Genomic DNA, 57,671 nt, shown 5'->3' on the forward strand with positions numbered 1-57,671 from the left:
CGATCCGCCGAAACCCTACGGGCAAATATTTTGTTTCCCTTTTGGTCGAAACGGAAACGGAGCCGATGAAGAAAACGGGTTCTGCTGTAGGAGTTGATGTGGGGCTAAAGGACTTCGCTGTTCTATCTGATGAGACGGTTTACGAAAACCCTCATTTCTTCCATACGCTGGAGAAGAAACTTGCGAAAGAACAACGCAAGTTGTCCAGACGAAAAGAGCAGGCCATTAAAGACGGTCGGAGGTTGTCCGAGTCAAAGAACTACCAGAAACAACGCATCAAGGTGGCGAAGATACATGAAAACATCAAAAGCAAGCGACGCGATTACCTGCACAAACTTTCCACCGAGATTGTCAAAAACCACGACATTATCGGGATTGAAGATTTGTTGGTAAAAAATATGGTCTTGAATCGCAAACTGGCCAAATCCATTTCTGAAGTGAGTTGGGCGGAATTTCGTGCCTTGCTGGAATACAAAGCAAAATGGTACGGGAAGGAAGTTGTAGCGGTTGCTCGAAACTTCCCATCTTCTCAATTGTGTTCAGGATGTGGCCACCAAAATAAAGCCGTTAAGAATCTCGCTATTCGTGACTGGAAGTGCCCGGAATGTCACGCCCGTCATGACCGGGATATTAACGCAAGCATGAATCTGAAAAACGAGGCGTTGCGAATCTTAAGCCTCCAACCGTAGGGACTACGGGGATAGCCTAATTAACATCCGACCATTAGGTTGGAGTTCCTAGGAATCTCCATCTTCAAAATCCAAAGGATTTAAGGTGGAGTAGTTCAAACTGCCAGTATACTAGATAAAATTTGAAAAAAGCGTCATTTCAATAAACGTTCACAAATTCGCATGAAAAAAGGCACCCTGTAGAAGAGTGCCTGGCCCCGTCCCAATCAAGCGAACAATGCGCTCAACGGGCCTGCCGGTAAATAGATTCCAAGTGCAATCGTCACGACCAGGAAAATGACCAGCGCGATGACGAGGTTGCGCCCTGTACCTTTTTTACGCTGTTTGATCAGTGCCATCTCCATGAGGCCGATTGTAATGAGGCCCGCAAGGAATTTAAGTCCGTACATCATCTGATCGCCGCTGCTGAAGTCGAGGAACAGCATGAGACCAGTAAAAAGGATGATCAGATAGATCAATCTGAGGACCATATGCAGTGCTTTTGAATACTTGGATTCGCCATCCGGACGATCGATTGAATTATACGTGATGATGAATAGGATGATCGCCAGGACGAGCGATGTCAGGTGCAAGTGTATCATTTAATCTTCCTTTCAAATATGAATCAACAATATCTTATCATATTTCAGGAGAGATTACTTATCAATATATGTCGTCAATGTGCCGATGCCATTGATGGATACACGCACTTCATCCCCCGGCTGCAGGAACTGCGGTGGATTCATGCCGGCACCGACGCCGCCCGGTGTCCCTGTGGCAATGATGTCCCCCGGCTCGAGCGTGACATATTTGGAGACTTCAGCAATCAATTCATCGAGTTTCAGCACCATCTCGCGGGTGCTGCCATCCTGGCGGATATCACCATTGACCTTGGTGACGATGGCCGTCTGCTCAGGGTTCGGCAGCTCGTCCTTTGTGACGATGAACGGCCCCATCGGGCATCCGCCCTTCAGGCTTTTGGAAAGGAACGCCTGATGATGCTCCCTCTGCAGGTCGCGGGCAGTGATATCGTTGATGATCGTATAGCCGTATATATAATCGAGTGCCATGGAACTCTGGATCTTTTCCGCACGCTTTCCGATGACGACGCCAAGCTCCCCTTCGTAGTCCAGTTCGCTGGTGATGTCCTGATGGCTTGGGATCGTCGCCTCGTCACCGACCAGGCTGGTCGCCGCCTTCGTGAATACATACAGGTTCTGCACTTCGTTGTTCAGTTCTTCAGCGTGCTTCCTGTAGTTCCTGCCAAAGGCGATCACATTGTTCGGTGGCGTCACCGGTGCACGGAATGTAATTTCATTGAAGGGCGCCTTGTACTTGTCGGCCTCTCCTGAATCCTGTGCTTTTTCCACTAATTTTCGGACATGTTCCTGGAAATCCAGCGTGTGGTATTTTGAAATGCCTTCAAGCAGGGTTTTAGGATAATCCGCTTCATCCCCGAATGCTTCAAACAGTTTCGGAAGGATCCAGGCACTTTCCTCACGCTTCACTTTGACGCCGTAATACGTGTGATTCCCATAATCAAATGTTAAAAATTTCATGGAATACGCTCCTTATGTGTGTATTTACTTCATTATAACAGACAATGCCTATCTGGTGATTCCATTTTCAGAATTATTCGCAAATAAATCCTCGATGCTCCTGATCCGGTACCGGTGCATGACAGTGGCAAGCACCATCACGAAAACATGGATGACGAGCGCCGTCCAAATCATGGTGGAAACCTCCATTTCGCCATACAGACCAGCACCGATTCCATAGAATATCAGCATGAACACGATGTTGGAGAGGATATACAGGGTCAGTGCATATCTGCCCGTGCGCCTGAACACTTCCAGGATGCCGGACGGCACTGCGACCGTAAGGTACAGCAGGAACAGGAAATAGCCGAGGGCGAGTACAGGCCCGCCGAAGTTCTCCGCCAGAAGGCGGCCGCTGTAGCTGCCGAGTGTCAGCACCTGGATCATCTTGACCGCCATGCCGCCGCCGGCAAGTACGATGAACAGGATGATGTGCATCACCGGATTCGACCGTATGAAGCGGACGATATTGAGTTTTCCGAGACTGATGCCCACAAGCAGCCATGGCAGTACGGTGAACAGGAGCCCGTACATTTCACTGATCACGTTCCTTGAGAACAGTTCGATGTTCAGTGCAATGATTGCGAAGTAGTCCGTACTCCTGAAGACACTTGTGAACTCCTGTACATCCTGCAGGGCCGTATAGATGATGTCCGTCGGCGAGCCGATGCTCGCAAAGAAGCCGACAAGGACGTTGGCAGCCAGATGGAAGAGGAACAGCAGCATTCCGGAAATGAGGGGTACCGCCCAGTGCGTCTTCAAAAAGAGCAGCGCAACCAGTGCCATCAGTGCCAGGCCGGGCAGGAAGTCGAAGGCGAAGATGAAGAATGTCTGGACGATGCCGAGTGCCAGCACGAAAGCCGCCACTTTGGCAAGGTTGCCGATGCCGTAATGCCTGAAGGCGTGGATAAGGTAGCCTGTGGCAAGGGCCACAAGCGGCACGATGGCCCCGCCGATGAAGATGTCCAGCACCTGGAAGGTGCTCAGATTGCTGCCGCTCAAGTATTCATATGGGTTCAACGCTTCATAGGGCATCATGAAAAAGAGGCCGTTCATCAGCAGTACACCGAAGAACAGGATGCCGAGGATGATGCTTGAACGTGTGCTTTCAGTTATCAAATTTAATCGCTCCATAGTCAAAGAAATATAGGTATACCGTAACATCTTTCCTGAGCGCCTGCATTATCGAACGCCTGTAGATGTCCATCTGCGTACGGTACCGTTCCACGAGGTCCGATTCAGTCAGGCCGGTGTGCGCCACCCGGTCCGTCTTATAGTCGATGATGACGAATTCATCATCCATCTCAAGGAGTACATCGACGATCCCCTGGACCATCTGCCGGTCGAAGTCGGAATAGCCGATGGCCTTCTGGTTCATGATGAACGGGATTTCCGTGTGGATCGACTGCTGGCCTTCGAGCAGTTGCCGCATCGTTTCATCCGCCAGGAACTGGTGGATGTTTTGGATCATCTGTGTCTGGTGCGCCGGGGTGATCAGTGGATCGTCATCCGTATGTTCCAGGATCATCCGTTCGATGAACGTCGCCTGCGATTCCTCATCCAGCGCGCGGAGGGCATCGTATCGGTTGAGCAGATGCATCATCATCTGGTGCATCATCGTTCCGAATACCGGCGCATCGAGCGATTCGCTGCGGAAATTCGGTGCACGGAAGTTCGGCGTGCGGTCGTGCCGGATGACGGCACTGTCATCCGGCGGCGTCTCATTCCGGCGCTTGATCTCCGTCACGGACTCCTTGTATACCGTCTCGGTCGCCTCCCTGTGCGGATACTCGTGAAGGATGCGTTCCTTCAGCAGCTGGTTCCCGCTGATCTTCAGATTTTCCAGAGTTTCAAGGGAGGTGTATTCGACGGCCTGCGGTTCCGCCTCCACTTCTTCGATATGATGCACCTCGAGTGCATCCATCGGCGTATTGACGAGCACCGGTGCCAGAAGATCCTGGATGCTGCGGATCGAGAGCCTGTCGTCTGCATGGACCTTGCCGCCTTCATAGGTGAACTTCTCCTTCATCTCCCCCTTGTAGACGAGCGGGATGATGAGCTGGTCGATGGCCCGTGTCAATGCCACATAGACCAGACGCATCTCCTCACTGATGCGCTCCTGCTGGATCGTCTGCTTGACGACCTGGGCATGGATGCTCGGCAGGAGCACCTGGCGCTCAGGTATGAAGCGCTTGAAGGCGATGCCGCCGTCCGGATGGATCGTCACCTTCTTCGTGACATCCATCATGTTCAGCTGCCTGTGGAGGCCGGCATAGATGACGTAGTTGAATTCGAGTCCCTTCGATGCATGGATCGTCATGACACGGAGCGTATCCGCATCATCGGAGACCGTATTCTCCTCCCCGAAATCCTGGCCGTCCTGGATCATGCGGGCGATGTAGGTGATGAACTCATATAGGGAAAGGTGGGACATCTTCTCGAAATCCATCGCCTTCTCAACGAAGCCGTTCAGGTTGGCACGCCGTGTGAGGCCGCCCTTGAGGCCTGCGAAATACTCCAGGATGTTGAGCTCAAGATAGATTTCATCGATCAGTTCGGGCACACTCATATACCTTGCATAGTCCTGCAGCGTCCGGAGCGTATCCAGAAACTCCCCGATCTTCTTCATCACGAGTGCCGGGCCCTCATAGCTGACGAGGGCCTCATACATGTATTCGCAGTCGGAATCGGCACGGATGTGGGCGATGTCATCCTCAGAGAAGTTGAACATCGGCAGCCGCATGACACCGACCAGGTGATCATCCTGAAGCGGATTATCGACGATGGACAGGAGGCTGATCATCGTACGGATCTCCAGGGTATCGAGATAGCCGGAACGGTTGTTGACGAATACCGGCAGCTCCGCTTCGGAGAGGAGCTTGCGGTAGGCTTCGTTATCCCGCGTATTCCGTGTCAGTATGACGATGTCCCGGTAGTCCGCACCCGATTTCCTGAGATGCTTCACCACCTGGACGATATGGAGTATCTCCGCATCCTCCCCCTTGCCCTCGGCATCCTCGATGATGTGGCATTCCGAGGCGAGCGGCGGGGCATCCAGGTAGTTCCCCTGGACGAGCCGGTGGGTCTCATCATATTCCACCTCCCCGACCTCCCTGTCCATGATGCGTTCGAACACCGCATTCGTCAGGTCGATCACTTCCCCCCGGGAGCGGAAGTTGTGGTTCAGGCTGATGACCCGGCCGCTGCCGGGCTCCCGGAAGCGTTCGGATTTTTCGATGAACAGGGACGGGTCTGCCTGCCTGAATTTGTAGATGGACTGTTTGACATCCCCCACCATGAACAGGTTGCCGGTCGCCTCATCCCCGCTTTTCAGGGACTGGATGATGGCCTCCTGGACACGGTTGATGTCCTGGTATTCATCGATCATGACCTCCTTGAACCGGCTCTGGTACATCGAGCGGACCGCGCCGTCAGATGCATTCAGGATGGCCAGTGCATAATGTTCATAGTCGGAGAAGTCCATTTCGTTGCGGGAGAGCTTCTGTTTGCGGAAGCGTTCGATGACTTCCAAAACGATGCGGATCAGGGTGTTGCTGTAGCCGTTCAGCGGGGCGAGTTCATCGCTCACACGTCCGAGCGTATAGGCTGGTGTTTCCCTGATTTCCGCATAGCGCTTCTTCACGCGGTTCTGGACTGCGAGCAGTTGTGCCTTGGCATCCGGATCGTCGATGTTTTTGATGAATGCAGAGCGGCCATCCTTGAGGCTGAACGTCGGCAGTTCCACCGGCCGGCCTTCCCGGTTCTCCTCCATCGCGCCCATGACGGTGCGGCCGAGCCCCTCGATGGCATCGAAGGCATCCCGCACCTGCGTTTCCTTGATCGATTCATGCGTCACCACATGATAGTGGCTGCGCAGCTGGTCGATATCGGCCATCAGGGCCTCGAGCTTCAGCTTTACGTTGTGGTTGTGCGCATCCAGAATGGCCTGCAGGTGCGCTTCATTCAGATACTGGTCGATGTTCCCCTCCAGATAGCCTTCCGGATCGGGGCTCGCCACGGCCGTATAGTACAGGTCGCGGATCGTATTCAGCAGCCCGTCATTGTTCTTGTCGGTCGACAGCATCATCGACAGCGTGTTGAAATCCTCCGCCCCTTCCGCATAGTAGGATTCGAGTACATTCGATATCACCTGGTCCAGGCGGATCTTCATCTCGACATCCCCGAGTGTCCGCATGTCCGGGGACAGGCCGATCGTATTGTAGTGCATCTGTATGAGGTGCAGGCAGAAGCTGTGGAGTGTGGAGATATGCGCCTCCTTCAGCTTGAGCATCTCGGTGTAGATGGCCGGGTCCCGCTTCTCCCCATACGCCTTGCGCAATGCCTTTTCGATCTTGTCCTTCATGTCCCGTGCGCTCATGTTGGTGAAGGTTGCGACGAACACTTCATCGATGCTGTAGCGGCCTTCGAGGATCTTGCGGATGATCCGTTCGACCAGGACCGTCGTCTTGCCGCTGCCCGCCGCTGCGGCCACCAGCACGTCCGATCCTTCATATTCAATCGCTTCAAGCTGTTTATCTGTCCACTGGACCATCGATGGATACCTCACTTTCAAATAGGCTGACTGCTTCCTCGTCCAATTCGTTCTTCCTTATATCCTGGCGGTTCATCAGTGCATCGATGTGGCATGCGGACTTGAAGTCGCACATTTCACATGCGAGCCGGGTGTTTCCGGCGTCCGTCGCCATCGGTGATGCGAGCACTTCCCCGCCATATATCTCATCCGTTGCATTCCTGTACATATCCATGATGTGGTCGGCATAATGCCGGAAGAGTTCCGGACTGAAGTACTTGCTCCGCGTCCGTGCATTGATCTTGCCGTTCTTCGATACGGAGATCGGCAGATACCTGTTGTATTCCTTGAAATCATCGAGGTCCGCAAGCATTCCGCGGATGCCGATCGATGTTTCATCGAGCTGGACATCATATTCCGCGTGCTCATTGATGAATACGCCGTCCGGCCGCATGCGCTTCTTGTGCTCGGCTTCTGCAGCTTCGAGTGCCGCTTCATCATCGAGCGAGAGCAGCGGATCCCTGACCGGGAAGAAGAGCATGCTGTTCGGCATGATCTTCTCCTTGCCGAAATGTCTCCTCCCCTGGTCCATCAGCACATGCATATAGGTCATCATCTGCAGCTCGAGTCCATTCAGCACCCCTTCACGCGAGATGCTCCGGGTGCTCGACTTGTAGTCGATCAGGTTGACATAGGCCCCGTCCTTCGTCTCGTACATGTCGACGCGGTCGATCTTCCCGCGCAGATGGATCTTGTAGCCATCATTGCTCGTCAGCGTGACCTCCTCCATCGGGCTGTCCCTGAAGCCGAATGACAGTTCGACATCGGCGATCCTGTAGTGCCCGAGCGATTCGATGTCCTTCATGAACATGAGCAGTTTGATGATGGCGTCGCGGGCCCTCGATTTAAGGGATTTATAGTAGCCGGTATGTTCGAATATGCCGAACTGGATCGCCTGTGAAAACCGCTCGATGGACTCGGCCACCTGTTCGCGGATTTTTTCGTCCGGATGGCGCAGCGTATAGTCGAGCGATTTGACGACATCATAGAGCACCTCGTGATACAGGTTTCCGAGTTCGAGCGGCGCCACCTGATAGGGTTTACGCACCTTGAGCTTCAGGCCGTATCGGCTGAAATGCTGGAAAGGGCATCTGAAGAACGATTCGAACCGTGAAACGCTGGCATTCATCTCAGGGGTATAGAGCGCCACTGCCGCCTCGCGCGTCAGTGGCTCCGCCCGGTTGTCATAGGTCAGGTTGCGCTTGAGGCGCGGATACACATCGTGCCAGCGCTCCTTCATCAGTACATGGTAGGCCTCGATCCATCCCCTGTACTCCGGCAGCTCAAGGAATTCTTCCGGTGTTCTGACGGGGGCCGTCATCATCTCGCGCACTTTCAGGTGCAGGAGCGGTTCCATGCTTTCTATCGATGTGATCAGACGGGACGGATTGAAGCGGTCGTATTCCGCAGTCCGCCTGTATTCATAATTTTTCACCCGCGCCTCCCCTGGGAGCAGCTCCTCGAGGAATGGGCTGATTTTCGTGACTTCCCCCGATGGCAGGGTGCTCGACCAGCTGAGATAGAGCCCCTCCGTCGCACGGGTCACACCGAGATAGAAGACGAACCGCTCATCCTGTGCAAGGGTTCTCGAGCTCGGCGAGAGCTCGATGTCCGCATGCTCGAACACCGTCTTCTCCTCATCGGAGATGATTTCCGTATTGCGGCTCTCACGCGGCATGACATCCCGGTTCAGGCCGATGATGAAGATGTATTTCTTGTTCTCCACCTTCGACAGGTCGAGGGAACCGACCATCACCTGGTCGATCGTTGATGGCAGCAGGCTGAACTCCGCGTTCCTAAGCCCATCGATGAACGTCTCGTAGAAGAGCGCGAACGGCACCTGTTCATCATCGAATACCGTATAGGCATCATCAAGCAGACGGATGAACATGTTGTAGGCCTGCTCGGTCTCGTCCCGCGTCTGTATTTCGTTCCTTTCATCGAGTGCCTCCATCTCTTCGGCAAGCACATCGATGATGCCCTCATCCACGATGAAATCATAGATGACGCTGATGTAGTCGCGCACGGTGCCATCCTTCCTGAATTCCCTGAACACTTTTTCGAGCTTTTCGAGCACCGCATTCTTGAAATCGATCATGCCGGCATACGCATCGCTCCTGTCCACCCGCCTGATGCCTTCATCCGTCACCTCGGTGTGGTAGCGGAACTGCTCATCATCGAAAAGGGCGGAACCGCCCAGGCCGCGCTCCAGCACAAAGTTCTCGAGCTGGTCGATGTAGTGCCGCTCGGACGCTTCGCACAGATAGCCCGTCTTCAGCACGTTCATGAATGCACCGAATTCATAGTTCCTCATGTAGCACTCGAGGAGGCTCATGATGAACTGGATGAACGGGTGGGAATGCATCGGCACTTTCTGGTCGATATGGTAGGAGATGCCATACCGGCGGAAGACCGACTGGATCACCGGTTCATAGTTGGCATCCCGGTAGAGCACACCGAAATCCGTATAGTAGGCCTTGCCGTCGAAGACGAGCGATTCGATCTCCCGGGCCACATCATTGACCTCCTCCAATACATTCGGCGCCTCGGTGAAGACGACGCCGTCATAGTCGTAGATGGATTCGCTCTGGTCGAAGTACCGTTCGACCTGGATGAGCCCATTTCTGCTGGAGCGCCTGAAGTCCTCCCCGAAATGTTCGAAGGAGAGCCTGTGGTCGCCCATGTAGTAGCGCAGGCGTTCGATGACGGAATCCGTCTTTCTGAAAAGCTGCTTGTTCGTCCCCTGGTGGGTCAGCAGCAGGTTGATTTCCCTGACCCGGGTTTCAAGCGCCTGGATCAGCGCGAACTCGCTTTCCGTGAAGTTGTGGAAGCCGTCGATATAGATGACGGCATCCTCGAGCGAACGGATCGGAGTATCCGAATACAGCAGGTCGATGAACTGGTCCGCCAGGTTGATGTCCTCGATCTGGAGTTCCGTGATGCGCTCTTCCCAATTGCGATAGATGAGCTCGAGGTCATGCATCTTGTCCTGGATCCGCCCGGACGGTGTCTCGATGCGCCCGAAATCATCGGGTGATACGCGGTAGGCGCGGAATTCGCTCAGCATGTCCAGCACCTTTCCGGAGAATTTTATGTACTGTGCACTGTCGCGGTAGAAATCGAACTCCGACTTCATCTCATTCATCATCTTATGGAGCAGCATGATATGGCCGCTCTCCGACAGGGCATCCCGTGTGGAATGGCCCGTCTCATTGAAGATATGCCACATCAGGCGTGCAAAACTGAAGACTGCGGTCCGCAGGCTTCCGACACCCGGGTTCTCCCCCGTCGGGTTGGTGATGATGTTCTCATACCTCAATGTGTTCTGCGTAGGGGTGATGATATAGATGCTCGAACCGAGCGGCGCCTCACTGGTGATGGCGTCTATCTCATCGAACATGCGCTGCGTCTTTCCGGTGCCGCTGATTCCCGTCCAAATGTTGATTCCCATATGCTTCACTCCTTATGAGTAGACAAAAGACACCCCGCGGGGTGCCTTTTTATTCAAAATTTAATGCAATCCTGTTGAATGGCCAGAACCTGAGCTGTACTTCCCCGACGATCTGGGATTCATCGACCATACCAAAGTCGCGGCTGTCGCGGCTCAGCGGCCTGTTGTCGCCAAGCACGAGATACTGCCCTTCCGGTATGGTATCCCCCTCGACCCCAAGGTCCTCGAGCGTAAAGTTATCCATGTACGAATCTGTCCTGTGCGCCACGTAATCCTCTTCCAGCGGCTCGCCATTCACATAGACCTGCTTGTCCTCCATCGTCACCGTATCCCCGGGCGTACCGATGATGCGCTTGACATATGCAGGGCCCGCTTCCGAATGGAAGACGATGATGTCACCCGTTTCATATTCGCCGAAATTGTCCACGAACTTGTTTACAACCACACGGTCCTCGTCTTCAAAGGTCGGGTCCATGCTGAGCCCGTCCACTGTATAGGAGACGAAAAGAAATGACCGGATCAGGACGATGAGCACGACAGCTATCAGAATCGCAACAAGCCATTCGCCTATTTCCTTCTTCATTCAACTTCACCCCTGTTTCTCTAGTTTACGGTTTATATATTTCTGGTACCATTTCGAGAAGAAATAGAGTACCACAAGGAATATGACTGACAGCGTCAACTGCAGCGGTGAAGTGAAAAATGATGTGATGTCATATCCGACGATTGACATCAGCAGGATCATAATCGCTTTTGCTACAATCAATATAGATAAGTATACGGTTTTTCTCATGTTGGATAAAGCTGCGATTACATTGATGACAGAACTTGGCGTAAACGGCAGGGACAGCAGGATGAGCAGAAACGAGAAGCCCTTCAGGTCGATGAAGGCCAGCATCTTCCTGAGCCGCTCATGCTTCATTATATACCTCTGTGCCGGTTTTCTGAAGAAATACCTGACTGTGAGGAATACCAGATAGCTTCCAAATACGGTAGCCGAGTAGCTCGACAGGAAGCCCAGTACGAAGCCGTACGAATTGATGTTGATGATGACAATGGCAAATAGCGGAAGGAAGGGAAGGAAGGCCTCGGCCATTGCAAGCAGGAAGCCTACGATGATCCCGAGCGCCTCCACCTCTTCGAACAGTGACTCCAACCCTTCCTGGGTCGTCAATTTTTCCAGCAGTGTTTCCAGTTCCACACACATAACCTCGCACATTTAATAAAGGCTATATTACAGTGTAATATAGCCTGAGTATCTTCCAATTATATAATTTTTATTTGAGTCTGTCATTCAATTGTTTTCGCAGGTCCTCAAATCCTGATTTTCCGAGGAGTGCAAACATGTTCTGCTTGTATGCCTCCACACCCGGCTGGTTGAATGGATTGACACCGAGCAGGTATCCGCTCATCGCACAGGCGATTTCAAAGAAGTAGACCATATACCCGAATGTATATGCATCAAGCTTCGGCACACTCACAATCATGTTCGGCACGCCACCGTCCACATGGGCAAGCACCGTCCCCCGCATGGCCTGGTGGTTTACCTCATCCACCGTCATGCCTTCGAGGTAGTTCAGGCCGTCTAAGTCCTGTTCTTCGGCCTCAATCACCACATCGCTCTCGGGCGTCTCCACATTGATGACCGTCTCCATGAGCATGCGGCGTCCCTCCTGTATATACTGGCCGAGCGAGTGGAGGTCCGTCGTGAAGTTGGCACTATGGGGCAGGATGCCCTTGTTGTCCTTGCCTTCACTTTCGCCGAACAGCTGCTTCCACCACTCCCCAAAGTAGGAGAGGCGCGCCTCATAGTTGATCAGCATCTCCACATCGTACCCCTTGTTGTAGAGGGCATTGCGGACCACTGCGTACTGGTATGCCGGATTCTTTTCAAGCGATGCTTCCGAGAGGTCGCCCATTGCATCCTTTGCACCTTCCATCATCTTTTCGATCTCGATGCCTGCAGCCGCAATCGGCAGCAGCCCCACTGCCGTCAGAACCGAATACCTGCCGCCGACATCATCCGGTACGACGAACATTTCATAGCCTTTTTCACGTCCGAGCGTATTGAGTGCACCCTTCTCCTTGTCGGTCGTCACATAGATGCGCTCTGCCGGATTGTCATATTTCTCTTCAAGCAGCTTCTTGAAGACGCGGAACGCAATCGCAGGTTCGGTCGTCGTGCCGGACTTGCTGATGACGTTGATTGAGAAGTCCCTGTCCTTCAGATGGTCCTTGAGCTCATTCATATAGTGGCTCGAGAGCTGGTGCCCTGCGAATATGATTTCGGGGCCGTCCTGGCCGAATGTCGGCGTCAGCATCTCAACCGCCGCCTTCGCGCCGAGGTAGGAGCCGCCGATACCGATGACAACGAGCACATCGGAGTCCGAACGGATCTTTTCTGCGGACTGCTGGATGCGTGAGAATTCTTCCCTGTCATAGTTCTCGGGGAGGTCCACCCAGCCGAGGAAGTCGCTTCCGGCGCCCGTGCCCTTGTGGATCATATCATGTGCACTTGAAACGAAAGGCGCGAGTCCCGACAGTTCCTCTTCACTCATGAATGATGATGCATTTGAATAATCGAATTTAATATGTGTCATAGGTATCCTCCAATTGGTTTATCCATCATCTTTTATTGTAGATAAAAACAGGAGCCCATTTCAATTATTTTGTCGCATTTGCCGCAATATCCCTGTTTTTGGGGATGAGCGACTGTATTTCCTCCGCCTTTCCTTCATGCAGCAGATTGACGATGCGGCTGCCGACGATGACACCGTCGCAGTGTGCACCGATCTTCTCGGCCTGCTCGGCATCATTGATGCCGAAACCGGCACATACCGGCACATCACTTTCCCGGCTGATCTTCTCAAGGTGGTCGTAGAGGGAGTCGACGAAGCCTTCCCTCACGCCCGTCGTGCCGTTGACCGTCACTGCATAGATGAACCCTTCAGCGCCTTCGATGACTTCCTTGATGCGCGCTTCGGAACTTGTCAATGTGATGAATCGGATCATCGCAATGTCATATTTCGCAAGGGGTGCGCCGAACTCGCGCTCCTCCTCCAGGGGCACATCCGGAATGATGACGCCTGAGACGCCCGCCTCATGTGAAAGTTCTGCAAAGCGTTCGGCACCAAGACGCAGCACAGGATTGGCATAGGTCATGATTACGACCGGGATGGATACCTCGTGCTTGATCCGTGCAAGTTCCACCAGCACCTTCTCAAGTGTGACGCCCTGTGACAGTGCGCGCTGGCCAGCTGCTTGTATGGCCGGGCCGTCAGCAACGGGATCTGAAAACGGGATGCCGAGCTCCACGATCGATACACCGGATGCTTCAAGCGACTGTATCTGCCCCTTCAGATTCTGGAGACCGCCGTCGCCCGCCATGATATATGCGATGAACGCCTTCTCGTCCTGTGCCTTTAGTGTGCCGAATGCCTTTTCCAATTCAAATTTGCTCATAGTTCCCTTCCTTCCTCTCTTGCCTTGATTTGTGCCACGTCCTTGTCTCCGCGTCCCGACAGACAGATGACCAGTGTTTCATCCGGTGACATCCCTGCCGCCATCTTCACTGCATGGGAGACCGCATGGGCACTCTCGAGCGCCGGGATGATGCCTTCGGTATGCGACAGGAGTTTGAAGGCTTCAAGTGCCTCCTCATCCGTCACATGCTCGTATTCCGCCCGTTCGATATCCTTCAGGTGGCTGTGCTCCGGTCCGATGCCCGGGTAGTCCAGTCCGGCTGAAATGGAATAGGCCTCCTGCACCTGCCCCGCTTCGTCCTGCAGCAGATGCATCTTGGCACCGTGCAGGATGCCGATGGATCCTTCATTCAATGAAGCGGCGTGCTCGCCGGATGGTATGCCATGGCCGGATGCCTCGACACCGACAAGACGGACCCCACCGTCATCGATGAATGGATGGAACATGCCGATTGCATTGCTCCCTCCGCCGATGCATGCCACGACCGCATCAGGCAGCCTGCCTTCCTTATCAAGCATCTGCTGCTTCGTCTCCTTGCCGATGACCGACTGCAGGTCCCGCACAATCTGCGGGAACGGATGCGGCCCCATCGCCGAACCGAGGATATAGTGCGTATCCTCGACGTTCGCGACCCAGTAGCGCAGCGCTTCATTGACGGCATCCTTGAGCGTGCCCCTGCCCTGGTCGACACTGACGACTTTGGCACCGAGCAGCTCCATGCGGAAGACGTTCAGCTCCTGGCGCTTCACATCCTCCTTGCCCATGAAGACCACACACTCCAGGTCGAGCAGTGCACATACGGTTGCTGTCGCCACGCCGTGCTGGCCGGCTCCCGTTTCTGCAACGACCTTCTTCTTGCCCATCCGTTTCGTGAGCAGCGCCTGGCCGATCGTATTGTTGATCTTATGTGCACCCGTGTGATTCAAGTCCTCGCGCTTGAGGTAGATTTTTGCGCCGCCGGCCTTCTTCGACAAGCGTTCCGCGTAATAGAGCGGGGACTCCCTGCCGACATAGTCCTTCAGGTAGTGGTTGAGCTCCTGCTGGAATGCTTCGTCATACTGGGCAGATTTATATTCCGCCTCCAGTTCCTTGATGGCACCCATCAGTGTCTCCGGCACATACCTGCCGCCGTATTCTCCGTAGTGGCCGTTTTCATTCGGCTGAGTGTAGATCTGTTTCATTTATATGCACACCTTTCATCTGTTCAGTCAATTCGAATATTTTCTTCCTGTCTTTCACACCATCCGTCTCCACGCCGCTTGAGATGTCGACATATGCCGGTGATACGGCTTCATATGCCTGACGGACATTGCCGCTGTTGATGCCGCCTGCGAGAATGAGGCGGCTCTGGTCCACGCCCGGGTGATCGAGGGCCGACCAGTCGAATGTATGGCCTGTACCTCCCCGGTACTTGCCCGGCGGGCTGTCGATCAGTATATAGTCTGCACTGTAGCGGAACATCTCCCGGATATCCGTCTGGCGGATGGAGAAGGCCTTGATTACAGGGATATCCAGCGCTTCTGCATAGTCCCGCGATTCGTCCCCATGCAGCTGGACAAAATCCAGGCCGACCGCCTCGTATATCCGCCTCACTTCATCGATCGGCTCATTGACGAAGACACCGGTACAGTCTATGTCCTGCCCGACGGCACGGACGATTTCACGCGCCTCTGCCACACCGATCTTCCGGCGGCTGTCGGCGAACATCAGGCCGATCATGTCCACCCCTGCCTCCACTGCCCACCGGGCCGCTTCCACCGACTGGATGCCGCAGATCTTGATCTTCATCTGCGCGGCACCTTGAGTGAGCGGATGGCCGCGTCCGGCTGTTCTGCACGCATCAGCGTCTCGCCGACAAGCAGCGCGCTTGCCCCTGCGTCCCGCATGCGTTCGGCATCCGCTTCCGTCTTTATCCCGCTCTCTGCAATGAAGTGCGTGGAGGCATCACCATATTTTGCGAGCAGCCGCTCAGTGTTTGCGATATCCACTTCGAATGTTTTGAGGTCCCGGTTGTTGACGCCGATGAGTTCCGGGGCGATCGCGAGCGCCCGTTCCATCTCCTCTTCCGTATGGACCTCGACGATCGCTTCCAGTCCATAGGTCCCGGCATAGTCGTACAGGCGTTTCAGTGTCCCATCATCGAGGGCCGCCACAATGAGCAGGATGACATCGGCACCATACAGGTACGCCCGGTCGATCTGACGCTCGTCGATGATGAAGTCCTTGTTCAGTACCGGCACGCCGACCGCGCATTTCACCGCCTCAAGATCCCTCATGGATCCCTTGAAGTAGTTCTCGTCCGTCAATACGGAAATTGCGTCCACACCGCCGGATACATACTTTGCAGCCTGCCCTTCCGGCTTGATGCTGATATTAATGTCCCCCCTTGAAGGGGATGCCCGCTTCACTTCTCCAATTACGGCCATCGTGCCTGAGGATTCAATCCGCTCCCTGAAGGAGACCGGCTTCCGGCTCCGAATGATCTGCTGGGCACCCAGTGACTGTATTTCAATGCGTTTATGTGAAATGATTTCTTCAAGTATTGCCGCCATTTTATATCCCGCCTTCTTGTGTGTAGGTAATCAGATGGTTCAATTTCGCCAGTGCCCTGCCGGAGTCGATGCTCTCCCGCGCCTTTTCGATGCCTTCCTCGATCGTCTGTGCCCGCTCGGCACTGAACAGGCCGAGCCCTGCATTCAGCAGGATCGTGTCACGCTGGGCCGGCGTCGCCCGCCCCGAGAGGACATCGAGGAGGATCTGCGCATTTTCACCGCTGTCGCCGCCGGTGATCGCCTCCTTCGAATATGTCGGCAGACCGACCGATTCCGGAGTGAACGTCATATTTTTGATTTCACCGCCATCGAGTATCGTCATATGGTTCTCGCCGAGCAGGGACGCCTCGTCCATCGAACCGGCGCCGTTGATGACTACAGCACGCTTCCTGCCGAGCCTTTTCAGCACCTGGGCCATCATCTCCACCTTGTCCCTGCGGTAGACGCCAAGGAACTGGTAGTCCAGTGACACCGGATTGATCAGCGGCCCGATCAGGTTGAAGATGGTCGGCACCTTCAGGTCATGCCGCACTTTCATGATCTGCTTGATCTTTGGATGGGCATGGGGCGCAAAAAGGAATGCGATGTCATTCTCCTCGAGCAGGGTATCGATATCCTCCGTGTCAAAGGTCAGCGATACACCGATCTCCCCCAATACATCCGAACTGCCCGTCTTGCTTGTGATGCTGCGGTTGCCGTGCTTGGCGACCTTCACGCCCGCCCCTGCCAGCACAAAGGCCGATGTCGTCGATATGTTGAAGCTGTTCGAACCGTCACCGCCCGTTCCGCAGTTGTCCATCACGCCATCGATATGGCGGCGGATCGGCATCGCATGCCTGCGCAGCACTTCGACGAGTGCTGCAATCTCCTCCACCGTCTCGCCCTTCGCCTTCAGTGCCATGAGGAGCGCTGCGATTTCACTGTCGCTGACTGCATCCAGCAGCAGGATCGATACCGCTTCTGACATCTCCTCGAAAGTCAGGTCTTCACGTTCGGATAATTTCGCCAGATATGGTTTCATACTTCTTTTTACTGTTGGATTCACTGCTTCTGATCTCATCATTTATCCCTCCCAGAATATAAAAAATCCTCCATGGACCAATATGGTCTATGGAGGACGATTTCACCGCGGTGCCACCTCGCATTGGGCCCATCCGGACCCCTGCTCTTGCCGCGTAACGTGCGGCGGACGGACGCATTCCGATCAGGCCCATTCATAGAACATGCATGCATCGGTTTCCAGCTTTCCCGACTCTCTGTGCCATGCGGTGCTCCACTACTTGTTCTGATATGCGTTCTCTTCTGTTTTTCTATACAAAAAGGCTCCCCTGTCTCTGAAAAAGGACGGGGAGCCGTGGTGCCACCTTTATTGACCGGTCGTGACCGGTCCACTCGAGATGCGGACGCATCTGCATCCACATCAACCATGTAACGTTGGAAAGACGCCGGTGCCTGAATGATTTCGGCAGCCGGTTATACAGAAGTCCATTCACAAAATCATTGCACCGGTTCGCACCACCCACCGGCTCTCTTCAGCATGGAGAAATTGCTACTTCTCTTCTTCAATCAAAGGCTATTCAATTGATTGAATATTATCATAATACAGTCACTTCACAATTACAACCCAAAATCGAAAAAAACTTTTCCCGACTTCCACATTGCGTCCTGCAATGGCTCCTAACTCAGGTCACGGAACTCATGTGCGATGCGGTTCAGCGCCTCTTCAAGTACAGACCTTGGGGACGGTACACAGATTCTCTGGAAGTCATTGCCTTCCTCGCCGAACATCTTCCCGTCCTCAAGCAGCACATTGGCCCTGTTGTAGATGCGGTCATGCACTTCCTCCGGTGTGATGCCGTAGCCCGAGAAGTCCATCCACAGCACATATGTGCCCGCCGGACGTTCGACTTTGACCTTCGGCATTTCGCGCGACAGGAAATCGATTACGAAGTCGATGTTGCCATCGATGTACTCCCTGACCTGGTGGAGCCATTCATCCCCTTCCGTGTAGGCGGCGATGAGTGCGGAGACCGTGAATGGACTGGGCAGGCTCATCCCCTGCTCCTCCTGGAACTGCTTCCTCAAGCCTTCATCCGTAATCACCACATTCGTACAGTGCAGTCCGGCGAGGTTGAACGTCTTGTTGATGGCCGTCAGCGTGACGATATGATCCGTATGGGACGCCGCCTTGACGATCGGCGTGAACTTCTCCCCGATGCGGATCAGATCCCCATGGATTTCATCGGCGATGATGGTGACGCCATTTTCACGGCAGATCTCTGAGAGGCGTGCAAGATCATCCTCCCGGAAGATGTTGCCCGTCGGATTGTGCGGATTGCACATGATGAACATCGTCGTATCATCCTCTTTGGCCAGCTTCTCGAAGTCATCGAAATCGATGTGGTAATGCCCCGCTTCGTCCCGCTCCAGCCCATTGTTCTTCACTGTACGGCCATTGCCTTCAATCGCCGAAGTGAATGGCGGATACACCGGCCGCTGGATGATGACGCCATCCCCCTTTTCGGAGAATGCCTTGACCGCAATGTTCAGGGAATGCACCGTACCCGGGGCATATATGATCTCTTCCTTGTTGATTTCCCAGCCATATTTGTCCGAGAACCACTTCTGTATGGCTTCATAGTAGGCGGGGGGCGTAATCGTATAGCCGAAGATCTGATGGTCCACCGTCCGCCTCAGTGCCTCGACGACCGGTTCTGCCACCTGGAAGTCCATATCTGCCGTGAACAGTGGAATCGTATCCTCATCATATCGTTCCGTCAGGCCGAATTCCTTGATCAGTTCCCCGCCATCCCATTTCATGGCATAGGTGTTCCTTCTGTTTATCGGTGTATCGAAATCATATTTCATCATAACCGCTCCTTGTAGATATGTTCATATGGAACAATTATAGACTTTGATGCGGCGAACTTGAAATGATTCAACTTGAAACCCCCTCCAATAGGGAGAGGACCATCCTATACCGCCCTGTCCATGCATGTGACCAGGCGGTCCTCTATATCCTGGGCGAACTGCTTGAGCGCGTCATCATTGACCATTTCAATCAGTGCCGTCGGTTTAGGAAGGCCGATCTTCGTCGTACCTCCGTCTTCATAGACGACGATCTTGCATGGCAGGAAGTAGCCGACCATCTGGTTCTCCTCGAGGACATTCTTCGCTTCCTGGGGATTGCATACTTCAAGGACACGGTATGGCTGATCGAACTCCAGGCCTTTCGATTCCAGCGTCTCCTTGATGTCGAAGTGCCACAGGACACCGAACTTCTCCTCCTTCAGGCTGGCTTCAAGTGATGATACTGCGTCTTCAATCGGCTGATCCGTCTCTACTGTGTAGTGGAACATGCATTCATCTCCTTGTCGAATCTATTTGCATAAGTACTCTACCCGTTAAGGAGGCTGATGATTCATGGAGCCTGCCGGTCGTTCAGCATGCTGTTGGTGATGTTCAATGTACCGATATGTGCCACCCGGTCATACAGTGCACTCAGTTCGCACTCCGAAATGTTCTGTCCATTCTCCACCCACAGCTGGTACATGTTGATCATGCCCGATATATGGTATTCGATGATGTATTCGTACTCCCTTTCTTCCCTGATTCCCAGCTCACGGACGTAATTCATGATGATGTTCCGCACCCGTGCCTTCATCTCGTGCGGGAATTTCGGGTCCCCTTCGGGGCCCAGCAGGATTGCGATGCGGTCGCCATGCTCCCTGATATAGTCGGATACACCGTTCAGCGACTCCTTTATCTTCCCGCCGTTATCCCGTATCTCCTTCAGAGGGTCGAGGATCATGTCCTCTGTCGGCATTACTGTGGCCTTCTGTATTTCCAGCACTTCGTAGACATCGGAGAAGTATGTATAGAATGTTCCTCTGTTGTAGCCCGCAAGGTCCGTAATCTCCTTGACGGTGATTTTTTCCAATGGCTTCTCTATGTAGAGCGACCAGAATGCTTCGAGAAGATTTTTCCTCGTCTCCTCTTTCCGACTTAATTTCGACATATTCATACTCCTTTCCAACACTTCGCAGTGGATTGTATATTGAATCGCATCTATAATTTAACTATTATTAAGTATTATACAACATGTTGTTGGATTAAAACATGCATTTTTCATATTAAATTAGGAGTGAAAATATTTGAAGCTAGCAGATTTTTCAATAAAGAGGCCCAAATTTACAATCGTAGTAATGATCATCCTGATCCTTCTGGGGGCCGTTTCCTTGACCCGCCTCCCGCTCCAGCTTCTGCCGAATGTGCAGCCGCCGGTTGCTGCAGTGGCAACCACCTATCAGGGTGCCGGGCCTGAAGAGGTGATGGAGGATGTCACCGAGCCGCTTGAAGCGGAGCTGTCGACCCTCAGCGGACTGTCGAACATCTCCTCCCAGTCACAGGAGAGTTCGTCCATCATTCTGCTCGAATTCGGCTATGACATGACTATAGACGAAGTCGAAAATGAAATCACACGAACGATCGAGAATGTGAACCTGCCGGACCAGGCGGGGGACCCTTCCTTCCTTGAATTCGACATCACGATGTTCCCGAGCATGACGCTTGCCGTCACATCGGAAAACGAAAGTGTCAGCGAGTTCCAGGGGCAGGTCGATGACCTCATCGGTGAGCTCGAAAACATCAACGGTGTTGCCTCCATCAGTGAAACAGGAAACATCACCGAAGAGATTGCCGTCACCTTGGATACAGAGGCACTCGAGGAGTACCAGATGAGCCAGAGTGATGTGGCCGGAATCATCGAAGCCAACAACATCTCCATCCCGAACGCAACCATCGTCGATGAAGAATCCCAGGAGGCCATATCGACACGTACGGTGAGCAGCATCGATGGTGTGGAAGCCCTCCAGGAACTTGTGCTGGTCGATCTTCCTGAAGATGCCGGCACCATCACACTCGATGATGTGGCCGATGTCGCAATAAATGAACAGGACAACGATGTCATCACACGCCTGAACCAGGACGATGCGATGCAGATTGAAATGAGCCTTGCCTCCGATGCGAATGCATCGACGGTCAACAGTGAGTTCCGTTCCGTCCTTGAAGAACAGCTCGATATGGAAGAGTTTGAAAATCTGACGGTGGAGACGCTGTACGACGAAGGTGAATACATCGATGTCGCCGTCAACAGTGTCTATCTGTCGCTGATCAGCGGGGCCATCCTTGCGATGGTCGTACTGTTTGCCTTCCTGCGCAACCTGAAGTCCCCTCTGATCATCGGAATCGCAATTCCGTTTTCCGTGATCACGACGTTCGCCCTGCTGTACTTCACCGACATCAGCATCAACATGATGACGCTCGGCGGTCTGGCGCTCGGAATCGGGATGCTTGTCGACAACGCAGTCGTCGTCATTGAAAACATATACCGTCATCTGTCCATGGGCAAAACGCCGAGACAGGCTGCAAGTGATGGTGCCAAGGAAGTGGCAGCGGCCATCACCGCCTCTTCCATGACGACAGCTGCCGTCTTCCTGCCGGTCGTGTTCGTCAGCGGGCTGGTTGGACAGCTGTTCACACCGTTTGCCATCACAGTGGTGTTCAGCCTGCTCGCCTCCCTGTTCGTGGCTCTGACTGTCGTACCGATGATCGCCAGCCGGATCCTCAAGGCGCCGGATGAGAACGAAGAGCGGAAGCGCCAGAACAGGTCCTACATGAGAGGGCTCAGGAAGCTCTCCCGATGGACACTCGCCCATCGCATGCTCGTCCTGCTCCTGACCGCGCTCATACTCGTTGTCGGTGCCATCGGCATCTACATCCAGGGCATCGACCTGCTGCCGGAGAGTGATGAGGGTACACTGATGGTTGAGGTCGAAATGCCGCAGGACGCCATCCTTTCCGATACTGAAGAGACCATCAGTCTGATAGAGGACAAACTCGAGGAGTACTCCGAAGTTGATATCTACATGAGCACCATCGGTTCTGCCTCGACGATGAGTCCGGTCGATGAAAGCAATGTCGGAAACGTCATGGCCACACTTGTCGACGCAAGCGAACGCAGTGTAACAACCAATGAGTTCATCCGCGACATTGAAAGCGAAATAGAAAATGTGGACCAGTCTGCAGACATCAGTGTCAATCCGATGTCGCAGGCCGGCACCGGATCGAATCCCAATACACTGACCCTGAATGTGGCGGATGAAAATTCCGACCGCCTGAAGGAATCCGAAGATATCATCATCGAAGCGCTGGAGGATGACAGTGAGATTGAAAGCGTCACATCCAGCCGGGAAAATATGATCGAGGAACTCCAGGTCCGTGTCGACCGTGCGGCTGCCCGTGAGAACGGCCTGCAACCGGCCGAAATCGGCACATCGATCTACGAAGCGACAAACGGCGTTTCCGCCTCCACAGTGGACGAAGGCGACGACTACCTTACGATCAACGTCAAATATCCGGAGAGCGTCCTCTCCAGTGTCGAGGCCTTCCAGGATATCCAGATTGCCAACAGCCAGGGGGAATATGTCTCCGTCGGCGATGTGGCTGAACTTGAAGAGGCGGAAATGCTCCCGCTCATCAACCGTGATGACCAGCGTGAGACGAGCGAACTTACGGTCAGCTATTCTTCCGACATGAGCCTGAATGAAGCAGGCAGTCACGTCGAATCCATCGTTGATGATGCAGACTTCAGCGATGAAACCGAGACTTCAATCGGCGGCGACCTTGAAATGCTGACGGATGCAATGCCTCAGCTCATCCTCGCCATTGCACTTGGAATCATATTCATCTATCTTGTTATGGTGGCACAGTTCGAATCATTCAAGCACCCATTCGTCGTCATCTTCACACTGCCGCTCAGCATCATCGGTGTGATGTTCTCACTGCTCATCACGAACAACCCGCTTAGTCTCATTGCCTTTGTCGGCATCATCCTGCTGCTCGGTATCGTAGTCAACAACTCGATACTGCTCGTCGACTACATCAACCAGCAGAAGGAAAAAGGCATGCCGGTACTTGAAGCGATCGAGAAGAGTGTCCAGGACCGTTTCCGCCCGATCGTCATTACCGCACTGACGACTGCACTCGGGATGCTGCCACTCGCCATCGGTATTGGGGAAGGTGCTGAACTCATCGCTCCGATGGGCATCGTCGTCATCGGCGGTCTCGTCAGCAGTACTCTCCTGACACTGTTCATCATTCCAATCATCTACAGCTACTTCGACAGCGAAACACGCAAGATGAACAAGAAGTACATGACTCCGGAAGGTGAAATCATCACCCAGAAGGAAATCGATGCACAGAAGCGTGAAGAGGAAGCAGCACATTCCGAAAATGAATACGACTATAATTCGGGAGCTGCAGAATCGGAAGCGCCAGACTACGATGCACCGAAAGTGTATGAAGATACACCATCCTCCGAGTCCCGCGATACAGAAAGGGACTACATCGAAGAGATGGAACGGCTGATCGACAAGATGAAGAATGATAGAAGAAAAGAATAGATTGCATAATAAAGAGCCTGTTCTCCAACTTTTGGAGAACAGGCTCTTTTTGGTCTGCCGCATAATTGGGGAATGGCCATGCACGCTCTGCGTGCTGAGGGGCCCTACCGGCCCACTATGCCCATCCTCTGAATCTGACAGCTTCCGACGTCCGCTTGATGCCCACAGTATAGGCCGCAAGCCTCATGTCCATATCACGCGCTTCATGCAGGCGGTATATGGCATCGAATGCCTTTGTCATTTTCTTCTCAAGCAGTTCCTGTATTTCCTCCTCTTCCCAATAGAAGCCCTGTTTGTTCTGGACCCATTCGAAATAGGAGACTGTTACACCACCGGCAGAAGCGAGCACATCGGGAATGATGAGTGTGCCCTTTTCCGTAAGGATGCGGGTTGCTTCTTCCGTCGTCGGCCCGTTGGCTGCTTCACAGATGATATCCGCCTTGATGCGTTCGGCATTCAGTTCGGTGATCTGGTTGGCGATTGCTGCCGGGATGAGGACATCACAATCAACCTCAAGCAGTTCCTCATTCGTGAGGACGCTGACTGACATATGGTCCGCAAGATCGACTTTTTCACGATTATTGATGACGAAATCTATATCAATACCTTCAGGGCTATACAGGGCACGGGAAGATCTCGAGATGCCGACGATCTTTGCTCCTTTGTCATAGAGCATTTTTGATATGTAGCTGCCTGCATTTCCGAATCCCTGTACGACGACCCGTGCCTCCTCGATTGGTATTCCCCTCTTTTCCATCGCCTGCTCGACACATATGACCGCCCCCATTGCGGTAGCTGTTTCACGGCCTTTCGATCCGCCTACTGCAAGCGGCTTGCCTGTAATGAATTCAAATGGATCATCCGAGTTCTTGACGCTGTATTCGTCCATCATCCATGCCATCACCTGAGCATTGGTGTAGACGTCAGGCGCAGGGATGTCCTTTGTCGGCCCTACAATCTGGGAGACGGCCCGTACATAGCCCCTGGCCACCCCTTCGAGCTCCCTCGTACTCATCACTCTCGGATCACAGATGACGCCGCCCTTGCCGCCTCCGTATGGGATGTCCACGATTCCCGCCTTCAATGTCATCCACATGGATAATGCAACCACTTCATCTTCTGTGACATCGGGGTGGAATCTGATACCGCCCTTCGTCGGTCCTGCAGCATCGTTATGCTGGGCGCGGTATCCTGTAAACACTTCTATGGAACCATCGTCCATTTCTACAGGTATGCGGACTTTCAATACTCTGAGCGGCTCCTTGATGAGGTCGTACATTCCTTCGTCATATCCAAGATTATCCAGTGCCTGATGGATGACCTTTTGAGTGGATGTGATGAGATTCGATTTTTCTGTCATGCTTTCCTCTCCTTTTCGCATATCTTTGCTGTCCATTGAATTGAATCTTTTATGTATATTTATGCTGTGATGATGTTCAATTGGGATCATCACAGCATAAATATTCACTCACTTGGACTGCGTATTATTATGAATTTTGAATATATTTAAATATTTATAATAATACATTTACTCGAATAAATCAATAGTATAGCCAGTAGGCATGAAAAAAGGACCGAACAAATGTCCGGTCCTTTTTTCAGTTGATGCTATGCCCAGCCTCTGTAGCGTGCAGCTTCTGCGGTACGTTTGATACCGATGATATATGCAGCAAGACGCATATCAATATGCCGCTTCTCATGGAGGTCATAGATTTCGTTGAATGCTTTCTTAAGCTTGATTTCAAGCTTTTCATTCACTTCTTCTTCATCCCAGTAATAGCCCTGGTTGTTCTGAACCCATTCAAAGTAGGAAACAGTGACGCCGCCTGCGGATGCAAGCACATCCGGAACGATGAGTACACCTTTATCCGTGAGGATTTGGGTCGCTTCTTTGGTCGTCGGACCATTGGCGGCTTCACAGATGATGTCGGCCTTGATGTTGTCCGCATTCTTTTCGGTAATCTGATTGGCGATTGCTGCCGGAATGAGTACATCACAGTCAATATCGAAGAGTTCTTCACCTGCAAGTACATCATCGAAAAGGTTGGTCACCATGCCGAAGCTGTCACGACGGTCAAGAAGGTAGTCGATATCAAGCCCATCCGGATCATGAAGAGCGCCGTTCGCATCCGAGATGCCGACGATCTTCGCTCCCCTATCGGACAGGATTTTCGCCAGGAAGCTTCCTGCATTCCCGAATCCCTGGATGACTACACGTATATCATCCATCTTCTTGTCGCGCTTTTCAAGCGCCTGCTCAAGACAAAGGATGACACCCATCGCTGTAGCACGATCACGGCCCTGGGAGCCCCCAAGGACGAGTGGTTTCCCCGTGATGAAGCCTGGAGAATTGAATTCATCAATGATGCTGTATTCATCCATCATCCATGCCATGATCTGCGAGTTGGTAAAGACATCCGGTGCCGGAATGTCCTTTGTCGGTCCGACAATCTGGGAGATTGAACGTACATAGCCGCGACTCAGACGCTCTACCTCGGCAATGCTCATTTCCCGTGGATCACATACGATCCCACCTTTACCACCGCCATACGGCAAGTCTACAATGCCTGATTTCAAAGTCATCCACATGGATAGTGCGACAACTTCTTCTTCATTGACATCCGGGTGGAAACGCACACCACCCTTTGTTGGTCCAACAGCATCATTGTGCTGCGCACGATAGCCGGTGAACACTTTAACGGAACCGTCATCCATACGCACCGGAATACGTACTTTTAAAAGACGCATCGGTTCTTTGATCAGTTCATACATTCCCTCATCAAACCCGAGTTTGTCCAAAGCCTCATGGATGATTGCTTGTGTGGAAGTGATAAGATTTGATTTCTCTGACATTTTATATCCGCCTCTTTTATGGAACTGTTTTCACTGTTATTGTAACATATTAATTACTATTTGAAAGTGTTATTTGGACAGTACCTGCTTCACTCTCTCAAGCGCCCACTCCAGGTCTTCCTTCGAAATGACAAGAGGTGGTGCAAAACGGATGACTGTGTCATGCGTCTCTTTGCACAGGATGCCAAGCTCTTTCAGCTCCTCACAATATGGACGGGCCGATTCTGTCAGGTCGACGCCGATGAACAGGCCACGGCCTCTGATTTCCTTGATCAGGGGCGTATCGATCTTCTCGAGCTCGGACTTGAAGTATTCTCCAAGTTCATTTGAACGCTGCACAAGCTCTTCATCCAACAATACATCCAGTGCTGCTTCAGAAACTGCACAGGCAAGCGGGTTGCCTCCGAATGTGGAACCATGGGAGCCCGGGTTGAACACACTCAGGACCTCCTTGTCCGCAAGTATGCAGGAGATCGGGAATACGCCGCCTCCGAGTGCTTTACCGAGAATATACATGTCCGGCTTTACATCGTCCCAGTCTGTTGCGAACATTTTACCGGAGCGTCCAAGTCCAGCCTGGATTTCGTCGGCAATGAAGAGGATGTTGTGTTCGTCACACAATTCCCGCACTTCCTTAAGGAAGCCTTCAGGCGGAATATTGATTCCTGCTTCCCCTTGTATCGGTTCGAGCAGTATCGCTGCAGTATTTTCAGAAACGGCCTCCTTGATCTGTTCTATATCACCAAAGTCGACGAGTCTGATGCCTTCGAGCAGTGGGCCATAACCACGGCGGTATTCCGCTTCTGATGAAAGGGATACGGCAGCCAGTGTACGGCCATGGAAGTTCTGGTTCATGGCGATGATTTCAGCCTTGTCGTCCTCTACACCCTTCACATCGTAGGCCCAGCGGCGTGCCGCTTTTATCGCCGTTTCCACCGCTTCTGCCCCTGTGTTCATCGGCAGTGCCATTTCCTTGCCGGAGAGTTTGCACACTTTTTCGTACCAAGGGCCCAGCCTGTCCGAGTGGAAAGCACGGGATGTCAGGGTGAGCTTGTCCGCCTGGTCCTTGAGTGCCTGGATGATTTTCGGGTGCCTGTGCCCCTGGTTGACTGCAGAATATGCACTGAGCATATCCATGTATTTGTTGCCTTCAGGGTCCTTGACCCATACACCTTCCGCCTCCGAGATGACAATCGGCAAAGGATTGTAGTTTGGTGCGCCGTACTGTTCTGTCTGCTTGATGATTTCTTGTGATTTAGTCATTTTACATTCCTTTCTAAAAAACAGCGGGTGGATTCCCGCTGTTTTATTTGTGCTTTTTATTAGTGGTGGAGATTAAAGCTGCTCGGAGCTTGTCTTGCCCTGCATGTGGAGTGTCAGGTAGTCCGGTCCACCCGCTTTGGAGTCTGTACCGGACATCTTGAATCCACCGAATGGCTGATAGCCGACGATTGCCGCTGTACAGCCGCGGTTGAAGTACAGGTTGCCGACATGGAAGTCGCGGCGCGCCTGTTCGATATGGTGACGGTTCTGCGTGATGACCGCACCTGTCAGGCCGTAGTCTGTGGCATTGGCATACTCGATGGCCTGGTCGAAGTCCTTCGCTGTTGCAAAGCCGACGACAGGTCCGAAGATTTCCTCCTGCATCACCACATCATCATGCTTCAGCCCCGAGAATACAGTAGGATAAACGAAGTGGCCCGTTTCATTCTCGGTATTTCCACCTACTTCAAGTTTACCTTCTTCTTTTCCAATTTCAATATACTTTTTGATTTTTTCCAGTGACACGTCGTCGATGACCGGTCCGACATCAACGTTGGATTCCGGATTGCCGACTTTGAGATCCTTCGTTTTTTCAACGACTTTCTCAAGCAGTTCGTCATGGATATCCTCAAGTGCGATGACACGGGAGCAGGCTGAACATTTCTGTCCGCTGAAGCCGAATGCGGAATATACGATCGCCTCTGCTGCAAGTTCCAGATCGGCGTCGGAATCGACGACGATCGTATCCTTGCCGCCCATTTCCGCGATGACGCGCTTCAGGTGTGTCTGGCCTTCCTGGACCACTGCAGCCTTTTCGTAGATCTTCGTACCGACATCACGGGATCCCGTGAATGAGATGAAGCGTGTATCCTTATGTTCGACAAGATAGTCGCCGATATCACGGGAAGAGCCTGGAATGAAGTTTACGACGCCTTTCGGCATCCCCGCTTCTTCAAGCACTTCAACAAATTTATATGCAATGACCGATGTGCGTGAAGAGGGCTTGAGCAATACCGTATTGCCTGTGACCATTGAAGCTGCGGTCGTACCGGCCATGATTGCAAACGCAAAGTTCCATGGGGAGATGACGAGTCCAACACCGAGCGGGATGTAGTGGAACTGGTTGTATTCCCCTGGGCGGGATTCGACATGATCACCGTTTCTGAGTTTGAGATGGTTGCGTCCATAGTACTCGAGGAAGTCGATTGCTTCAGCTGTATCCGCATCGGCCTCCTTCCATGGCTTGCCGCCTTCTTTCACAAGCAGGGCAGTGAATTCGAATTTTCGCTTGCGGATGATTGCCGCTGCCTTGAAAAGTACATCAGAACGGAATTCGAAAGAATACTTTCTCCATGACTCGAACGTCTCAAGTGCCACATCCATTGCCTTTTGGGCGTGCTCCTGATTCGCCTGGGAAAGATTGCCAATTGTTTCCTGTTTATTTGCAGGGTTGTAGGATTCCTTCTTGTCATCAGTCATGACACGTTCTCCGCCGATGATCAACGGGTAATCCTGACCAAGATACCCTTTTACTATATTTAGACCTTCTTCCAGCTTCTTACGGTTTTCGTCTTTCGAAAAATCCGTAAATGGTTCATGTTTGTACGGTATCATTCAGTAAACCTCCTTAAAATATAAATCTCTATGAATAATAATGGACTTTTTATCAGACTTTTTCAAGCTTTTTGATAAAGGCGTCAAAAGCGCTTTCAAAACGTCTGCAAACGTATTCAAACCAACGGATAACTATACGGGCTCAAGCATATGGATGTCCTGTCGGCGATAATTTAAAAGGGTCGTCATGAAAGAGGTATACAGCCTGTCATCCCTGAATTTTTTTAAAAACAAAAAATCTGCAGGAGGACTCCCCCTGCAGATCTACTTATTTCTGGCTGTGCTTCTGTAGTCTGACCAGCTATTTTTCTTTCATGCGTCGTTTCGCCGTCTCTATCCATTCCGGCATCTTTTGTCTAAGGGACTCGAATCCATATTTTTCCGTATCTCTGATCTGATCCAGGACTGAACGCCTGTCCCGTTTTCTCTCCTCATTTTTGAAGTATTCGTTATCCTTCAGGGTGAGATTCAGTTTTCCATTCTTGTCCACGCTGAGCACTTTCGCTTTTACGATCTGCCCTTTGGATAAAAATTGATTGACGTCGTGGACGTAATCGTTCATCACTTCTGAAATATGAATGAGTCCTTCTTGATTATCAGGGGTTTTGACAAAAGCACCATACGGCTGGATACCAGTTACTTTGACCTTCACAAACTGGCCTGTCCGATATTTTTTTGCCACTTGGATTACCCCACTAACTTTCAGTAGTTCATACGCATTAATTATTTTATCATAATAGGAAGGGATTATCTAATCATAGGCAGGATCACAGCAAAAAACCGCATGAAGAGCCTCGGCTCCCCCTGCGGTCATGGTGCTTTATATAATTCAACGATTTCAAGTCCCTTTTCGGCTGTCGGACGGATTTTTTCAAGCGGTATCTCCGTTTCAAAAGAATGGAGGAAAACCTGCTGTATTCCCCGGCTCGCCGATTCGGCATCCCCGGTCCTGTGCAGGACTTCCATGCTGTCATAAATCTCGGCATCATAGTCGAAATCCTCCGCTTCCAGCCCGAGCGGATCCCATTCCTTGAGCAGCCGATAGAGTTCGATATTACCTTCCGGATTCATGGTGCTGTTCCTGTTCAATTCTTTCCATCACCTGCTGCTCAAAACGCTTCATCTTCTCTTCCTGCTTTTCTGAATGCCTCTTTACGAACCGATAGGCGAGATAGGCAAGCAGCATGCACAGGGCGAGCATGAGGAACGCAGGGATGTACTCCGTCTTATCCTCAGGGAAATATAGAAACGGCATCATAATTAATCACTCCCCTTTACTCCATACAGTATAACAAACACCATATATGCATGAATCCTTTATTAATGACTATTTTGTGAGCATTTCTTCATATAGAAAGAGGACACCGCGGGGTGCCCTCCTGCCAATCTATTCCACAACTTCGATCGTCTCGATTTTGACATCCTCAACCGGACGGTCCTGTGCACCGGTTTTGACGTCGGCGATCTTCTCGACGACATCCATGCCATCGATGACATGGCCGAATACGGTATGGCGCTGATCGAGCCATGGTGTACCGCCCTGCTTTTCGTATGCCTCTATGATTTCACCAGGATAACCTGCGCCTTCCAGCTGGCTGAGCATCTGGGAAGGGACTTCCTTGGCCTGGACGATGAAGAACTGGCTGCCGTTTGTGCCTGGGCCAGCATTCGCCATGGACAGTGCACCGTACAGATTGAATGCCTCTGTGGAGAACTCATCCTCGAAGCTTCCGCCATAGATGCTTTCGCCACCCATGCCTGTACCGGTCGGATCGCCCCCCTGGACCATGAAATCCTTGATGATGCGGTGGAAGATCTGGCCGTCATAGTAGCCGTTCTTTGCATGTGTCGTGAAGTTCTCGACCGTCTTTGGTGCGATGTCCTTAAAAAGCTTGACCTTCACATCTCCATGATTCGTGTGGATGACGGCCTGTACTTCGTTACTGCCTACTTCTGTAGTTAACTGTGGGTAAGTCATGTTATGCCTCCTGATTTCATTTATTGCAGATTCAGTGCTTAAAATGTGAAAAATATGTGACATAAAACTGCTTTTTTCCTATTTATACTATACAGATATTTTCACTTTTTTCAAACCCTATACGTTTATTTACCCTATTGGTTACTGTATAATTGCTATATATATTGTGCAAATAAAGGAGGATACACTTTGGCACTGATACACTTAGCGATTTTATTACCTCTGATCGCCGCCATAGCAATCGGCGTCATCTACAGGTATTATAAACGTCTTCACCTGGGCTGGTTCGTTCTGCCGGTCCCCCTCATCATTGTAATCTACCTGCTTACACTTGTACCCAGGGTGAGCAGCAACCAGTTGATTTATGAATCATTGGCAATCATGCCTAGGATCGGCATGAACTTCGATGTATACATAGATGGTCTTGGACTTTTATTTGCCATACTCATTTCCGGCATTGGGGCACTCGTTGTACTCTACTCGATCGGTTACCTGTCCCACAGGGAGGATCTTGGAAGTTTCTATGTCTACCTGCTCATGTTCATGAGTGCCATGCTTGGTGTGGTACTGAATGATAATGTCCTCATGCTCTACCTTTTCTGGGAGCTGACATCGATTTCCAGCTTCCTGCTCATCGCCTTCTGGTTCATGAAGGAGCGATCATTATACGGTGCACAGAAATCCATGCTGATCACAATGGGCGGCGGATTCCTGATGCTCGGCGGTTTCATACTGCTCTATATAATGACCGGCACATTCAGCATCAGGGAGATGCTGAACCAGGTTGCAGCCATCCAGGAGAGCCCTCTGGCACCCCTGGCGGTCGTGCTCATCCTGTTCGGTGCATTCACCAAATCGGCACAGTTCCCATTCTACATCTGGCTGCCGGATGCAATGGAAGCGCCTACTCCGGTAAGTGCCTACCTCCACTCCGCCACCATGGTAAAGGCGGGCATCTACCTCGTGGCGAGACTGACGCCCCTGTTCGCATTTTCGGAACTGTGGGTGTGGATCATACTCCTCGGCGGACTGATCACCATGGCCTGGGCCTCCTTCAATGCGATACGCAAGGATGACCTGAAGGCCGTCCTCGCCTTCTCGACGGTATCCCAGCTCGGACTGATCATGTCACTGCTCGGTCTCGGTGCCCTGAGCGTCGTGACCGGTGCAAATGAGGAATACTTCTCGATTGCCGTGGTCGCGGCAGTCTTCCATCTGATCAACCATGCGACCTTCAAGGGCGCACTCTTCATGGTGACGGGCATCGTCGACCATGAAGCGGGTACGAGAAGTCTGAAGAAGCTCGGCGGCCTGCTTACGGTCATGCCGGTGTCCTTCACTCTGACGCTGATTACAGCGTTATCCATGGCGGGGCTCCCGCCGTTCAACGGCTTCCTTTCGAAGGAACTCTTCCTTGAAGCGATGATCCACGTGGGAGATGCGAACTTCAGCGCACTGGCGGATGTCGCATTCATCTTCCCACTGCTTGCTATTGTAGGCAGCATATTCACCTTCATATATTCCATACTGCTCATATACGGTGTCTTCTTCGGCAAACGGACTTATGATACGCCGAAGGAGCCGCATGAAGCGCCTGCACTGATGCTCATCTCCCCGGCGATCCTGACTGTCCTCGTTCTTGTCTTCGGCTTCTTCCCGAACGTATTGTCAGGAACGATCATCGATTCGGCTGCAATGAGCATCATGGCGTCCGATACGCCGCTCGAGACCCATCTATACATGTGGCATGGGTTCGCCAACCCGGCCCTGTGGGCAACGGTCTTCATAGTGATTACAGGCACCCTGTTGTTCTACTTCAGGGACAAATGGATGTTCATCTACGACTATCATAAGGACCGCTTCACCCTGAACTACCTGTATGACCAGGGGTTGATCTACAGCCGCTTCGGTTCACGGAAAATAACCGATTCGTACATGAGCGGCTTCATCCGCTCCTATCTCGTATATATATTCCTGTTCTTCATCGTGATGGGCATCCTCACGCTGCTGAATACAGGGATACGGATCAGCTTTGATGATATGGCGCCGGTCGGCATACACGAAATGGCCGTCGTGCTCATCATACTGGTGTCGATTGCCGTCATCCTCGGCACGAAGTCGCGCATGGTTTCCATCATCATGCTTGGAGCCATCGGCTTCTCCATGTCGCTGTTCTTCGTATTCTTCAGGGCAGCCGACCTTGCACTGACACAGCTTGCCATCGAAACGGTGACGACTGCGCTCTTCCTGGTCTGCTTCTATCATCTGCCGAAGAACAGCAGACACCAGGAGCGTATGAGATTCAAGCTGACGAACTTTCTCGTCTCCCTCGGGGTGGCGCTCATCGTCATCATCATCGGGCTTACCGCCTATTCGAACCGGCTGTTCGACCGCATCAGCGAGTTCCATATAGAAAATGTATATGAGCTTGCCGCAGGCGGCAACATGGTCAACGTCATACTTGTTGACTTCCGTGGTTTCGATACACTCTTCGAAACACTCGTATTCGGCATCGCAGGCATCGGCATATACAGCCTGATGAAACTCAGATTGAACAGAAAGGATGGGAATAATGAAGAACACGCTGAAGAAAGCCGGATATAATAAAGTTCAGAAACAGATGAACGATGTATTTCTCCAGTTCACTGCGAAATTGGTCTTCTTCATCGTCATCATGTTCTCCTTCAACCTGTTCTTCGCAGGCCACTATACACCGGGCGGCGGATTCGTCGGGGGGCTGCTCGCAGCAGCGGCACTCATCCTCCTTCTGATCGCCTATGACAGGAAGACGCTGGAAAGCATGGTGCCCATCGATTTCAGGTTGGTCATCACGATTGGACTGGTGTTTGCAGCAGGCATACCGACGCTCTCCTTCCTGTTCGGCACACCGTTCTTCACCCACCAGCACACCTATGTGGAGATTCCGGTGTTCGGGGAAGTGGCGCTCCACTCCGCAGTCCTTTTCGACATCGGGGTCTTCCTTACAGTAGCTGCCACTGCCCTCCTCATCATCGTACTTGTAGGGGAGGCGGATGAATAATGGAACTGATCACAATCATATTGAGCGGCATCCTCATCGGCTCTGCCGTATACATGATGCTGTCGAAAAGTGTCTTGAGGATCATCATCGGCACTGCGCTCCTCAGTCATGGGGTCCACCTCATGCTGCTCACAATGGGGCAGCTGAAGCGTGGAAACATCCCGGTGCTCGATGAAGAAGTATCCAACTACTCTGACCCGCTGCCGCAGGCGCTCATCCTGACCGCGATCGTCATTGCCTTTGCACTGACCGCCTATATACTGGTTCTTGCCCTGAGAAGCTATAGGGAGCTTGGTACAGACGACGTTGAACAGATGAAAGGAGTTCCACATGACGACTAACATATTGCCTCTATTGCCAATAATGATTCCATTCTTTGCGGGAATCATCATGTTATTTACAGGGCAGCGGCCATTGGTACATAGGGTGATCGCGACGATAAGCAGTCTGCTCATCATCATCTCTGCCATATGGCTCGTCGTCCTTGTCCATAGGAATGGCACGATTGCAACTTTCCTCGGAGACTGGGCCCCGCCCTTCGGCATCAGTGTCGTCATAGATATGGCGGCAGCGCTTCTGCTCCTTACAACCGCAATCATCACATTGTTTACCGTAATCTATTCCTTCCAGTCCATCGGTGTCGAACGTGAGAAATTCTACTACTATGTCATGGTCATGTTCATGATTTCCGGTGTGAACGGCGCGTTCTCCACCGGGGATATATTCAACATGTTCGTATTCTTCGAGGTCTTCCTGCTCGCTTCCTATGTACTCATCACATTGGGCGGCACGAAGATCCAGCTTCAGGAAGGATTCAAGTATATACTCGTCAACATGATCTCCTCGAACTTCTTCGTTCTTGCTCTCGCCTATCTCTATTCGGTGACAGGTTCACTCAATATGGCGGATATCCACACGAAGCTTGAAGGGTTTGAAGGAGACTACAGCATCATGAGCCTCCTCGCCGTCGTCTTCCTTTTCGTATTTGCAACGAAGGCCGGGGTGTTCCCCCTCTACTTCTGGCTGCCGGGCTCATATTATGCACCCCCGATGCCCGTTCTTGTATTGTTCGGGGCGCTGCTTACGAAAGTCGGCATCTATGCGATTGCCAGAACGTACAGCCTGTTCTTCATAGATAACGTCGAATTCACACACCAGATGCTGCTTCTGCTGGCTCTCGCCACTATCATCATGGGATCCATCGGGGCACTCAGCTATGCGGACATGAAACGCATCATCATCTACAACATACTGATCGCCGTCGGTATCATTCTGGTTGGTGTAGCAATGATGGACAAAGCCGGAATGCTCGGTGCATTCTACTACCTGATCCATGACATGATCATCAAAGCGGCACTATTCATGCTTGTCGGCTTCCTCATCTACCGTACCGGGGAGACGAACGCCGAAAGGCTGGGCGGTCTGATCAAGATCCACCCCATTACAGGCTGGATGTTCTTCATTGCCGCTCTGTCACTTGCAGGAGTGCCGCCACTTCCGGGATTCTACGGCAAGCTGTTCATCGTACAGTCGACGTTCGCCAACGACAACTACATCGCCGGCATCCTCGTGCTCATCTCAAGCCTGGTTGTGCTGTACTCCGTCATCAGGATCTTCATCAGCGCATTCTGGGGCGAGGATATGGACTTCAGCAGGCTGAAGCCGGTCAAGAGCGATAAGCTGCTCTTTGCCTCCATAGCGATGGTGATCGTCTCCGTCGCTTTCGGTCTCGCGGCGGATGCACTCTATCCGATGTTCGAGATGGCAGCGCAATCGTTCTATGATCCAGCCTCTTACTCTAATTATCTGCCGGAGGTGGAATAGATGGCATTACAAATACTGATCAATCTGGCCCTCGCCGCCCTTTGGATGTTCCTGTCCTCGAATTTCAGTGTGGCTTCATTTACTGCCGGGTACCTGCTTGGGATGCTTGCAGTGTATATGCTCAGGAACTTCCTGCCGGGCTCCTTCTATCTCAGAAGGGTCAAAGCAGTTATCGTTCTTGTGATCATCTTCATTTGGCAGATGATCCTGGCCAATATCGACGTGGTGAGGATCGTCCTGCGGCCGAAGATAGATATACGTCCCGGGTTCTTTGCATATCCATGCGACCTTGAAGACGAATGGGCAGTCAGTCTGCTGTCCGCCCTGATCACTTTGACTCCGGGGACTGTCGTAGTAGCCATATCGGATGATCATTCCACACTGTATGTACACGGACTCGATGTTGAAGATTCAGAGACCGAAATCGCCTCGATCAAGGACAGCTTCGAACAGGCGATCAAAGAGGTGAAGAAACCATGAATACTTTCCTTGATATCGTCATCATACTGAGCATCATCATTCTTGCATTCTCAATGGTCGGCATGGTCTACCGCATGGTCAAGGGACCTTCCCTCCACGATAAGATCATGGCCCTCGACGCCTTCGGTGTCATGCTGATGGCGATGATTGCACTGATCGCCATGACGCTCCATACGACCTATCTTCTTGTTGTCATACTGCTCATCGGCATACTGGCCTACATCGCCACGATCGCATTTGCCAAATATCTGGAGAAAGGCGTGATTTTTGAAAATGATAGAGATCATAGTGAGTAGCATCATCGCTTTCTTCATCCTTGCCGGCGCCTTCTTTACAGCCGTCAGTGCCATAGGGGTCATCAGGCTGCCTGATGTCTATTCCCGGATGCACGCTGCTTCGAAGAGCTCAACGCTCGGGGTGATGATGATGATGATCGGCACCTTCCTCTACTTCTGGTACATGGACGGCTATATGGACAGCAAGCTTTTTCTGGCCATCCTGTTCATCTTCATCACTGCCCCGGTATCTGCCCACATGCTTTCACGCAGTGCATTCCATACCGGCGTCACGCCCTACAAGCTTACTGTACTGAATGAACTCAGACGGGACGAGATGGGCGAGTCCGATGACCCGGACGCCCACCCGATAACAATAAAGAACTTCAAGAAATAATGAAAAAAGTGCAGTGGCACCCAAATGGGTGCCACTGCACTTTTTTCATCTCTTCTTTTTCACTGCCATGGTGCACCGGGACAGGCAGACGAGTGATTCCTCCTCGTCCATGATCTCGATTTCCCATATCTGAGAGCTCCTGCCCTGATGCCGGCACCTTGCTGTGGCGGTCAGCCTGCCCGACTGCTTCGTCTTGATGTGGTTGGCGTTTACCTCCATGCCGAAGGTGACCTCATCATCGGCGATCAGTCCTACTGCTCCGCGGCTTGCTGCAGTTTCCGCCAATACGACACTCGCCCCGCCGTGAAGAAAACCGTAGGGCTGCAGCACCTTCTCAGTAACCGGCATGTCCATGACCATCAATCCAGGCTCATCACGTACAACCTCTATTTCCAGCAGTTCTATCAGACCGCTGCTATTCATGGACATCCCCTGTTTCAAACAGCTTTACAATCGTGCGGATCATCACACCGGTGGCCCCTTTCGGACCATATGCCGTTTCCCTGTCGGATGTGCCTGTACCTGCAATATCAAAATGGATCCACGGCGTACCGTTGGCGAACTGCTTGATGAAGCAGGCTGCAAATGATGCACGTCCAGGCTTTTCCACATGATTTGTCAGATCGGCCACTTGTGATTGGCGCACATTCTTCTCTTCAATATCGGAAATCGGCAGATGCCATACTTCTTCTCCGGTATACTTCGTCATTTCGACAAGCGGAGTGAGGAATGCGGCGTCCTTGTTCGTAAACACACCCGTGCGTTCTGTTCCGAGGGCGGCCACGACAGCACCCGTCAGCGTCGCAAAATCCATAATCAGGCTCGGTGAATATTGGGAAGCATGGAAGACCGCATCCCCAAGGACCAGACGGCCTTCTGCGTCCGTATTCTTTATTTCCACCGACTGGCCACTATAGGAAATATAGACATCATCCGGGCGCATGGCATTTCCATCCACCATGTTTTCTGCAAGGGCGACGACACCGATTACGTGGACGGGCAGATCCATTTCCGAAATGGCATGGATCATGCCGATGACATTCGCTGCCCCGCTCATATCATATTTCATTTCAGGCATGCCGGTCTTCGTCTTGATCGAATAGCCGCCGGTATCAAATGTAATGCCCTTGCCGACCAGGGCAATTGGCCTGTAGCCTTTCGCTTCCGGGTGCCGGTATTCGATGGTGACGAGCCGGGGCTTCGCCTGCGAAGCCTTGCCGACTGCGGTGATCAGTCCATATCCCTCTTCCTCCAGCACTTCATCATTCTTCACTTCCCCGGTCACATGGGGGTGGGACCGGAATATCGCCGCAATCTTGTCCGCCATATGCCCAGGCGTCATGATGTTCGGCGGCGTCTCACTGAAGTTCCTTGCCATGACGATGCTCTCGCCCACTTTCTTATACCGCGACATCCTGCCTTCGATATCCGTCCTGCTGGTGATGGAGAACACCGCCTCTTCGCTGAACAGTGGCGGCTGGTTTGTCTTATATGTATTGAATTCATACACACTGATCTCCGCCATGATGGCCATCGTCTCAGCAAGCAGGTCCACATCCACCGGGAATGTATCCAGCAGTATCTGGCCACGGACTGTATCCGTCTCCTTCAGGAACTGGAACATCCTGCCGAGTGCTTCCGACAGCCTCACCGGATCGAGTGCTTCAACCTTTCCCAGACCAACGGCGATGACTTTGCGGTAGTCCCGCTGTATGGTCACGCCCGTTGTGGTCACTGATGAAAATTCAGTTGACAGGACATCCTCTTTGATGATGGCGTCCATCTGGCCGCCGAGCAGCGTATCCACTTCTTCATAATTCTCCATACGGGCCGGCTCATGCGGCAGCCCGATGATGATCGGTTCATCTGTTGCGACATATTTGTCGCGATATTGAAATTCCATCATTTATCCTCCTAGAACATCTGATACCCGGCTTTGCGCAAGTAGCGGATTGTCATACCGGCAAGTATCGTTCCGACCAGACCGCTCCCAAGCATCAGCATATCCGCCGGATGCAGATTTACAAGCCTTTCCCCGAGGGTACTGAACGCTTCAGATGTATTTGTAAAATATTCTGCTGTTGCTATTCCATCCACGATGAGCAGGACGATGAAAGGATATACGCCCACCATCAGCCATGTCATCTTCAATATCATATTCAGTATGAAGCTGATGCCATAGAATAGGACAAAGAACAACAGCATGGATATTACGAGTTGTATTATTGACATTATTGATTACCCTCCACATGAAAAAAGGCACGGGCATTAAAGCAATACCCATGCCTGTCTTATCAGTTGTATCAGAACAGTTTTCCTTTTGAATAGGCGAGCAGTGGTCCACCGATTTTGAATATCGCCCTGGAATCAATGACGCGCTTCATGAAGGCTGCCTTCTTGCCTTTGATTTCACGGCCCATGACGAGACCGATGCCATCTTTTGATCCAAGCGAGCAGACGGTGCCCCTGTCGTTGTAGGAGAACTCCTCAAGCTTTTCCCCTTTGAGTGAAAGCTCGATGTTCTTCGCCGTATGTTCACCAAGCTGCATGGCAATCTGAGCAGTCGTCGGCCATGGGCGTTCGGTCTCCCCATTCATCACTGCAGCGACATCTCCGATGGCATAGATATTGTCATATCCTTCGATGCGCAGGTCTGGTCCGACAACGATGCGTCCACGTTTGACGCCATCGAATGATTCATCCATCAGGCTGTTGCCGCGTACACCGGCTGTCCAGATGACGCTGTTCGCTTCGATCTGCTGCTTTTCATCATCCACTTCCACAACGAAGCCGTCTTCATTGGCTGCGACGATCGGCGTACCGACCATGAATTTGACACCGCGGTCTTCCAGGTACTTCACAGCGTAGTCGACCAGATTTTCAGGGAACATCGGCAGCATTTTAGGTGCTGCTTCCACACAGGTGATGTTCACTTTGTTGTAGTCGATGCCGTGCTTCTCACAAAGTTCCGGAATACTTTCCACAAGTTCGCCCAAGTACTCGATGCCTGTAAAGCCCGCACCGCCGACCAGGATGGAAATATCCTTCGGATCATTGGACTGTTTGTAGTTTGCGAAATTGCGTTCAATCTCCTCGCGTGCTGCAAGGGATGTCTGCGGGTTGACGATGGAGTGTGCATGCTCCTCCATACCTTCGATGCCGAATGTCTCACTTTCGAAGCCAAGTGCCACTACGAGAATATCGTATTCGAATGTACCCTGCGTCGTTTCCACACGCTGCTCATCCTTGTGGATAGCAGTGACCTCTGCTGGAACGAAGGAGACCTTCTGTGCATCGACCACTTTGTTGATCGGGTAGACGCCCTCTTCCCAATCGATTGTGCCGGCAGCTATTTCATGCAGCCACGTCGCTTCATAGTGATACTCATTCTTATTGATGAGTGTAATGTCGGCATCTTGATGAGATAACAGTTTCTGAAGTTTGGATATTGTCTGCAGCCCTGCGTAGCCTGCACCCAGCACCAAAATTTTCTTTCTCTCAAAGCTCATTATAACGTCACCTTTTCTCTCCATTTTTTAAATTGCACCTGAATTTAGGCATAATAAAAACCGCTAATATTAATCTCTTATAATATTAGCGATTTTCTTCACATATTTCAAGCGATTTGACCGATTCTTTAACAATCTTCCGGTTGTCCGGCGACCTCTTTTGTACGGAATGAAGAGCCACAGCCGCAGGCGAGTGTGGCGTTCGGGTTGTCTATTGTAAAACCGCCACCCATCAGGGACTGTTTAAAATCGATTACAGTGCCATCTATGACAGGAATGTCCTTTTTGGCGACGAGTACTTTGACGCCATGGAATTCGTACACTTCATCCTTGTCCGTCTGCTCGAGTTCAGCTGCCATACCGTATGTCAGGCCTGTACAGCCACCACCCTGGACTTTGAATCTGAGGTATCCCTCTTCCATATCGTTCTTCTCGAGCATATCCTTCACTTCATAGGCGGCACTTTCAGTTAGAGTTACATGTGACACAATATCACCCCTTATTACTTTTTATTATTTTCAATTATAGAGCAAATGGACGTCTAACTCAAATCATCGGTCCATTCCTCCATCTCTCTTTTGTTCCTGTCAATTCTTTTATATACCTTCTCAAGGAGCTTCTCCGGTGTCATGGCACTGACTATTTCGCCATCCACAAGCACGAAGAAAGCCTTGCTGCATAGTCCGCAGTTGTTCAGGCAGCCATAATCCAGCACATCGATCTCCGGATCTTCGTCCAGTGTCCGGTACACCTCTTCTGTGCCCTTCAGCATATTTGATGAACAGAACTCGACAAGGGTAAACATTGCACTCCCTCTTTCTAGGCATTATTGCCGACTTTCATTGTAGTTTATCGCGTTAAATATTATAATGTAAATAATAGAATTTCTAATACAAGGCGGTACTGACTATGAAGACTATCGTATGCCTCGGAGGCGGCTATGGGAATATGCGTTTCATTCAGCGTATCCTTCCGAAATTGCCCTCCGACTACACCATTACGCTCGTGGACAAGAACCCTTTCCACGGGATGAAAACTGAATACTACGCCCTGGCAGCGGGGACGAAGAGTGAAAAGAACGTCCGTGTCGATTTCCCGGATGACGACAAGGTCAATATCGTCTTTGATACGGTCGCTGAAATCGATATCGACAACAGCAGGGTCATCCTCGAGAACGGGACACTGGACTATGACATGCTCGTCATCGGCCTCGGCTGTGAAGATAAATACCACGGCGTTCCGGGTGCTGCGGAGCATACCTACAGCATCCAGTCCCTGAGGGAATCCCGTGCCACATACGAAAGCATCGGAGACCTCAAGCCCGGCTCCACAGTCGGCATCGTCGGTGCAGGACTGAGCGGCATCGAAGTGGCCAGCGAGCTTCGTGAAGCGCGTGAAGATCTCACCATCAAGCTGTTCGACCGTGGCGACCGTATCCTTCCGATGTATCCGGCACGCCTCAGTGCCTATGTCAAAAGATGGTTCGATGACAATGATGTCGAAGTCATCCCGAATTCGAACATCGTGAAGGTGGAGGCCGACAAGGTCTACAACAACAACGAATCACATGATCTGGACCTGGCCATCTGGACAGCCGGTGTACAGCCGGTCGAGGTCGTACGCAACCTTCCGGTGGAATTCGGTCCCGGCGGGCGTGTCGTACTCAACCAGTACCATCAGGTTCCGGGTTACGAAAACGTCTATGTGGTCGGCGATTCCGCTGCCCTCAAGCATGCCCCATCAGCACAGGTGGCGGAAGGCCAGGCGGAACAGATTGCGGAAGTCATGGAGGACATCATCAAGGGCAAGGCGCTTCCAGAAAAGATGTCCGACATCAAAATGCAGGGCATCCTTGGATCCCTCGGATCCAAGGAAGGTTTCGCCTACCTCAAGGAACGGACGGTCACTGGCCGTATCGCACGCATGCTGAAAAGCGGTGTGCTGTGGATGTACAAACTCGGCAACAATTAATAAACAGCCCCCGCGTTGCGGGGGCTGTTATTTGGATGTATCAGAATACCTGTTCCACTTCCACAAAACCTGGTACTTCTTCGAGCAGTGCACGTTCGATTCCTGCCTTGAGTGTGATTGTTGAACTTGGGCACGTGCCACAAGCCCCGAGAAGACGCAGCTTCACAATGCCGTCCTCCACATCCACAAGCTCACAGTCCCCGCCATCCCTTAGCAGAAACGGACGCAATTTATCCAATACTTCATCGACTTGTTCAAACATCGTATCTTGTCCTGTAGTCATGAAATTCACTCCCTATTAATTCATACGCAAATGCTGATATGTATATTATAATGGATATGGAAGAAAAAATCCATCATCTGAAAGGCGGATGTTACTTTTATGAAGCATGTAATCAATGTATACGGCCGTGATGTCGTATGTGCAAGTTGCGTCAATGCACCGGGCTCGAAGGACACCTATGAATGGCTCGAAGCTGTACTCTCGCGAAAATATCCCGACCGCGATCTGAATTTCAATTATATCGACATCGACCGTGCGGACAACCTGTCGGATTTCGACGAAAGCCTCATCGAACGCATCAATGATGACGAACTGTTCTACCCGCTCGTCACTGTAAACGATGAAATCGTCCAGGACGGCCATGTCCAGCTCAAGCCGGTCCAGAAGTCAATCGAGAAGGAAGCATGAAAAATGCCACTGGGAACGATATCCCAGTGGCATTTTTCTTCACCCATTCGCCAAATGAAGCCCGCGGGTATGAAGCACACGGGCAAACATGCTCGTCAGAACAGCTATCGTAACATCCTTCAGTATAAATGGTAGTATTGCCACCTTGAAGGCCTCCACAGCACTCATCGGCGTATCGAGTACTACGTTCATGATGAAGACGAAGTACAGGAAACCGAATAGAAAAATGACAGCCGTTGCAGCGAGTGCGAAGCTGATTGCCCGAGTAGATGAGGACTTGTGGGCAGCACCGAATCCCGCAAGCCATGCTGCAGGTATGTAGCCGACGATGAATCCGAAGGACGGGGAAACAAGCGATCCGATACCCCCTCCCCCGGCGAAGACCGGCAGACCGACGAGACCCATCAGCATATAGACGAGCGCACTCATTGCGCCAAGCTTCGGTCCCAGCAGCAGGCCGGCAAGCAGGACCATCGGCACCTGCAATGTCACCGGTATCGGTCCGATGGGCAGACGGATCTGTGCACCGATTGCAATCAGTGCGGCAAAAAGGGCAATGTAGACAAGATGTTTCGTTGACACCAAACCACCTCTTTCCTATTTGCTTTCCATCATACCACTATCCGGTACCATTGTTAACCTTTATTTATATTAAGTTTACAATAAGATCGGGAGAAGCCCATTGAGGGCACCTTCCCTATTTGACCGGTGTAATCGGCTCGCCGCCATTCAATACTTCCATGATATTGTTGACGCACAGATTCATCATGTTGTTGCGCGTATCCACTGAGGCACTGCCGATGTGCGGAAGGAGCGTCATGTTGTCGATGCCGATGAAAGGGTGATCACTGCCGATCGGTTCGTTTTCAAACACATCGAGTGCCGCGCCCTTGATTTCGCCATTTCTGACCGCTTCTGCGAGGTCTTCCTCCACAACGTGCGCGCCACGGCCGATGTTGATGAAGAAGGCACTCTCCTTCATGCGGCTGAATGCCTCCCTGTCAAAACGGTGCTTCGTCTCTTCAGTGAGCGGGGCAGCACATAATACAAAGTCCGATTCAGCCAGCAGATCTTCGAATGAGACCAGTTCTGCACCCATTGATTCCCCGACTTCGGAGCGGCTGCGGTTATGGTAGAGCACTTTCGACCGGAAGCCTGACAGCCGTCTGGCGAATGCCGCTCCAATCGAGCCCATGCCGAAGATCCCTACCGTCTTGCCGAAAACGTCCGTCCCGGCCATGTGATATGGACTCCAGCCCGACCATTCCCCCGCCATCAGTTCACGGTTTGCCTCCAGTACACGGCGTGCGGCCGTCAGCATCAGCGTGAATGCAAGCTCGGCAGTCGTTTCGGTCAGCACATCCGGAGTGTTCGTAATGATTACATCATGCGTCCGGGCCGCCTCCAGGTCGATGTTGTCAAATCCGACAGCCAGATTGGCAACAACCCTGAGATTTTTTGCATTCTCGAGCATCTCCCGGTCAACCTTGTCGCTGAGCATGGTCATTACACCATGGGCATCCCTCGTCTCTTCAAGGAAGCGTTCGCGCGGCATCGGCTTCTCGTCTTCATTCCATACGACCACTTCAAAGTCCTTCTTCAGCTTTTCAATCATGTTCGGATTGATTTTTCGGGTGATTACAATTTTCTTCACTTACTCCACACTCCATTCATTCAGATGATCGATCATGTACTCAGGCTGTCTTGCCTGTTTCTTCACTGCATCTCCAGAGGTGACGCCCGTATTGACATGGAGCGTGTCCACACCATTGTCGAGACCGGTACGGATATCGGTGTCATAGTTGTCGCCGACGAGCAGCACCCTGTCCTTCGGCAGCCCCAGCGTGGAGACGGCCGCCTCCAGTATGATGCCCTGGGGTTTACCGATTGTGACCGGCTCCACATCCGTCGTATCCACGAGCACCGATACGAGTGCACCGTTGCCCGGCACGAGTCCGGCCTCCGTCGGGAATTTCCGGTCCGGATTGGTGGAGATGAATTTTGCCCCATCGGCAATCAGACGGGCTCCGAGCGACAGTTTTTCATAGTTGATGGCCGTATCGAGCCCCATCACCACATAATCTACATCGGAATCCGCAAGGATGAATCCCGAATCCGCAAGTGTCGACTTCAGACTTTCTGAACCGATCACATGGACGCGTGCCCCGGGCTGCTCGGTTTCGAGGTAGGCGGCCGTTGCCATCGCCGATGTATAGAGTGTTTCCGGATGGATGTCGAACCCCATGTCGATCAGCTTCTGTGCCGCTTCCTGCTGTGTTTTTGTCGCATTGTTTGTCAGGAAAACATACGGGATGCCATTTTGGTTCAGCCTGTCGATGAAGTCGATGGCCCCGTCTATGACGGTGTTTCCGCTGTACATCGTGCCGTCAAGGTCGATCAGGTAGCCTTCATACTTCATGCTGGCCGCTCCCGAATGCAGTGATCGCCTGCCCCTCATTTTCGAAGAAGGCGAAGACGTTGCCTTTGAAATCCCTGTATGCCGCCAGATGCTTCTGGAAGCTCTCCTTCATCGCCCGGTGGTCAAGCTGCGTATAGTTGCGGGTCAGCTCGCTCCGCCATCTGAACGTTTCGCGGAAATGCCCGTTGTCATCCGGGGGGATCACACCTTCATTTTCCATGATGTCCATGACATCCTGATAGCTGCCCGGATCGCGCAGTATGAATGCATCGATGATCATGTTGCCGACATCGACCACCGCCTCGATCAGCATATGGCATGTACGCTCGAGCGCAAGCCCCTCCACCCTGTTGAAATCGGCTGTGAGGCCTTCTATATAGTCCAATCTTTCAAGCAGTATATCCTTATCTACAAAGTACATCCATCGACACTCCCATAATCGTTCTTTTGTAACTCTTCCTATAATATGATAGCATAATTCCAATACACTTGAACTGGAGGGGAACCCTTTGATCGACTTCTTTCTTTACGATGAATCAGAAGACACCTATACCCGCTATGTCAGCTTTGTGGGTGAACATGGGCGGTATGACCTCGCCATCATCCAGACGGACCGCTACTTCGGCAAAAGCCTGGTCCTGAACACACAGGGCAGCCGGTTCGGCATCATCGGCCCGGATGACCTCGAAGAGGAAGGGTACATCGCCCATATACTGGGGTACACCGACGATGAAGCTTCTGAAGTGGAGGCGTTCCTCTCGGAAATCATCGTCTAAAAAATATATGCAGATAAGAATGAAGCCTGCTCCCCCGATTCCGGGGGAGCAGGCTTTTCCTCATTCCCCGTCCACAGGCTGGCGGGCGGCGAGTGTCTTGTTCTTCTGTGGTTCCGTCCTGCTGCGCTCCTGGTCCTGTCCGTCGGATGACGTGCCGGAGGCCGCTTCATGTGCCTCATGCCCGGCCTTCACTTCCGATTTCGGGATTTTGCGCAGCACGAAATAGGCACAGCCGAAGTTGCAGTACTCATAGAGGTAGTCCTGTATGGCACTGAATTTCTTGTCCCGTTCCACCTTGGATTTGCCATCCCGGTAGAAGCCCGTCAGCCTCAGCTTCTCATAACCGATGTCTCCGACGATATAATCATATTTATTGAGCACTTCGCTATACTTCTTTTTAAACTGTTCTTCATCAAAAGCATCCCGGTAGTCTTCCACCAGTTCAAAATGCATATGATCTATCGTAATCATAGTGCTACTCACCTTTCAATAGTTCATCACCCTTGGCCTGCCTTGCCTTGGCAGCTTCATTCACCTGCTCGTCGGCATGATAGCTTGAACGCACCATTGGTCCGGCTTCACAGTGCTTGAAGCCTTTTTCCATCGCCACTTTCCTCAGCTTGCCGAATTCAAGCGGCGTGTAGTACTTCTGTACTTTGAGGTGCTTCCTTGAAGGCTGCAGATACTGGCCGATCGTCAGTATGTCGACATCATTCGCACGGAGGTCGTCCATCGTCTGGTGGAGCTCCTCGACCGTCTCCCCGAGGCCGACCATGATACTCGACTTGGTCGGGATATCCGGATACATCTCCTTTGAACGCCTGAGCAGTTCAAGTGTCCGATGGTACTTCGCCTTCGCACGGACTCTCGGCGTCAGGCGCTCCACCGTCTCGATGTTATGGTTCAGGATATCCGGCTTTGCATCCATCAGTGTCCTGAGGTTATCATACTCCCCACCCATGTCGGATGGCAATACTTCAATTGTCGTATATGGATTCTCCTCGCGGACTTTCCTCACCGTCTCCGCATACACCCTTGAACCGCCGTCCTTCAGGTCATCCCTTGCGACCGCCGTGATGACGACGTGCTTCAGGTTCATCATCTGCACAGATTCCGCCACGCGGTTCGGCTCATCCCAATCGAGTTCATTCGGCAGTCCCGTCTTGACCGCACAGAATCTGCAGGCACGTGTACAGATTGCGCCCAGGATCATGAATGTGGCCGTGCGGCGCTCCGCCCAGCACTCGTGTATGTTCGGACATTTCGCCTCTTCACATACTGTATGTAGGTTCTTCTCACGCATCATCTTCTTCAGGCCGGTATAGTTTTTGTTCGTGTTCAGCTTGATTTTCAGCCAGTCGGGTTTTCTCAGAATCTCTTCATTTTTTGTAGCCAATTTACAATGCCCTCCTTATGAATTCAATGTCATGTCCATATTATCATAATTACGCGAATAAAGTGGCAAAAATGAAAAATGTTCCAATCTGTGGACTGCTGCATAATAAAAAGCCCCCGCCCGGAGGCGGGAGCTGGTCTGCTCTATGATTCTGTACTTTCTTTGGCGATTGGCGTATAGACGACCTTCGAGACGACCACGACGATGATGATGAGCACAAGCAGTGTCAGAAGGGCGAGCATGAGGCTCGATGTCAATCCAAGAACAAGGTAGCCGACCAGCGCAATCAGTGCAGAACCGATTGCATAAGGCAGCTGTGTCATGACGTGGACGATGTGGTTGCACCCCGCACCGGTGGACGACAGGATCGTCGAATCTGAAATCGGTGAACAGTGGTCGCCGAACACTGCACCGGCGAGTACCGCTGCGATGCTTGGCAGCAGCAGGTCTGTCGCATCGAGCGAGATCATGATCTCACCCGTGATCGGGATCAGGATGCCGAAAGACCCCCAGCTTGTTCCTGTGGCCAGCGCCATCAGACAGGCGACCGCAAAGACGACCGCAAGCAGCAGGCCTGTCGGCATGTTCGAATTCTCGACCATCGCACCGAGCAGTTCGCCGGTGCCGAGCTGGCCGATCAGATCCCCGATCATCCATGCCAGAGTCAGCACGAGGATCGCCGGGAACATCGCCATGAAGCCCGTCTTCACACCCAGCCAGATTTCGGTCTTGCCGAAATCACTGTCCCTGCGTGTATATTTGAAGAAGTAGAACAGGCTCAGCACCAGGCCGACGATGCCCCCGATGACGAGGGAATGCGTGACCAGCGTATTTTCGAATATGCTGAACACATCGAATGAGCCGCCCGTCACGGCACCGGTGACGAACATCGCCACGATGACCGTGATCGCGAGGCCGAGAATCGGCACGATCAGCGCTTTGGCAGAGCCCTGCTGGTGGACGGGGAGCTCCTCGTCCGTCTCACCGGGCACCTCGCGCGTGTCCCCGACGACCTGGCCCTCATTGATGGCAAAGGATTCATGCTTGCGCATCGGTCCGATGTCGAAGCGTGTCAGGATGACGATGAACATCATCGCCACCGCAGTCAGCACGTAGAAATTCATCGGAATCATATAGACGAACGCCTGGAATGGCGTAACCGCCACCATGCCCGCTGCTGCAATCAGTGGCGCCACAAGCCCCATGATGCCGGCGCCCCAGCTTGAAATCGGCGCAATGACAGAAATCGGTGATGCCGTCGTATCGATCAGATAGGCGAGTTTCGCACGGGAGACGTTGTATTTGTCCGTCAGCGGCTTTGCCACCTGGCCGACGATCAATGCGCTGAAGTAGTCATCGATGAAGACGATGATGCCGAGCAGTGCGGTCGCCATGTTCGCACTCCGGCGGGACTTCACCTTCGTCAGCGCCCAGGCGGTGAAGGCCCTGGCCCCACCCGACATGTTGATGAATGCCGTCATGATGCCGAGCAGACTGAGGAAGATGAGGATGAAGGCATTCCATGTATTGATGGAGCCCCCATCCACGAAGATGATGGCGAAGCTGCTCCATATCATCCCCAGTGTTTCCATTATGTCCGCACCTGCGACGACAAACGCCGAAGTGATGATGCCGACACCAAGGCTGATGCCCACTTTGCGCGTCAGTACCACCAGCAACAGCGTAAGAAGCGGTGGGACGAGGGAGATGTACTCCCAATTCAGTATACTTTCCATATATATACCCTCCTGAAAAACTATTTAGATCATAAAAAGACGTCACAGCAGCATTACAGATTCAGCCACCGTGACGTCCATCACCAATATGTAGCGCATCATCGTAATGACAGTACCAGACCTCTTCGCCCTGATCCCAGAATGCCACCCCGCCGGGTGCATCCTTCGGCAACTGCCCCTTTCCAGAAGTTCCAAGCATGCCTGCTCCCTCCTGTACTCATGGCCATTGCGACCTCTACTTTCCGTTCTTCAATTGTCATAGAATATTATAGCACACATCATGCACTTTTCAACTATAATTCCGTACGGTACATCTTGACGATGTCCCGAAGGAATTCCGGCATCTTGTAGACTTTCTTCGAATATCTGAACTGCGGGAATATCCTGCCGAAAGTGTACATGTCCAGTGTGCCGAGCTTATAGTGCCGCCGGTCATCGATGCGCTCACCGTTGATGTAGTATTCACGCTCCGACTGGATATAGCCGATATTGTCCGTGACGAAACAGCCGAATATATCCCCTCTGAAACCGAGTCCCCGGATGATGTCATCCTTGAACTCATGCTTCGACGCCTGGTTGAAGACCTCCTTCAGTTCACGTCCGGTCAATTCGATCTGGACCGTATTGATCGCATGGGGCAGCACCTTGTGGAGATCATACTCCGTCAGTGCACCCCCTTCGAAAGACTTCGCAATCAGACCCGTGTGGAGCAGGCTTGCATCACTGTCCGTGAACAGCCTGACCATGCGTGCCAGTGTCATGATGAACCGGCTGGTGGAATAGAGCGTCCGTCCAATCGGCGGCGCCCCTTCCTTGACGACCGTCGACATCATGTCCCTGCCGATTTCATAATAATGGTCGTCGCTGCTCGACAGGAGGTCGGTATCATAGATGCGTGCGTGCTTCCGCGTGAGGGAACGCCCTTCAAACTCCAGCGTCACTTCCCCGACGTAGTCGCCGAACCGTCCGGCAGCCGCAAGCAGGGTGTCTCCAACCCACTCCCCCTCCTCGAAGTAGTGGTGGGTATGCGAACTCAATATGACATCTATTTCAGGGAACATCATTGCGAGCGACTCATCGTCATAGCGTCCCAGGTGGCTCATCATGACGATGCAGTCGACCTCTGTATTGATTTCCCTGATGGCTTTCAGAATCCATTCGAAAGCATCCGACACCTCCCACCCCAGCGCCTTGTAGAAGGGGGTGAACTCAACCGTCGCGGCGATGAAGCCGAACCGGATGCCCGCAACCTCCCTGATGACATAGGGCTTGAAGTACGGGGATGTGCTGCCCACCTCGCGGAGGTTGGCACAGATGACATCAAAATCGGCATCATCGTACAATGCCTTCAGATCCTCCTTCTGGAGGGTGATGCCTTCGTTGTTGCCGATTGTGGCCACCTCGCAGCCGGCCTCGTTGAGGATTTCGACATTCCCCTTGCCGAGCGTCGCTTCCGTATAGGGATGGGAGCGGTCTGCGTGGTCTCCGAGGTCGACATACACCATATTATGTTTATACTGCCGTTTCTTGTTATGGAGAAAATCTTTTATCTTCAAATAGTTGTACAGATGACTGTGTATGTCATTTGTATGAAATAGCTTCACTTCCATCGAATCACCTCTAAATGATGGTCTGTAGAATCATGTATACGCCGAGCAGCAGAAGGACTGTGCGCAGCACGACAACGAGCGAATCGGAATTGAAGCGGTGGTTGGCCATTACACCGAGCTTGGCCCCGATGAAGGCGGCGGGCACGATGAAGAGTGCATACCAGAAGTCCACATTACCCTGAAGCATATGGCCCACAGCTGCAGCCGAACCGGAAAAGAAGACCATCATCATGCTCGTGCCGATTGCGATCGTCGCCGGCATACGGAATACAAGCAGCATGAGCGGCGTCATCAGCGCACCGCCGCCGATCCCGAAAAGTCCGGTGAAAAACCCGACCACGAATGTGGAGATGATGGCGATATAGACTGGGAACCCATAGTGGTGGACCTCCCCCATGTTATCCACATGGGGCTCCATATAGCGCTCGTCCTGAAAGATGGAAATGGGCTTTATCCTGTCCCTGATGATGAGCAGGGTGCTCAGGAATATGAGGAAGATGCCGAAATACAGGTTGAAGCTGTCGATGGTGAAGAAGCGGCTGGCATAGGATCCGATGAAGGCCCCCGGCATGATGCCGAGCAGAAACAGCCTGCCGTTCTTCCAGTCCACCTGGTTGCTTCGTCCATAGGAGATCATCGCAGACAGGCCGATGACGATCAGGATGATGCTTGAAGTGCCGACTGCACTCTGCGGTGTGATGCGGTCGAGAATACCCAGGTTGATGCCGAAGAATATGAGCAGCGGGACGATGATGACGCCCCCGCCAATACCGACAAGCGCCCCAAGGGCAGAAGCGGCAAGCCCGATCAATATAAGAATGATATATTCCATAAGCGTGGCTCCTTTGGAAGACCAGGAGTTCCTGGCTGTAATTATGCATCAGAAATGGTTTTTCCCTGCAGTCCAGCTAGAATAGCTTCAGCTGTTTTGGGGAAAGCCCTTCATATCGGATATCCATCATTGCCATGAAATCCTGTGCATTTCCTGCGGCATGTCCGCCGGAGTTGTTGTTGAACACGATGTAGATGTCCTTCGTCTTATGCTTGAGGATTTCGACCTGCCTCTTCAGCCACTCAAGCTCTTCTTTGCTATAATCGTAAAGGTACCTTACATTCCGCCACTCCTGGCTGGTACGGTCCTTCTGTGTCCAGCCATGCACGTTGCGTCCATGCAGCCTGATGAATGCCGTCCTGTCCGTCACCCGGTTGACGAACGGGATGCTCCCCACCCCGGCCTGGGGCTCATCACAGATGCTGTGGATCATGCCGTTGGCATCAAGGAACGACAGGGTCTCCTCACGGTACCGCGCCTCGAACCATGTCTGGTTCCTGAACTCGACCGCCACTTTGTATGGTTCAAGCTGTTCCTTTGCATACTTTACATAGCGTATGTTCTTATTTGTACAGTCGAACCACGGGGGGAACTGCAGCAGGACGAATCCGAGCTTCCCCGCCTTCTCCATCGGGCGCAGCATATCACGGAAGGCACTGAAGACATCCCTGATGGAGTCGTAGTGGTCACGGTAGTCGCTGTGCCCTGTCATATACTGGTGGGCCTTGACGACGAACTTGAATTTTTCAGGGGTTTCATTGCACCACTTCTCAACCGTTGAGGTACGCTGGATGGCATAGTACGTTGCATCCAGTTCAACGATCGGGAAATGGGAGGCATATGCAGGCAGCTTATCCTTTTTATTTGCAAGGTCGGTATACAGATCATCATGATCTCCCCAACCTGTCAATCCAATATAAATCATAGAAATCACCTTACTTTATTGTAACATAATTCAGCCACCCATTTGTATAAATACAGCGTTGCTGGTTATGGGCAAAACTATTTTATTTATAATAGTTTTAATTTGTGTTAAACTATTATTTATAATAATTATAAATAATTCAGATGCCCGCTTTGCAGCTGCAGCAAAGTTCGTATAAGATGGTAAATGGACATCAGGACAGTCATGTGCCATGAAGGTGCCGGGCTGCACCATCCGGCCACAGACGGGCTCAGCTGCCGTCCACTCTAATGTATAAGGAGCACATTCCCATGAGTATAATCGAATTCAAAAATGTCAGCCATAACGGCATTCTACATAACATCACCGGCCATTTCAGCGAAGGCCGCATTACGACCTTCGTCGGCCCGAGCGGCGCAGGAAAAACCACCTGCCTGAAGCATATCAACGGTCTGCTTTCCCCCGACTCCGGAGATATATTCTTCAGGGGGGAGAATATTGCCGGCATGGACATGATCGAATTGAGGAAGCGGATCGGCATGGCCTTTCAGAGTGCGCCGATGATCGGCGGGACGGTCTATGACAACCTCAATCTCCCGAAGGCCATCTTCGGCGAGGCGCTGGATGAAAAGCGTGCTGTGGAACTGCTGGACCGTGTCGATCTTGGCGGCATACCGCTTGATAAGAATATTAAATCCCTCTCCGGAGGGGAAAAGAGCCGGATTTCCATTGCGCGTACGCTCGTCAACCAGCCAGAGGTCCTTCTGCTCGATGAAATCACCGCAAGCCTCGACTACCGGATGGTGAAGGAAGTCGAACGGCTGATCCTCCGGCTGCAGCGTGAATACAATGTCACCGTCATCTGGATCACCCATGACCTCGACCAGGCACGCCGGGTCAGTGATGACATGTGGTTCTTAAGAAACGGGGAGCTGATTGAATTCGGCGATGCATCCTTCATCGACCATTCCGATAATCCGCTCATCAAAAAATTTGTGGAGGGGGAGGAACTTTGACCTATACACAGCTTGCACTGTCCCTGATATTCATCGCCATTCCACTCGGTTTGGCACTCGTACTCAAACTCGGACTCGAAAAGGATATCATCATCGCCACCATCCGCTCAATCATCCAACTGCTGATTGTCGGATATATTCTGACCTTCGTTTTTGAAAGCGACAGTCCGATCTTCATCATACTGATGATCATGCTGATGATCGCTGCTGCGACACAGAATATCATCAAAAAAGGGGACGGCATCCCCGGCATCACATGGATGATCGTCCTCACACTCATCATTGTGGAGACAGTGACGATGGGCATCCTGCTGAGCTTCGGCATCATTCCGTTCACCCCGCAGGAAGTCATCCCCATCAGCGGCATGGTCATCGGCAACTGCATGGTGCTCTCCCTGCTCTTCCTGAACAAATTCAAGGACGAAGTCGATCGCAGTGACGAAACCATCGAACTCATCCTGTCCATGGGCGGTCCGCCCAAAGTCGCCATCGACAAGAGTCTGAAGTCCGCGATTCAGACCAGCATGATTCCAACGATAGAGGCACAGAAGACCATGGGGCTCGTCCAGCTGCCGGGCATGATGAGCGGGCTCATCATCGGCGGCGCCGATCCGATGGAAGCGGTCATGTACCAGCTGTTGATCCTGTTCCTGCTCCTCACAACCGCAGCCATGTCATCCGTCATGGTCGGATACATGGCCTATCCGAAACTGTTCAACCAGAAGATGCAGTTTATCGGCCTGCAGTATAGATCACAATAGTTACCCTCATCCGCTTCCTGTTGGAGGCGGATTTTTTTATCGACATCAGAAGTGGGGAAGTGTGACCTAACCACGTTTGCCTTGCCTGCGACTGCGCATGGAACAAAAAAAGGATGCACAAATGTGCACCCCGCTACCCGTCATCTCCTGTGACTTCTCCATATCGTACTGCGATGTAGGCCACGGCGCCAGCAATGACGCCTGTCATCGGCCCTTCTGCAAAAAGGCCGAGCAGTCCTCCTGCAATCACATATGTCGTCACCCGTTTTTTCATGCATTCCACTCCCCGTTTCCACCTACAGTTTCTGTTCGATCTTCTCTTTTATGCTTTCATATGTCGCCTGCCAGAATGTCTCATCACTCTTGAATCGGGAAGTCAGCGTCCGGATGGCTTCCTTGAATGCCGCATCATACTCCGGTGACGCCTTCTCCGGCAATCCGGACATCAGCTGATCGACTGCCTGCTGCACCGTTTCTGCACGGGGCCCCCAGTGTGCCACTTCCTCGCCTTCCTCATCGATGAAAATGAAGATCGGTATGGATCGGGATTTTCCGTTCGTCAAATACTGGTCCATCAGCTCCAGGTTGCTGTCCCTCAGCAGCATGCGTACTTCTGTATGGCTCTTTTCAGCCAGATGAAGCAGTATGGGTATGTTCATCATGGCGTCGCCGCACCAGTCTTCGGTGATGGCGATGACACGGAGCTTCCTGTTCTCGAGACGCCGGAAGAAGTTTTCGTCATCCGGAATCTGAAATTCATCATACACCTTCTGCAGGTTCTCCCTGTGCTTTTCCATATCTTCTATATACGCTTCTGTTGTCAGCGCCTGGTCAAACCAATGTTCTAGCGTCATTTTCTCTCCTCCAATGTTGATTTCTCACCCTGATTATATCATTTCGTGGTATCCTCAACTAATGAATGGATATTGAATTTTTGGATATCCTGGATTATCCTTTTAATAATGGAGAGGGGAGGCACGTGTATGGCAACGGATTCGAAACATATCAGGGGTCTGATATTTGTACTGCTTGGCGCGACATTATGGGGCGTCGGGGGTACGGCTTCAGACTTCATCTTCAAGAACACGCCCGTCACTGTGGAATGGTATGTGGCCTTCCGTCTGACAGTTAGTGGCATCATCCTGCTTTTTGCATATTGGCTGTTTTCGCGGAAGCAGCAGCCGGTCCGGATGGACCGCCGTACCCTTGGCATGCTGATCATCTATAGTCTGCTCGGCATGACGATGGTACAGTATTCATTCATGGCAGCAATCGGCTACGGGAATGCTGCCATCGCAACGGTGCTGCAGTATACCGGACCAATCTACATCATCCTATGGCTGGTCATCCGTAAATATTCGAAATGGACGATCGCAGATGCCTTCATCATCACCGGTATGATTGCGGGCGTCGTTCTGCTCGCCACAAACGGCGACCTTTCAAAACTCGCAGTATCACCCCCTGCACTCGTATGGGGTCTGATATCAGGTGTTGCACTTGCATACTACACATTGCACGCCCAGGTGCTCCTGTATCGGCTGCATCCGCTTCAGCTCGTCGGCGGCTCGATGCTCATCGGGGGGATCGCAATGAATTTCATCCATCCCATATGGCGGTTTGATTTCACTTTCGAGTGGACGGCCGGACTCGTGGCCATCCTGCTCTTCTCGGTCCTGATCGGGACGACGCTTGCTTTCCTTCTATACATAAGCAGCCTGAAGCATATCTCCTCGAAGGAAGCCGGGATACTGGGGACGATGGAGCCCGCCTCGGCAGTCATAAGCTCGGTTCTGTGGCTCAATATCAGCATGGGATGGTATCAGACCATCGGCATCATCATCGTTCTTGGAGTTGCCATATACATCTCCGTCGGACGCAAGGATAAGTAGAAAAAACCACCCCTCGGGGTGGTTTTTACATATTTGGAAACAGTCCCAGCCATATTGCCGTCGCCATTGCCAGCAGCAGGAGCACTTTTTCATAGGCGGTCACCTGTTCAACATCCCGCACCCGCATCCGTAATACGAGATAGATGCCATAACCGAGCATGAGCAGTGAACCGATGGCACCGATCGGACGATCCCATATCATGGAAAGTGCAATCAGTCCGACGAGGGCAAGATAGACCAGGGCGGGCAGACCGGCACGGTTCATTCCAAAACGCTTCACCGACCATACAACACTCGTCTCCTTCACCGGTGCCGCTTGCCGATCAGCCCGAATATCCGGAATATGGTGGATCATGACCCACGCCATGCACCAGATTGCGTTGATCAATGCATTCTGCCATGCCCAGGCGGGAATGTGATCGAGCACGATCCATGGTGCTGCAAGCCCGAGCATCAATAGGGAGGGAAAAAGGCTCAGCCACTCCCCGAGGAAAGGGCGGTATGCAAATCTGAATGGTGCAAGGGAATATGTAGCTGCCCCCCACAGTCCGACCATGCACAGGATGGCAAGTTCTACCTGTCCAAATAGGACGAATAATGCTGCAGCGATTACCAGTATCGCCGTAACGAC

The 57,671-nt window shown here is 52.1% G+C and carries 58 protein-coding genes, 1 pseudogene, 1 riboswitch and 1 other annotated feature (1 of these 61 running past the window's edge); of the genes and pseudogenes, 15 read left to right on the forward strand and 44 right to left on the reverse strand.

What is annotated here, in order from left to right; genetic code table 11:
* A pseudogene (locus tag BO53_RS0108765) lies at window positions 1-709 on the forward strand (RNA-guided endonuclease TnpB family protein); the annotation flags it as partial.
* 186 nt (window positions 710-895) lie between these two features.
* Here the strand turns inward: BO53_RS0108765 and BO53_RS0108770 are convergent.
* The 16 genes from BO53_RS0108770 to BO53_RS0108845 all read right to left on the reverse strand — a co-directional run bounded on the left by BO53_RS0108770 (window position 896) and on the right by BO53_RS0108845 (window position 20,361).
* Window positions 896-1,270, reverse strand: coding sequence for a YisL family protein (locus BO53_RS0108770; RefSeq protein ID WP_031547342.1), 375 nt, complete (start codon window positions 1,268-1,270; stop codon window positions 896-898).
* Window positions 1,271-1,324: 54 nt separating this feature from the next.
* Window positions 1,325-2,227, reverse strand: a complete 903-nt coding sequence (locus tag BO53_RS0108775) for a fumarylacetoacetate hydrolase family protein (protein WP_031547343.1) — start codon at window positions 2,225-2,227, stop codon at window positions 1,325-1,327.
* 48 nt (window positions 2,228-2,275) lie between these two features.
* A complete protein-coding gene (locus BO53_RS0108780; protein WP_031547344.1) occupies window positions 2,276-3,385 on the reverse strand; it encodes a DUF418 domain-containing protein in 1,110 nt (369 codons plus the stop codon).
* Window positions 3,375-6,818, reverse strand: a complete 3,444-nt coding sequence (gene addA, locus BO53_RS0108785) for a helicase-exonuclease AddAB subunit AddA (RefSeq protein ID WP_031547346.1) — start codon at window positions 6,816-6,818, stop codon at window positions 3,375-3,377. Before addA ends, BO53_RS0108780 begins: the two co-directional genes overlap by 11 nt.
* Window positions 6,799-10,308 (reverse strand): PD-(D/E)XK nuclease family protein, encoded by a 3,510-nt coding sequence (locus tag BO53_RS0108790; protein WP_031547347.1) that lies wholly within the window; start codon window positions 10,306-10,308, stop codon window positions 6,799-6,801. The genes addA and BO53_RS0108790 overlap by 20 nt, the downstream gene beginning before the upstream one ends.
* 49 nt (window positions 10,309-10,357) lie before the next feature.
* Window positions 10,358-10,891, reverse strand: a complete 534-nt coding sequence (gene lepB / locus BO53_RS0108795; RefSeq protein ID WP_031547348.1) for a signal peptidase I — start codon at window positions 10,889-10,891, stop codon at window positions 10,358-10,360.
* 6 nt (window positions 10,892-10,897) lie between these two features.
* Entirely contained in the window at window positions 10,898-11,515 is a 618-nt protein-coding gene (locus tag BO53_RS0108800) for a TVP38/TMEM64 family protein (protein WP_245608226.1), read from the reverse strand.
* Window positions 11,516-11,585: 70 nt separating this feature from the next.
* Window positions 11,586-12,908: a glucose-6-phosphate isomerase gene (locus BO53_RS0108805; protein WP_031547350.1), complete on the reverse strand. Its 1,323-nt coding sequence runs from the start codon at window positions 12,906-12,908 to the stop codon at window positions 11,586-11,588.
* Between the two features lie 64 nt (window positions 12,909-12,972).
* On the reverse strand, window positions 12,973-13,770 hold the full coding sequence (gene trpA, locus BO53_RS0108810; RefSeq protein ID WP_031547351.1) for a tryptophan synthase subunit alpha: 798 nt from the start codon (window positions 13,768-13,770) through the stop codon (window positions 12,973-12,975).
* On the reverse strand, window positions 13,767-14,972 hold the full coding sequence (gene trpB / locus BO53_RS0108815; RefSeq protein ID WP_031547353.1) for a tryptophan synthase subunit beta: 1,206 nt from the start codon (window positions 14,970-14,972) through the stop codon (window positions 13,767-13,769). Before trpB ends, trpA begins: the two co-directional genes overlap by 4 nt.
* Window positions 14,944-15,579, reverse strand: a complete 636-nt coding sequence (locus tag BO53_RS0108820) for a phosphoribosylanthranilate isomerase (RefSeq protein ID WP_031547355.1) — start codon at window positions 15,577-15,579, stop codon at window positions 14,944-14,946. The genes trpB and BO53_RS0108820 overlap by 29 nt, the downstream gene beginning before the upstream one ends.
* Window positions 15,576-16,343, reverse strand: a complete 768-nt coding sequence (gene trpC, locus BO53_RS0108825) for an indole-3-glycerol phosphate synthase TrpC (RefSeq protein WP_031547357.1) — start codon at window positions 16,341-16,343, stop codon at window positions 15,576-15,578. Before trpC ends, BO53_RS0108820 begins: the two co-directional genes overlap by 4 nt.
* 1 nt (window position 16,344) lies before the next feature.
* Window positions 16,345-17,364 (reverse strand): anthranilate phosphoribosyltransferase, encoded by a 1,020-nt coding sequence (gene trpD, locus BO53_RS0108830; RefSeq protein ID WP_031547358.1) that lies wholly within the window; start codon window positions 17,362-17,364, stop codon window positions 16,345-16,347.
* A 316-nt stretch (window positions 17,365-17,680) separates the two neighbouring features.
* Window positions 17,681-17,918: a binding site (T-box leader), on the reverse strand.
* A 102-nt stretch (window positions 17,919-18,020) separates the two neighbouring features.
* Entirely contained in the window at window positions 18,021-19,214 is a 1,194-nt protein-coding gene (locus BO53_RS0108835; RefSeq protein ID WP_342665373.1) for a MalY/PatB family protein, read from the reverse strand.
* 104 nt (window positions 19,215-19,318) lie between these two features.
* The gene (locus BO53_RS0108840; RefSeq protein ID WP_031547363.1) at window positions 19,319-19,702 is read right to left on the reverse strand and encodes a DUF302 domain-containing protein; all 384 of its coding nucleotides are present in this window, start codon (window positions 19,700-19,702) and stop codon (window positions 19,319-19,321) included.
* 62 nt (window positions 19,703-19,764) lie between these two features.
* Entirely contained in the window at window positions 19,765-20,361 is a 597-nt protein-coding gene (locus BO53_RS0108845; RefSeq protein WP_031547365.1) for a TetR/AcrR family transcriptional regulator, read from the reverse strand.
* Between the two features lie 136 nt (window positions 20,362-20,497).
* Between BO53_RS0108845 and BO53_RS0108850 the strand changes: the two genes are divergently transcribed.
* Window positions 20,498-23,806 carry an efflux RND transporter permease subunit gene (locus BO53_RS0108850; protein ID WP_031547367.1) on the forward strand — a complete coding sequence of 1,103 codons (3,309 nt, stop codon included), beginning with the start codon at window positions 20,498-20,500 and terminating at the stop codon, window positions 23,804-23,806.
* A gap of 115 nt (window positions 23,807-23,921) precedes the next feature.
* Here BO53_RS0108850 and BO53_RS0108855 read toward each other — a convergent pair whose 3' ends face one another.
* From BO53_RS0108855 to BO53_RS0108890, 8 genes are all read right to left on the reverse strand, one after another.
* Entirely contained in the window at window positions 23,922-25,166 is a 1,245-nt protein-coding gene (locus BO53_RS0108855; RefSeq protein WP_037342087.1) for a Glu/Leu/Phe/Val family dehydrogenase, read from the reverse strand.
* A gap of 248 nt (window positions 25,167-25,414) precedes the next feature.
* A complete protein-coding gene (locus BO53_RS0108860) occupies window positions 25,415-26,659 on the reverse strand; it encodes a Glu/Leu/Phe/Val family dehydrogenase (RefSeq protein ID WP_031547371.1) in 1,245 nt (414 codons plus the stop codon).
* Window positions 26,660-26,728: 69 nt separating this feature from the next.
* Window positions 26,729-27,922 carry an ornithine--oxo-acid transaminase gene (locus tag BO53_RS0108865; protein WP_031547373.1) on the reverse strand — a complete coding sequence of 398 codons (1,194 nt, stop codon included), beginning with the start codon at window positions 27,920-27,922 and terminating at the stop codon, window positions 26,729-26,731.
* A gap of 72 nt (window positions 27,923-27,994) precedes the next feature.
* A complete protein-coding gene (pruA, locus tag BO53_RS0108870; RefSeq protein WP_031547375.1) occupies window positions 27,995-29,536 on the reverse strand; it encodes an L-glutamate gamma-semialdehyde dehydrogenase in 1,542 nt (513 codons plus the stop codon).
* A 301-nt stretch (window positions 29,537-29,837) separates the two neighbouring features.
* The gene (gene ygs / locus BO53_RS0108875) at window positions 29,838-30,218 is read right to left on the reverse strand and encodes a S1 domain-containing post-transcriptional regulator Ygs (protein WP_031547377.1); all 381 of its coding nucleotides are present in this window, start codon (window positions 30,216-30,218) and stop codon (window positions 29,838-29,840) included.
* A gap of 128 nt (window positions 30,219-30,346) precedes the next feature.
* A complete protein-coding gene (locus BO53_RS0108880) occupies window positions 30,347-30,607 on the reverse strand; it encodes a DUF1871 family protein (RefSeq protein WP_031547378.1) in 261 nt (86 codons plus the stop codon).
* Window positions 30,591-30,794 carry a hypothetical protein gene (locus tag BO53_RS0108885; protein WP_031547379.1) on the reverse strand — a complete coding sequence of 68 codons (204 nt, stop codon included), beginning with the start codon at window positions 30,792-30,794 and terminating at the stop codon, window positions 30,591-30,593. Before BO53_RS0108885 ends, BO53_RS0108880 begins: the two co-directional genes overlap by 17 nt.
* A gap of 129 nt (window positions 30,795-30,923) precedes the next feature.
* Window positions 30,924-31,514, reverse strand: coding sequence for a peptidylprolyl isomerase (locus BO53_RS0108890; RefSeq protein ID WP_031547381.1), 591 nt, complete (start codon window positions 31,512-31,514; stop codon window positions 30,924-30,926).
* Between the two features lie 189 nt (window positions 31,515-31,703).
* Between BO53_RS0108890 and BO53_RS0108895 the strand changes: the two genes are divergently transcribed.
* From BO53_RS0108895 to mnhG, 7 genes are read left to right on the forward strand one after another with little or no spacing between them, the layout of a single operon-like run.
* The gene (locus BO53_RS0108895) at window positions 31,704-34,118 is read left to right on the forward strand and encodes a Na+/H+ antiporter subunit A (RefSeq protein ID WP_031547382.1); all 2,415 of its coding nucleotides are present in this window, start codon (window positions 31,704-31,706) and stop codon (window positions 34,116-34,118) included.
* Complete coding sequence (locus BO53_RS0108900; protein WP_031547384.1) at window positions 34,087-34,554, forward strand: Na(+)/H(+) antiporter subunit B; 468 nt, start codon at window positions 34,087-34,089, stop codon at window positions 34,552-34,554. Before BO53_RS0108895 ends, BO53_RS0108900 begins: the two co-directional genes overlap by 32 nt.
* Window positions 34,554-34,895 (forward strand): Na(+)/H(+) antiporter subunit C, encoded by a 342-nt coding sequence (locus BO53_RS0108905; protein WP_031547385.1) that lies wholly within the window; start codon window positions 34,554-34,556, stop codon window positions 34,893-34,895. The genes BO53_RS0108900 and BO53_RS0108905 overlap by 1 nt, the downstream gene beginning before the upstream one ends.
* Window positions 34,885-36,378, forward strand: a complete 1,494-nt coding sequence (locus BO53_RS0108910; protein ID WP_031547387.1) for a Na+/H+ antiporter subunit D — start codon at window positions 34,885-34,887, stop codon at window positions 36,376-36,378. The genes BO53_RS0108905 and BO53_RS0108910 overlap by 11 nt, the downstream gene beginning before the upstream one ends.
* A complete protein-coding gene (locus tag BO53_RS0108915; RefSeq protein WP_031547389.1) occupies window positions 36,379-36,858 on the forward strand; it encodes a Na+/H+ antiporter subunit E in 480 nt (159 codons plus the stop codon).
* Window positions 36,855-37,154 (forward strand): Na(+)/H(+) antiporter subunit F1, encoded by a 300-nt coding sequence (locus BO53_RS0108920; RefSeq protein WP_031547391.1) that lies wholly within the window; start codon window positions 36,855-36,857, stop codon window positions 37,152-37,154. Before BO53_RS0108915 ends, BO53_RS0108920 begins: the two co-directional genes overlap by 4 nt.
* Window positions 37,132-37,530, forward strand: a complete 399-nt coding sequence (mnhG, locus tag BO53_RS0108925) for a monovalent cation/H(+) antiporter subunit G (RefSeq protein WP_051683076.1) — start codon at window positions 37,132-37,134, stop codon at window positions 37,528-37,530. Before BO53_RS0108920 ends, mnhG begins: the two co-directional genes overlap by 23 nt.
* A 45-nt stretch (window positions 37,531-37,575) precedes the next feature.
* Here mnhG and BO53_RS0108930 read toward each other — a convergent pair whose 3' ends face one another.
* The 6 genes from BO53_RS0108930 to BO53_RS0108955 form a co-directional block, all read right to left on the reverse strand.
* A complete protein-coding gene (locus BO53_RS0108930) occupies window positions 37,576-37,953 on the reverse strand; it encodes a PaaI family thioesterase (RefSeq protein WP_425414486.1) in 378 nt (125 codons plus the stop codon).
* Window positions 37,946-39,433, reverse strand: coding sequence for a leucyl aminopeptidase family protein (locus tag BO53_RS0108935; RefSeq protein WP_031547397.1), 1,488 nt, complete (start codon window positions 39,431-39,433; stop codon window positions 37,946-37,948). Before BO53_RS0108935 ends, BO53_RS0108930 begins: the two co-directional genes overlap by 8 nt.
* Before the next feature lie 11 nt (window positions 39,434-39,444).
* Entirely contained in the window at window positions 39,445-39,762 is a 318-nt protein-coding gene (locus BO53_RS0108940) for a YuiB family protein (RefSeq protein ID WP_031547400.1), read from the reverse strand.
* A gap of 71 nt (window positions 39,763-39,833) precedes the next feature.
* Complete coding sequence (locus tag BO53_RS0108945) at window positions 39,834-41,039, reverse strand: NAD(P)/FAD-dependent oxidoreductase (protein WP_031547402.1); 1,206 nt, start codon at window positions 41,037-41,039, stop codon at window positions 39,834-39,836.
* 128 nt (window positions 41,040-41,167) lie between these two features.
* Window positions 41,168-41,527: a HesB/IscA family protein gene (locus BO53_RS0108950; protein WP_031547404.1), complete on the reverse strand. Its 360-nt coding sequence runs from the start codon at window positions 41,525-41,527 to the stop codon at window positions 41,168-41,170.
* A 53-nt stretch (window positions 41,528-41,580) separates the two neighbouring features.
* The gene (locus BO53_RS0108955) at window positions 41,581-41,844 is read right to left on the reverse strand and encodes a YuzB family protein (protein WP_031547406.1); all 264 of its coding nucleotides are present in this window, start codon (window positions 41,842-41,844) and stop codon (window positions 41,581-41,583) included.
* 104 nt (window positions 41,845-41,948) lie between these two features.
* On the opposite strand from BO53_RS0108955, the gene BO53_RS0108960 reads away from it, so the two are divergent.
* The gene (locus BO53_RS0108960; RefSeq protein ID WP_031547408.1) at window positions 41,949-43,010 is read left to right on the forward strand and encodes an NAD(P)/FAD-dependent oxidoreductase; all 1,062 of its coding nucleotides are present in this window, start codon (window positions 41,949-41,951) and stop codon (window positions 43,008-43,010) included.
* A gap of 40 nt (window positions 43,011-43,050) precedes the next feature.
* Here the strand turns inward: BO53_RS0108960 and BO53_RS0108965 are convergent, their stop codons facing one another.
* The gene (locus BO53_RS0108965; RefSeq protein WP_031547410.1) at window positions 43,051-43,293 is read right to left on the reverse strand and encodes a NifU family protein; all 243 of its coding nucleotides are present in this window, start codon (window positions 43,291-43,293) and stop codon (window positions 43,051-43,053) included.
* A gap of 99 nt (window positions 43,294-43,392) precedes the next feature.
* Here BO53_RS0108965 and BO53_RS0108970 point away from each other — a divergent pair, with 99 nt between their 5' ends.
* Window positions 43,393-43,701, forward strand: coding sequence for a YuzD family protein (locus BO53_RS0108970; protein ID WP_031547412.1), 309 nt, complete (start codon window positions 43,393-43,395; stop codon window positions 43,699-43,701).
* A 39-nt stretch (window positions 43,702-43,740) separates the two neighbouring features.
* On the opposite strand, the gene BO53_RS0108975 is transcribed toward BO53_RS0108970, so the two are convergent.
* The 4 genes from BO53_RS0108975 to BO53_RS0108990 form a co-directional block, all read right to left on the reverse strand.
* Window positions 43,741-44,283: a biotin transporter BioY gene (locus BO53_RS0108975; RefSeq protein ID WP_031547414.1), complete on the reverse strand. Its 543-nt coding sequence runs from the start codon at window positions 44,281-44,283 to the stop codon at window positions 43,741-43,743.
* Window positions 44,284-44,398: 115 nt separating this feature from the next.
* Window positions 44,399-45,355 (reverse strand): 2-hydroxyacid dehydrogenase, encoded by a 957-nt coding sequence (locus BO53_RS0108980; protein WP_031547416.1) that lies wholly within the window; start codon window positions 45,353-45,355, stop codon window positions 44,399-44,401.
* Complete coding sequence (locus BO53_RS0108985; RefSeq protein ID WP_031547418.1) at window positions 45,356-46,120, reverse strand: TIGR01457 family HAD-type hydrolase; 765 nt, start codon at window positions 46,118-46,120, stop codon at window positions 45,356-45,358.
* Window positions 46,110-46,541: a DUF86 domain-containing protein gene (locus BO53_RS0108990; RefSeq protein WP_031547420.1), complete on the reverse strand. Its 432-nt coding sequence runs from the start codon at window positions 46,539-46,541 to the stop codon at window positions 46,110-46,112. Before BO53_RS0108990 ends, BO53_RS0108985 begins: the two co-directional genes overlap by 11 nt.
* An 88-nt stretch (window positions 46,542-46,629) precedes the next feature.
* Between BO53_RS0108990 and BO53_RS0108995 the strand changes: the two genes are divergently transcribed.
* The gene (locus BO53_RS0108995; protein ID WP_031547421.1) at window positions 46,630-46,896 is read left to right on the forward strand and encodes a DUF3055 domain-containing protein; all 267 of its coding nucleotides are present in this window, start codon (window positions 46,630-46,632) and stop codon (window positions 46,894-46,896) included.
* 60 nt (window positions 46,897-46,956) lie between these two features.
* Here BO53_RS0108995 and BO53_RS13415 read toward each other — a convergent pair whose 3' ends face one another.
* From BO53_RS13415 to BO53_RS0109030, 6 genes are all read right to left on the reverse strand, one after another.
* Window positions 46,957-47,367 carry a YutD family protein gene (locus BO53_RS13415; protein WP_084184993.1) on the reverse strand — a complete coding sequence of 137 codons (411 nt, stop codon included), beginning with the start codon at window positions 47,365-47,367 and terminating at the stop codon, window positions 46,957-46,959.
* Window positions 47,368-47,371: 4 nt separating this feature from the next.
* The gene (gene lipA / locus BO53_RS0109005) at window positions 47,372-48,292 is read right to left on the reverse strand and encodes a lipoyl synthase (RefSeq protein WP_031547424.1); all 921 of its coding nucleotides are present in this window, start codon (window positions 48,290-48,292) and stop codon (window positions 47,372-47,374) included.
* A gap of 143 nt (window positions 48,293-48,435) precedes the next feature.
* Complete coding sequence (locus tag BO53_RS0109010) at window positions 48,436-50,028, reverse strand: Na+/H+ antiporter NhaC family protein (RefSeq protein WP_031547426.1); 1,593 nt, start codon at window positions 50,026-50,028, stop codon at window positions 48,436-48,438.
* Window positions 50,029-50,111: 83 nt separating this feature from the next.
* Window positions 50,112-50,274: riboswitch (Lysine riboswitch) on the reverse strand.
* 47 nt (window positions 50,275-50,321) lie between these two features.
* Window positions 50,322-51,638 carry a bifunctional metallophosphatase/5'-nucleotidase gene (locus BO53_RS0109020; protein WP_031547427.1) on the reverse strand — a complete coding sequence of 439 codons (1,317 nt, stop codon included), beginning with the start codon at window positions 51,636-51,638 and terminating at the stop codon, window positions 50,322-50,324.
* A 10-nt stretch (window positions 51,639-51,648) separates the two neighbouring features.
* Window positions 51,649-52,470: a sulfite exporter TauE/SafE family protein gene (locus BO53_RS0109025; RefSeq protein ID WP_031547429.1), complete on the reverse strand. Its 822-nt coding sequence runs from the start codon at window positions 52,468-52,470 to the stop codon at window positions 51,649-51,651.
* A 76-nt stretch (window positions 52,471-52,546) separates the two neighbouring features.
* Window positions 52,547-53,395 (reverse strand): DUF72 domain-containing protein, encoded by an 849-nt coding sequence (locus BO53_RS0109030; protein ID WP_031547431.1) that lies wholly within the window; start codon window positions 53,393-53,395, stop codon window positions 52,547-52,549.
* Between the two features lie 290 nt (window positions 53,396-53,685).
* Here BO53_RS0109030 and BO53_RS0109035 point away from each other — a divergent pair, with 290 nt between their 5' ends.
* Complete coding sequence (locus tag BO53_RS0109035) at window positions 53,686-54,390, forward strand: ABC transporter ATP-binding protein (RefSeq protein ID WP_031547434.1); 705 nt, start codon at window positions 53,686-53,688, stop codon at window positions 54,388-54,390.
* A complete protein-coding gene (locus BO53_RS0109040) occupies window positions 54,387-55,151 on the forward strand; it encodes an ABC transporter permease (protein WP_031547436.1) in 765 nt (254 codons plus the stop codon). Before BO53_RS0109035 ends, BO53_RS0109040 begins: the two co-directional genes overlap by 4 nt.
* A 133-nt stretch (window positions 55,152-55,284) precedes the next feature.
* Here the strand turns inward: BO53_RS0109040 and BO53_RS13910 are convergent, their stop codons facing one another.
* Window positions 55,285-55,425, reverse strand: a complete 141-nt coding sequence (locus tag BO53_RS13910) for a hypothetical protein (protein ID WP_156956126.1) — start codon at window positions 55,423-55,425, stop codon at window positions 55,285-55,287.
* Window positions 55,426-55,447: 22 nt separating this feature from the next.
* A complete protein-coding gene (locus tag BO53_RS0109050) occupies window positions 55,448-56,005 on the reverse strand; it encodes a thioredoxin family protein (protein WP_031547438.1) in 558 nt (185 codons plus the stop codon).
* 129 nt (window positions 56,006-56,134) lie between these two features.
* Here BO53_RS0109050 and BO53_RS0109055 point away from each other — a divergent pair, with 129 nt between their 5' ends.
* Window positions 56,135-57,040 carry an EamA family transporter gene (locus BO53_RS0109055; RefSeq protein WP_051683077.1) on the forward strand — a complete coding sequence of 302 codons (906 nt, stop codon included), beginning with the start codon at window positions 56,135-56,137 and terminating at the stop codon, window positions 57,038-57,040.
* Window positions 57,041-57,065: 25 nt separating this feature from the next.
* Here BO53_RS0109055 and BO53_RS0109060 read toward each other — a convergent pair whose 3' ends face one another.
* Window positions 57,066-57,671, reverse strand: the 3' portion of a protein-coding gene (locus BO53_RS0109060) for a prenyltransferase (RefSeq protein ID WP_031547442.1). Its footprint extends 327 nt past the window's final position; the window shows 606 of its 933 coding nt (coding positions 328-933); the start codon falls outside the window, past its right edge — the gene reads right to left on this strand; it ends in the stop codon at window positions 57,066-57,068.

The organism is Salinicoccus luteus DSM 17002 (genome assembly GCF_000712035.1).
GTDB lineage: Bacteria > Bacillota > Bacilli > Staphylococcales > Salinicoccaceae > Salinicoccus > Salinicoccus luteus.

What these genes read in the sequence shown, in the direction of transcription:
- BO53_RS0108935 (WP_031547397.1), bottom strand. Translation starts at nt 39,433, where the DNA reads ATGGAATTTCAATATCGCGACAAATATGTCGCAACAGATGAACCGATC.
- BO53_RS0108880 (WP_031547378.1), bottom strand. Translation starts at nt 30,607, where the DNA reads ATGAATCCGGAAGGTAATATCGAACTCTATCGGCTGCTCAAGGAATGG.
- BO53_RS0109035 (WP_031547434.1), top strand. Translation starts at nt 53,686, where the DNA reads ATGAGTATAATCGAATTCAAAAATGTCAGCCATAACGGCATTCTACAT.
- BO53_RS13415 (WP_084184993.1), bottom strand. Translation starts at nt 47,367, where the DNA reads ATGATTACGATAGATCATATGCATTTTGAACTGGTGGAAGACTACCGG.
- mnhG (WP_051683076.1), top strand. Translation starts at nt 37,132, where the DNA reads ATGATAGAGATCATAGTGAGTAGCATCATCGCTTTCTTCATCCTTGCC.
- pruA (WP_031547375.1), bottom strand. Translation starts at nt 29,536, where the DNA reads ATGATACCGTACAAACATGAACCATTTACGGATTTTTCGAAAGACGAA.
- BO53_RS0108910 (WP_031547387.1), top strand. Translation starts at nt 34,885, where the DNA reads ATGACGACTAACATATTGCCTCTATTGCCAATAATGATTCCATTCTTT.
- BO53_RS0108885 (WP_031547379.1), bottom strand. Translation starts at nt 30,794, where the DNA reads ATGATGCCGTTTCTATATTTCCCTGAGGATAAGACGGAGTACATCCCT.
- trpB (WP_031547353.1), bottom strand. Translation starts at nt 14,972, where the DNA reads ATGAAACAGATCTACACTCAGCCGAATGAAAACGGCCACTACGGAGAA.
- BO53_RS0109020 (WP_031547427.1), bottom strand. Translation starts at nt 51,638, where the DNA reads ATGGAAGTGAAGCTATTTCATACAAATGACATACACAGTCATCTGTAC.
- BO53_RS0108965 (WP_031547410.1), bottom strand. Translation starts at nt 43,293, where the DNA reads ATGACTACAGGACAAGATACGATGTTTGAACAAGTCGATGAAGTATTG.
- BO53_RS0108890 (WP_031547381.1), bottom strand. Translation starts at nt 31,514, where the DNA reads ATGACTTACCCACAGTTAACTACAGAAGTAGGCAGTAACGAAGTACAG.
- BO53_RS0108860 (WP_031547371.1), bottom strand. Translation starts at nt 26,659, where the DNA reads ATGTCAGAGAAATCAAATCTTATCACTTCCACACAAGCAATCATCCAT.
- BO53_RS0109055 (WP_051683077.1), top strand. Translation starts at nt 56,135, where the DNA reads ATGGCAACGGATTCGAAACATATCAGGGGTCTGATATTTGTACTGCTT.
- BO53_RS0108990 (WP_031547420.1), bottom strand. Translation starts at nt 46,541, where the DNA reads ATGTACTTTGTAGATAAGGATATACTGCTTGAAAGATTGGACTATATA.
- BO53_RS0108775 (WP_031547343.1), bottom strand. Translation starts at nt 2,227, where the DNA reads ATGAAATTTTTAACATTTGATTATGGGAATCACACGTATTACGGCGTC.
- BO53_RS0108790 (WP_031547347.1), bottom strand. Translation starts at nt 10,308, where the DNA reads ATGGGAATCAACATTTGGACGGGAATCAGCGGCACCGGAAAGACGCAG.
- BO53_RS0108820 (WP_031547355.1), bottom strand. Translation starts at nt 15,579, where the DNA reads ATGAAGATCAAGATCTGCGGCATCCAGTCGGTGGAAGCGGCCCGGTGG.
- BO53_RS0108905 (WP_031547385.1), top strand. Translation starts at nt 34,554, where the DNA reads ATGGAACTGATCACAATCATATTGAGCGGCATCCTCATCGGCTCTGCC.
- BO53_RS0108805 (WP_031547350.1), bottom strand. Translation starts at nt 12,908, where the DNA reads ATGACACATATTAAATTCGATTATTCAAATGCATCATCATTCATGAGT.
- trpA (WP_031547351.1), bottom strand. Translation starts at nt 13,770, where the DNA reads ATGAGCAAATTTGAATTGGAAAAGGCATTCGGCACACTAAAGGCACAG.
- BO53_RS13910 (WP_156956126.1), bottom strand. Translation starts at nt 55,425, where the DNA reads ATGAAAAAACGGGTGACGACATATGTGATTGCAGGAGGACTGCTCGGC.
- BO53_RS0108835 (WP_342665373.1), bottom strand. Translation starts at nt 19,214, where the DNA reads ATGATGAAATATGATTTCGATACACCGATAAACAGAAGGAACACCTAT.
- BO53_RS0108900 (WP_031547384.1), top strand. Translation starts at nt 34,087, where the DNA reads ATGAAGAACACGCTGAAGAAAGCCGGATATAATAAAGTTCAGAAACAG.
- BO53_RS0108855 (WP_037342087.1), bottom strand. Translation starts at nt 25,166, where the DNA reads ATGACAGAAAAATCGAATCTCATCACATCCACTCAAAAGGTCATCCAT.
- BO53_RS0108845 (WP_031547365.1), bottom strand. Translation starts at nt 20,361, where the DNA reads ATGTCGAAATTAAGTCGGAAAGAGGAGACGAGGAAAAATCTTCTCGAA.
- BO53_RS0108920 (WP_031547391.1), top strand. Translation starts at nt 36,855, where the DNA reads ATGAATACTTTCCTTGATATCGTCATCATACTGAGCATCATCATTCTT.
- BO53_RS0109030 (WP_031547431.1), bottom strand. Translation starts at nt 53,395, where the DNA reads ATGATTTATATTGGATTGACAGGTTGGGGAGATCATGATGATCTGTAT.
- lepB (WP_031547348.1), bottom strand. Translation starts at nt 10,891, where the DNA reads ATGAAGAAGGAAATAGGCGAATGGCTTGTTGCGATTCTGATAGCTGTC.
- BO53_RS0108945 (WP_031547402.1), bottom strand. Translation starts at nt 41,039, where the DNA reads ATGAGCTTTGAGAGAAAGAAAATTTTGGTGCTGGGTGCAGGCTACGCA.
- BO53_RS0108915 (WP_031547389.1), top strand. Translation starts at nt 36,379, where the DNA reads ATGGCATTACAAATACTGATCAATCTGGCCCTCGCCGCCCTTTGGATG.
- addA (WP_031547346.1), bottom strand. Translation starts at nt 6,818, where the DNA reads ATGGTCCAGTGGACAGATAAACAGCTTGAAGCGATTGAATATGAAGGA.
- BO53_RS0109010 (WP_031547426.1), bottom strand. Translation starts at nt 50,028, where the DNA reads ATGGAAAGTATACTGAATTGGGAGTACATCTCCCTCGTCCCACCGCTT.
- BO53_RS0109050 (WP_031547438.1), bottom strand. Translation starts at nt 56,005, where the DNA reads ATGACGCTAGAACATTGGTTTGACCAGGCGCTGACAACAGAAGCGTAT.
- trpC (WP_031547357.1), bottom strand. Translation starts at nt 16,343, where the DNA reads ATGGCGGCAATACTTGAAGAAATCATTTCACATAAACGCATTGAAATA.
- BO53_RS0108960 (WP_031547408.1), top strand. Translation starts at nt 41,949, where the DNA reads ATGAAGACTATCGTATGCCTCGGAGGCGGCTATGGGAATATGCGTTTC.
- BO53_RS0108865 (WP_031547373.1), bottom strand. Translation starts at nt 27,922, where the DNA reads ATGACTAAATCACAAGAAATCATCAAGCAGACAGAACAGTACGGCGCA.
- BO53_RS0108940 (WP_031547400.1), bottom strand. Translation starts at nt 39,762, where the DNA reads ATGTCAATAATACAACTCGTAATATCCATGCTGTTGTTCTTTGTCCTA.
- BO53_RS0108985 (WP_031547418.1), bottom strand. Translation starts at nt 46,120, where the DNA reads ATGAAGTATGAAGGCTACCTGATCGACCTTGACGGCACGATGTACAGC.
- BO53_RS0108930 (WP_425414486.1), bottom strand. Translation starts at nt 37,953, where the DNA reads ATGAATAGCAGCGGTCTGATAGAACTGCTGGAAATAGAGGTTGTACGT.
- BO53_RS0108970 (WP_031547412.1), top strand. Translation starts at nt 43,393, where the DNA reads ATGAAGCATGTAATCAATGTATACGGCCGTGATGTCGTATGTGCAAGT.
- BO53_RS0108840 (WP_031547363.1), bottom strand. Translation starts at nt 19,702, where the DNA reads ATGTTCCACTACACAGTAGAGACGGATCAGCCGATTGAAGACGCAGTA.
- trpD (WP_031547358.1), bottom strand. Translation starts at nt 17,364, where the DNA reads ATGAAACCATATCTGGCGAAATTATCCGAACGTGAAGACCTGACTTTC.
- BO53_RS0109025 (WP_031547429.1), bottom strand. Translation starts at nt 52,470, where the DNA reads ATGGAATATATCATTCTTATATTGATCGGGCTTGCCGCTTCTGCCCTT.
- BO53_RS0108800 (WP_245608226.1), bottom strand. Translation starts at nt 11,515, where the DNA reads ATGTGTGTGGAACTGGAAACACTGCTGGAAAAATTGACGACCCAGGAA.
- BO53_RS0108770 (WP_031547342.1), bottom strand. Translation starts at nt 1,270, where the DNA reads ATGATACACTTGCACCTGACATCGCTCGTCCTGGCGATCATCCTATTC.
- BO53_RS0108955 (WP_031547406.1), bottom strand. Translation starts at nt 41,844, where the DNA reads ATGTTTACCCTTGTCGAGTTCTGTTCATCAAATATGCTGAAGGGCACA.